The organism is Shewanella sp. SM95 (genome assembly GCF_025653595.1).
GTDB lineage: Bacteria > Pseudomonadota > Gammaproteobacteria > Enterobacterales > Shewanellaceae > Shewanella > Shewanella oncorhynchi.
This window is the reverse complement of sequence record NZ_JAKKSE010000004.1, coordinates 115,344-173,014: the sequence shown is the minus strand read 5'-3', so window position 1 is coordinate 173,014 and position 57,671 is coordinate 115,344. Positions and strand designations below refer to the sequence as shown.

Annotated in this window: 48 protein-coding genes (1 of these 48 only partly in view); 22 read left to right on the top strand and 26 right to left on the bottom strand. The window is 46.6% G+C overall.

Features of this window, described 5'->3' with window-relative positions; translation table 11 throughout:
* Positions 1–484, bottom strand: the beginning of a protein-coding gene (locus tag L5M29_RS07605; protein WP_061782783.1) for a DUF1852 domain-containing protein. The gene continues 491 nt to the left of window position 1, outside the view; only the first 484 of its 975 coding nucleotides appear in the window; the start codon lies at positions 482–484; the stop codon falls past the left edge of the window.
* Positions 485–1,223: 739 nt separating this feature from the next.
* The gene (locus L5M29_RS07600; RefSeq protein ID WP_198572905.1) at positions 1,224–1,835 is read right to left on the bottom strand and encodes a LysE family translocator; all 612 of its coding nucleotides are present in this window, start codon (positions 1,833–1,835) and stop codon (positions 1,224–1,226) included.
* A 99-nt stretch (positions 1,836–1,934) separates the two neighbouring features.
* On the opposite strand from L5M29_RS07600, the gene L5M29_RS07595 reads away from it, so the two are divergent.
* Positions 1,935–2,807: a LysR family transcriptional regulator gene (locus L5M29_RS07595; protein WP_198572906.1), complete on the top strand. Its 873-nt coding sequence runs from the start codon at positions 1,935–1,937 to the stop codon at positions 2,805–2,807.
* Between the two features lie 434 nt (positions 2,808–3,241).
* On the opposite strand, the gene relA is transcribed toward L5M29_RS07595, so the two are convergent.
* On the bottom strand, positions 3,242–5,449 hold the full coding sequence (relA, locus tag L5M29_RS07590; protein WP_263167089.1) for a GTP diphosphokinase: 2,208 nt from the start codon (positions 5,447–5,449) through the stop codon (positions 3,242–3,244).
* Between the two features lie 152 nt (positions 5,450–5,601).
* Entirely contained in the window at positions 5,602–6,954 is a 1,353-nt protein-coding gene (rlmD, locus tag L5M29_RS07585; RefSeq protein WP_263167087.1) for a 23S rRNA (uracil(1939)-C(5))-methyltransferase RlmD, read from the bottom strand.
* A 100-nt stretch (positions 6,955–7,054) separates the two neighbouring features.
* Between rlmD and barA the strand changes: the two genes are divergently transcribed.
* From barA to L5M29_RS07570, 3 genes are all read left to right on the top strand, one after another.
* The gene (gene barA, locus L5M29_RS07580) at positions 7,055–9,856 is read left to right on the top strand and encodes a two-component sensor histidine kinase BarA (protein WP_263167085.1); all 2,802 of its coding nucleotides are present in this window, start codon (positions 7,055–7,057) and stop codon (positions 9,854–9,856) included.
* Complete coding sequence (locus L5M29_RS07575) at positions 9,831–10,430, top strand: YjaG family protein (protein ID WP_028761381.1); 600 nt, start codon at positions 9,831–9,833, stop codon at positions 10,428–10,430. The genes barA and L5M29_RS07575 overlap by 26 nt, the downstream gene beginning before the upstream one ends.
* Positions 10,431–10,572: 142 nt before the next feature.
* Positions 10,573–10,806, top strand: coding sequence for a DUF3319 domain-containing protein (locus L5M29_RS07570; RefSeq protein WP_131523583.1), 234 nt, complete (start codon positions 10,573–10,575; stop codon positions 10,804–10,806).
* A gap of 36 nt (positions 10,807–10,842) precedes the next feature.
* On the opposite strand, the gene lldR is transcribed toward L5M29_RS07570, so the two are convergent.
* Entirely contained in the window at positions 10,843–11,742 is a 900-nt protein-coding gene (gene lldR, locus L5M29_RS07565) for a LysR family transcriptional regulator LldR (protein ID WP_105251752.1), read from the bottom strand.
* A gap of 279 nt (positions 11,743–12,021) precedes the next feature.
* Here lldR and L5M29_RS07560 point away from each other — a divergent pair, with 279 nt between their 5' ends.
* Both L5M29_RS07560 and recN read left to right on the top strand, forming a co-directional pair.
* The gene (locus tag L5M29_RS07560; RefSeq protein ID WP_263167084.1) at positions 12,022–12,984 is read left to right on the top strand and encodes an AEC family transporter; all 963 of its coding nucleotides are present in this window, start codon (positions 12,022–12,024) and stop codon (positions 12,982–12,984) included.
* 128 nt (positions 12,985–13,112) lie between these two features.
* The gene (recN, locus tag L5M29_RS07555; protein ID WP_263167082.1) at positions 13,113–14,771 is read left to right on the top strand and encodes a DNA repair protein RecN; all 1,659 of its coding nucleotides are present in this window, start codon (positions 13,113–13,115) and stop codon (positions 14,769–14,771) included.
* 143 nt (positions 14,772–14,914) lie between these two features.
* Here recN and L5M29_RS07550 read toward each other — a convergent pair whose 3' ends face one another.
* From L5M29_RS07550 to glyA, 9 genes are all read right to left on the bottom strand, one after another.
* Positions 14,915–15,409, bottom strand: a complete 495-nt coding sequence (locus L5M29_RS07550; RefSeq protein WP_263167081.1) for a phosphatidylglycerophosphatase A — start codon at positions 15,407–15,409, stop codon at positions 14,915–14,917.
* Between the two features lie 15 nt (positions 15,410–15,424).
* On the bottom strand, positions 15,425–16,381 hold the full coding sequence (thiL, locus tag L5M29_RS07545; RefSeq protein ID WP_263167211.1) for a thiamine-phosphate kinase: 957 nt from the start codon (positions 16,379–16,381) through the stop codon (positions 15,425–15,427).
* 78 nt (positions 16,382–16,459) lie between these two features.
* On the bottom strand, positions 16,460–16,864 hold the full coding sequence (gene nusB / locus L5M29_RS07540) for a transcription antitermination factor NusB (protein ID WP_006082638.1): 405 nt from the start codon (positions 16,862–16,864) through the stop codon (positions 16,460–16,462).
* An 11-nt stretch (positions 16,865–16,875) separates the two neighbouring features.
* Entirely contained in the window at positions 16,876–17,355 is a 480-nt protein-coding gene (gene ribE / locus L5M29_RS07535) for a 6,7-dimethyl-8-ribityllumazine synthase (RefSeq protein ID WP_006082639.1), read from the bottom strand.
* Positions 17,356–17,485: 130 nt separating this feature from the next.
* The gene (gene ribBA, locus L5M29_RS07530) at positions 17,486–18,589 is read right to left on the bottom strand and encodes a bifunctional 3,4-dihydroxy-2-butanone-4-phosphate synthase/GTP cyclohydrolase II (protein WP_028761388.1); all 1,104 of its coding nucleotides are present in this window, start codon (positions 18,587–18,589) and stop codon (positions 17,486–17,488) included.
* A gap of 95 nt (positions 18,590–18,684) precedes the next feature.
* Positions 18,685–19,341 carry a riboflavin synthase gene (locus L5M29_RS07525; protein WP_263167079.1) on the bottom strand — a complete coding sequence of 219 codons (657 nt, stop codon included), beginning with the start codon at positions 19,339–19,341 and terminating at the stop codon, positions 18,685–18,687.
* A 50-nt stretch (positions 19,342–19,391) separates the two neighbouring features.
* Positions 19,392–20,570: a bifunctional diaminohydroxyphosphoribosylaminopyrimidine deaminase/5-amino-6-(5-phosphoribosylamino)uracil reductase RibD gene (ribD, locus tag L5M29_RS07520; protein WP_263167077.1), complete on the bottom strand. Its 1,179-nt coding sequence runs from the start codon at positions 20,568–20,570 to the stop codon at positions 19,392–19,394.
* A 145-nt stretch (positions 20,571–20,715) separates the two neighbouring features.
* The gene (nrdR, locus tag L5M29_RS07515; RefSeq protein ID WP_006082643.1) at positions 20,716–21,165 is read right to left on the bottom strand and encodes a transcriptional regulator NrdR; all 450 of its coding nucleotides are present in this window, start codon (positions 21,163–21,165) and stop codon (positions 20,716–20,718) included.
* Between the two features lie 289 nt (positions 21,166–21,454).
* The gene (glyA, locus tag L5M29_RS07510; protein WP_105251747.1) at positions 21,455–22,708 is read right to left on the bottom strand and encodes a serine hydroxymethyltransferase; all 1,254 of its coding nucleotides are present in this window, start codon (positions 22,706–22,708) and stop codon (positions 21,455–21,457) included.
* Positions 22,709–22,897: 189 nt separating this feature from the next.
* On the opposite strand from glyA, the gene ettA reads away from it, so the two are divergent.
* The gene (gene ettA, locus L5M29_RS07505) at positions 22,898–24,565 is read left to right on the top strand and encodes an energy-dependent translational throttle protein EttA (RefSeq protein ID WP_028761391.1); all 1,668 of its coding nucleotides are present in this window, start codon (positions 22,898–22,900) and stop codon (positions 24,563–24,565) included.
* A 177-nt stretch (positions 24,566–24,742) separates the two neighbouring features.
* Here the strand turns inward: ettA and L5M29_RS07500 are convergent, their stop codons facing one another.
* Entirely contained in the window at positions 24,743–25,684 is a 942-nt protein-coding gene (locus tag L5M29_RS07500; protein ID WP_263167073.1) for a LysR family transcriptional regulator, read from the bottom strand.
* Positions 25,685–25,979: 295 nt separating this feature from the next.
* Here L5M29_RS07500 and L5M29_RS07495 point away from each other — a divergent pair, with 295 nt between their 5' ends.
* The 7 genes from L5M29_RS07495 (at position 25,980) to L5M29_RS07465 (ending at position 35,278) form a co-directional block, all read left to right on the top strand.
* Positions 25,980–26,903: an MBL fold metallo-hydrolase gene (locus L5M29_RS07495; protein ID WP_263167071.1), complete on the top strand. Its 924-nt coding sequence runs from the start codon at positions 25,980–25,982 to the stop codon at positions 26,901–26,903.
* 189 nt (positions 26,904–27,092) lie between these two features.
* Entirely contained in the window at positions 27,093–27,785 is a 693-nt protein-coding gene (locus tag L5M29_RS07490) for a DsbA family protein (protein ID WP_263167070.1), read from the top strand.
* A gap of 2 nt (positions 27,786–27,787) precedes the next feature.
* Positions 27,788–28,258, top strand: a complete 471-nt coding sequence (locus L5M29_RS07485) for a nuclear transport factor 2 family protein (protein WP_263167067.1) — start codon at positions 27,788–27,790, stop codon at positions 28,256–28,258.
* Between the two features lie 299 nt (positions 28,259–28,557).
* Positions 28,558–29,760: a metallophosphoesterase gene (locus tag L5M29_RS07480; protein ID WP_263167066.1), complete on the top strand. Its 1,203-nt coding sequence runs from the start codon at positions 28,558–28,560 to the stop codon at positions 29,758–29,760.
* Between the two features lie 247 nt (positions 29,761–30,007).
* Positions 30,008–30,802: a substrate-binding periplasmic protein gene (locus tag L5M29_RS07475; RefSeq protein ID WP_105251742.1), complete on the top strand. Its 795-nt coding sequence runs from the start codon at positions 30,008–30,010 to the stop codon at positions 30,800–30,802.
* A 211-nt stretch (positions 30,803–31,013) separates the two neighbouring features.
* A complete protein-coding gene (locus L5M29_RS07470) occupies positions 31,014–32,123 on the top strand; it encodes an efflux RND transporter periplasmic adaptor subunit (RefSeq protein WP_263167065.1) in 1,110 nt (369 codons plus the stop codon).
* The gene (locus L5M29_RS07465) at positions 32,123–35,278 is read left to right on the top strand and encodes a multidrug efflux RND transporter permease subunit (RefSeq protein ID WP_263167062.1); all 3,156 of its coding nucleotides are present in this window, start codon (positions 32,123–32,125) and stop codon (positions 35,276–35,278) included. Before L5M29_RS07470 ends, L5M29_RS07465 begins: the two co-directional genes overlap by 1 nt.
* 77 nt (positions 35,279–35,355) lie before the next feature.
* Here the strand turns inward: L5M29_RS07465 and L5M29_RS07460 are convergent, their stop codons facing one another.
* A complete protein-coding gene (locus L5M29_RS07460) occupies positions 35,356–36,519 on the bottom strand; it encodes a multidrug effflux MFS transporter (RefSeq protein WP_263167059.1) in 1,164 nt (387 codons plus the stop codon).
* A 142-nt stretch (positions 36,520–36,661) separates the two neighbouring features.
* On the opposite strand from L5M29_RS07460, the gene L5M29_RS07455 reads away from it, so the two are divergent.
* Positions 36,662–37,429 (top strand): AraC family transcriptional regulator, encoded by a 768-nt coding sequence (locus L5M29_RS07455; RefSeq protein WP_263167057.1) that lies wholly within the window; start codon positions 36,662–36,664, stop codon positions 37,427–37,429.
* A gap of 72 nt (positions 37,430–37,501) precedes the next feature.
* Here L5M29_RS07455 and L5M29_RS07450 read toward each other — a convergent pair whose 3' ends face one another.
* Positions 37,502–38,413, bottom strand: a complete 912-nt coding sequence (locus tag L5M29_RS07450; RefSeq protein ID WP_263167055.1) for a DMT family transporter — start codon at positions 38,411–38,413, stop codon at positions 37,502–37,504.
* Positions 38,414–38,607: 194 nt separating this feature from the next.
* Between L5M29_RS07450 and L5M29_RS07445 the strand changes: the two genes are divergently transcribed.
* Positions 38,608–39,468: a helix-turn-helix transcriptional regulator gene (locus L5M29_RS07445; protein ID WP_263167053.1), complete on the top strand. Its 861-nt coding sequence runs from the start codon at positions 38,608–38,610 to the stop codon at positions 39,466–39,468.
* 115 nt (positions 39,469–39,583) lie between these two features.
* Complete coding sequence (locus L5M29_RS07440) at positions 39,584–40,057, top strand: NYN domain-containing protein (RefSeq protein WP_071938364.1); 474 nt, start codon at positions 39,584–39,586, stop codon at positions 40,055–40,057.
* 94 nt (positions 40,058–40,151) lie between these two features.
* Here the strand turns inward: L5M29_RS07440 and L5M29_RS07435 are convergent, their stop codons facing one another.
* From L5M29_RS07435 to L5M29_RS07410, 6 genes are all read right to left on the bottom strand, one after another.
* Positions 40,152–40,628, bottom strand: coding sequence for a group I truncated hemoglobin (locus L5M29_RS07435; RefSeq protein ID WP_263167050.1), 477 nt, complete (start codon positions 40,626–40,628; stop codon positions 40,152–40,154).
* Positions 40,625–41,506, bottom strand: a complete 882-nt coding sequence (locus L5M29_RS07430; RefSeq protein ID WP_263167046.1) for a DUF3034 family protein — start codon at positions 41,504–41,506, stop codon at positions 40,625–40,627. Before L5M29_RS07430 ends, L5M29_RS07435 begins: the two co-directional genes overlap by 4 nt.
* A gap of 76 nt (positions 41,507–41,582) precedes the next feature.
* On the bottom strand, positions 41,583–43,889 hold the full coding sequence (locus L5M29_RS07425; RefSeq protein WP_263167043.1) for a GGDEF domain-containing phosphodiesterase: 2,307 nt from the start codon (positions 43,887–43,889) through the stop codon (positions 41,583–41,585).
* Positions 43,879–44,556, bottom strand: coding sequence for a methylamine utilization protein (locus L5M29_RS07420; protein ID WP_198572926.1), 678 nt, complete (start codon positions 44,554–44,556; stop codon positions 43,879–43,881). The genes L5M29_RS07425 and L5M29_RS07420 overlap by 11 nt, the downstream gene beginning before the upstream one ends.
* A gap of 432 nt (positions 44,557–44,988) precedes the next feature.
* Positions 44,989–48,147 (bottom strand): efflux RND transporter permease subunit, encoded by a 3,159-nt coding sequence (locus tag L5M29_RS07415; RefSeq protein WP_263167041.1) that lies wholly within the window; start codon positions 48,145–48,147, stop codon positions 44,989–44,991.
* A gap of 13 nt (positions 48,148–48,160) precedes the next feature.
* Complete coding sequence (locus L5M29_RS07410) at positions 48,161–49,399, bottom strand: efflux RND transporter periplasmic adaptor subunit (RefSeq protein WP_173497524.1); 1,239 nt, start codon at positions 49,397–49,399, stop codon at positions 48,161–48,163.
* 418 nt (positions 49,400–49,817) lie between these two features.
* On the opposite strand from L5M29_RS07410, the gene L5M29_RS07405 reads away from it, so the two are divergent.
* Positions 49,818–50,435: a TetR/AcrR family transcriptional regulator gene (locus L5M29_RS07405; protein ID WP_198572928.1), complete on the top strand. Its 618-nt coding sequence runs from the start codon at positions 49,818–49,820 to the stop codon at positions 50,433–50,435.
* 99 nt (positions 50,436–50,534) lie between these two features.
* On the opposite strand, the gene L5M29_RS07400 is transcribed toward L5M29_RS07405, so the two are convergent.
* Complete coding sequence (locus L5M29_RS07400; RefSeq protein ID WP_212599308.1) at positions 50,535–51,422, bottom strand: LysR family transcriptional regulator; 888 nt, start codon at positions 51,420–51,422, stop codon at positions 50,535–50,537.
* A 90-nt stretch (positions 51,423–51,512) separates the two neighbouring features.
* On the opposite strand from L5M29_RS07400, the gene L5M29_RS07395 reads away from it, so the two are divergent.
* Together L5M29_RS07395 and L5M29_RS07390 are read left to right on the top strand one after the other, a co-directional pair.
* Positions 51,513–51,947, top strand: coding sequence for a PACE efflux transporter (locus L5M29_RS07395; RefSeq protein WP_263161960.1), 435 nt, complete (start codon positions 51,513–51,515; stop codon positions 51,945–51,947).
* 594 nt (positions 51,948–52,541) lie between these two features.
* Positions 52,542–53,366 (top strand): substrate-binding periplasmic protein, encoded by an 825-nt coding sequence (locus tag L5M29_RS07390; protein ID WP_263167039.1) that lies wholly within the window; start codon positions 52,542–52,544, stop codon positions 53,364–53,366.
* A 28-nt stretch (positions 53,367–53,394) separates the two neighbouring features.
* On the opposite strand, the gene L5M29_RS07385 is transcribed toward L5M29_RS07390, so the two are convergent.
* Positions 53,395–54,285, bottom strand: coding sequence for a LysR family transcriptional regulator (locus L5M29_RS07385; RefSeq protein ID WP_028761417.1), 891 nt, complete (start codon positions 54,283–54,285; stop codon positions 53,395–53,397).
* A 140-nt stretch (positions 54,286–54,425) separates the two neighbouring features.
* Here L5M29_RS07385 and L5M29_RS07380 point away from each other — a divergent pair, with 140 nt between their 5' ends.
* Positions 54,426–55,682 (top strand): adenylosuccinate synthase, encoded by a 1,257-nt coding sequence (locus tag L5M29_RS07380; RefSeq protein WP_263167036.1) that lies wholly within the window; start codon positions 54,426–54,428, stop codon positions 55,680–55,682.
* Between the two features lie 152 nt (positions 55,683–55,834).
* On the opposite strand, the gene L5M29_RS07375 is transcribed toward L5M29_RS07380, so the two are convergent.
* Positions 55,835–56,815, bottom strand: coding sequence for a chemotaxis protein (locus L5M29_RS07375; protein WP_028761419.1), 981 nt, complete (start codon positions 56,813–56,815; stop codon positions 55,835–55,837).
* 351 nt (positions 56,816–57,166) lie between these two features.
* On the opposite strand from L5M29_RS07375, the gene L5M29_RS07370 reads away from it, so the two are divergent.
* Complete coding sequence (locus L5M29_RS07370) at positions 57,167–57,598, top strand: thioesterase family protein (protein ID WP_263167035.1); 432 nt, start codon at positions 57,167–57,169, stop codon at positions 57,596–57,598.
* Positions 57,599–57,671 lie beyond the last annotated feature (73 nt).

The following is a 57,671-nucleotide window of genomic DNA, read 5'->3' as shown; positions in this document are numbered from 1 at the left end:
TGTAAGCATCAGAATTAACAAAAGACTGAAATAGCTTGCCATGTAGACCACCAAAATCATCTGGAATACTAAATTTGGCTTGGCCCTTATTATGTTCTGCCAGTAACACGCTAAAGTCATAATCGCGTACGTAAGATGAAAAGTTATTGCCGACAATGCCTTCAATGCGCTTATTGGTTTTATGATCAACAATATTGGTTTTCAATACTTCAATCGATGGGAAGGTTTGACCGCTGCCGTCAATATCCAAATTAACGGAGATAATTTCCAGCTCAACGCTATAACGATCGCCTTTAGGATTATCCCAATGCGCTAAGGCATTAAAGCTGTTATCAATCATCTTTAACGCGTTGCGTAAGTTCGCTTGGCGATGACTGCCTCTGGCCAAATTAGCAAAGTTGGTCGTGATACGCGTCTTGTCTGAGGGATGATAATTTTCATCAAGACAAATGCTGTTAATCGTAAATGTAAAATGCTTATTCATAGTGATCCAGTATCCCATTGCCTGATTTCAAACCTGAGTTTATGCCCTGCGCTTCTAGCTTCTCGACCCGACTCTGATAGACATTATTTGTGTTCTGTCTGAGGTTCTATTTAACTTAAGTGCCGATGACTTAAGTCCTGATGGCTTAGCTAGGGTGCAACTTCAAGCTTGTCTAATATTTCGCTTGGAGTCATTTATACGTGGTTCGGCACATGAACAAAAACGGTTTTATTTCACATAGAACATGAGCCATATTCATGATCAACTAGCATGGCGTTGTTGATTAACCAGAACTCGGGATAGGGAAAAGCAGGAAAGCAGGAACAGCAATATGTTTTCGAGTTAGTTCTCCTAGAGCCGGCTTGTAATAGCCGATTACACATATTTTCCCAAAGCTCGTTGTATTACCTGTTGCGCGATATTTATTGTCATTGTGCCCCAGTGACTCGCCGCCTATTTATTTTAAAAGAAGCATCCCTGAGGGCTCTACTAAAACATGTTTTAGTAGGTCACTGGTGCAACAATGCCAATCTTAACTAACCCTCTCGCTGCTCGTTTAGCTAAAAAACTATTGCATCATTGTGAGCTATGACCGATTAATCACTCAGTGCGCAGAGGATAATTTGACTTACATTTAGTCATTCCAAAAATATGGAAGTAAAGACAGATTACACCTCTATCTAAGTGACTAAATTTAGCGTACCAGTACAATACTTACTTATTATGTGAGAGTTGGAATTTAGGCTTTTATTGATAATGTTGCACCAAAAGCAATTAGACCCAAACCACACGCCTGATTAATTCTATGACCAAACTTTTGAATTATGTGACTCGCTTGTACAGATGTGACTAGGTAAGCGACTATACAAAACCAAGCCATATGTAGAAGTGCAATGTAAACGCCATAGCTAATAACGAAAGACATACCTTCATTATTGGCTGAGATTAGTTGGCTAAAGACGCTTAGAAAGAAAAGCATTGTTTTAGGATTCAATACATTACACAAAAAACCTTGAAATATGTACTTTCGAGTATGTGTGGGTTGGTCTGTTGAGTTTTCATAGTCTAATTTCAACTTAGAACTGACTAACCCTGTTACACCGAGATAAATTAAATACGCCGCACCAATGTACTTCACTATGCTAAATAAAACCGCATTCTGAGAAACTAAGTGACTAATCCCTATCACTGAATAGGTAATATGCACACAAACACCAATCCCTATCCCAAGAGCCGTTAATATGCCCGCTTTTCTGCCAAAAATTGCACTGTTTTTAAATACTAAAACAAAGTCAGCACCAGGGCTTACTACGATTAAAAGCCCAAATACTGCAAAACTTATTAACTCCATTTTCTATCCTAACTGTTCATGATTTTAAAATAATTGTATAGATTTATTGGTAAGTTATAATCGAAAAAAAGGCATCCTAAATGTGAGAAAAAGTCACAGATGAGACATTTAAAAGCATTCTATGTATTTCATATTACGGCAGAGTCATCGAGTTACAGTAAGGCAGCAGAAAGACTTCATATCACTCACGGAGCAGTGAGTAAGCAAATTAAATTGCTAGAGAGCCATTTGTCGAAGTTACTGTTTTACAAACAAGGTAGAGGAATGTGTCTCACGCAAGAAGGTGAGCTACTCAAGCTGTACACTGATATTGCGTTTAATGCTCTAGATAATGGAGTTAAGAAGCTAACGAGGGAAAGCAATAAGCATCTTGAAGTTTCCTGTGAGCCCACATTAACTATGCGCTGGCTGATGCCTCGGCTGGCCAGTTTTTTCCAGCTTACGGGTATTGATGTTCGACTATCAACAGCAGGAGGGCCTGTGGATTTATGTGAAACAGGATTATCTTTAGCCATCCGGCGTGATGACTTCGATATTAGCCCAGAATATACGACACACAACTTAGTCAATGAGTGGGTTGGCCCTGTTTTTTCGCCTGAATATTGGAACAAAGCTCAGCACAACTTAGATGATATCGTTTTGCTTCATAGTGAAACGAGACCTTCTGCATGGTCAGATTGGTCATCACGTTCAACACATGCCTTTAATATCAATAAGTCTAAATCCTTTGAGCATTTTTATTTCTGCTTACAGGCGGCAGTTGACGGTTTAGGGGCTGCTATAGGGTCATATCCTCTGATAATCGATGACTTGAAAAACGGGAGACTGGTGGCTCCATTTGGATTTACTCAATCTGGACATCGTTATGTACTGCTCAGCCACACAGAAAGACTGGGAAGCAATGAATTGGAGTTTTTAAACTGGTTAGAAAAGACAATGTCCTTATGCCAGCCTGAAACTCTTAGTTCGTAATTGTAGTGGGTTAGTGAATTTGATCTGCTATTTGTAGGCGACTCGCGTGGTTTGGAGTAGAAAAAGTTATCTGAAAGAGAGGGCTCTCCATCTCGTAGTAACACGAAAATATCCAAAAGTTTCTTATGTTCAATCGAATGACTTCGCTCAAGTCTAATCAGGTTGAACAATTTAACAGAATACTTATGACTTAGTTTTTGAACCTACGGGTTACACTAATACTTGAAAGGTGAGCCATGGTGATTTGCGAGACGACCGTCCGCCCCATGGACGTGGCGGTCGAGCATCCAAGGACGGAGTGACTACGCGTCGGGGAGCAAATGCCATGGCAAACCATGGCTCAGAACGATGAACACTCCCTACCGCCCCAATCCTTTATCTCTTGCTTCTAGATGACTTCTAGATATCGCTCGCTTCGAAAGGCGTTGCTAGTCTTAAAGCCGTCTTGCCTCGATCACGCTATCGACTTGGGTCAGTTTCGATAACACCCGCGATAAACCATCGAGGTTATAAAGCTCTAGTTCCAACTCAATCGCGGCGGTCTGGTTTTTTGTATCCGATGACGAGCTCATGGCTAATACATTGGATTTTTCGGCAGCCAACACTGAGGTTAAGTCACGCAATAAGCCACTGCGATCGTGGGCTAATACCCGCAGACGCATGCGATAACCGCCGGAGTAATTTTCGCCCCAGACCACATCGACGCCACGCTCTGGGTGAACCCGCATTAACTCTTTAACTTGTTCACAATCAGCGCGATGCACAGAAATACCACGCCCTTTTGTAATAAAACCTAAGATCTCATCACCGGGAACTGGCTGACAACAACGGGCGATATGGTTAAGCAAGTTACCCACACCGTTGACTTCAACCTGACCACGTCCACTGGCGGTCGGCTTATGTTGGCCTTTCTTAACTAATTCTTCGACCGCATCTTCTTCTGACACTTCGTCGAGTCGCAGACGGCTTTGAATATGGTTAACCACTTGATGCAGACGCACATCACCGCCACCAATCGCCGCTAGTAAGTCATCCATGCTCGCCATATTAAAGCGCTCGACCGCGATAGCCGCGTCTTTAATTTTAAGGCTCACCCGCGCCAATTCGGATTCAAGCATTTCTTTGCCGGCGACAATATTCTTGTCTCTGTCCTGCTGCTTAAACCAATGCTGGATTTTCGAACGCGCACGCGAGGTGCGGATATAACCTAAGTTAGGGTTAAGCCAGTCGCGCTTAGGATTGGGCTGTTTCGAGGTGATGATCTCGATACGCTCGCCCGTTTCAACCTGATAGGTAAACGGTACAATACGGCCATCGACCTTAGCACCAATACATTTATGCCCTACTTGGGAGTGAATGTAATAGGCAAAGTCGAGCACGGTTGAGCCCAGTGGCAAGTCGACGACTTCACCGCTTGGGGTAAACACATAGACTCTATCTTCAAACACTTGGCTGCGGACTTCTTCGACCAAGTTGCCACTTTCGACCACGTCTTCCTGCCATTGCAGAATTTTACGCAGCCAGTTAATTTTTTCTTCGTAGCCGCTTTGCTTACCGGAATGATTGCCTTCTTTGTATTTCCAGTGCGCGGCCACACCCAGTTCTGCATCTTCATGCATGTCTTGGGTACGAATTTGAATTTCAACGGTTTTGCCCTCAGGCCCCACCACCACGGTATGAATCGATTGATACCCGTTAGGCTTAGGGTTAGCGACATAGTCGTCAAATTCCCGTGGAATATGGTGCCAGAGCGTATGCACCACACCTAACGCGCCATAACAATCCTGCAGACGCTCAGTCACGATACGCACGGCGCGCACGTCAAACAACTCATCAAATTTGAGGTGCTTGCCCTTCATCTTGCGCCAAATACTGTAGATATGTTTCGGCCGGCCGTAGACCTTAGCGCGAATTTGATCTTCATCTAATCTTTGTTGCAACTGACTGACAAACTTGTCGATAAAGACTTCACGATCCAGTCGTTTACCATCTAATTGCTTAGCGATGTCTTTATAAGTATCTGGATGTAGATAGCGGAAAGAAATATCTTCCAGCTCCCACTTCAATTGTCCAATCCCTAAACGGTTAGCCAGCGGCGCATAAATATCGGCAATTTCGCGGGCCAACAGCACGCGAGTTTCTTCGTCGGCATTTTTCACCGCCCGTAGCAAACACACACGCTCGGCAAGCTTAATCACCACGGCGCGCACATCTTCAACCATAGCCAATAACATGCGGCGGATATTGTCGATTTGAGGCTCGGTTGAACGACTATTAGGATTGATTTTCAAGGCGCCAATCGCGTTCATGGTCACGACACTCGCGACTAAACGCGCCAGCGGCTCACCAAATTTCTCTTGGATGGCTTCTTCGGTCAGTAACCCAGCATCGAGCACCACAAACAAAATTGCCGCTTGCAGGGTTTCAATGTCCATGTTTAGCGGTGCGAGGATTTCAATCATCTCTCGAGCACGTTCGAGCAGTTCTCTCTTCGCCGCAGGACTCTTGGCTGGTAAGGCGTCAATCTGCCCTATCAAAGAGAGCAGCATCTGCGCTTCATCGGCATGACCAACATAGCGAGCTACCCAATCTTCTAAGTGAAAATCGGGATCATTAAAGTGCGCTTCGCGAACAGAGACCATCTAATTTATTTCCTTATCCGTGCTCAGAGAGAAAGTGGGCACCACTTCAGCTCTCCTATCTTCAGCATTGGCGCGAACTTGTCAAACCCAACCGACGTAATAATCACATTTTTTACGTTATTCAAACGCTTTGCTTACTTTGCCAGCGCAAATTACTTGGTTAATTCAAACAGTGCCATGGCTTCGATATGGTGTGTTTGTGGGAACATGTCGATAAGTCCCAATTGCTGTAATCGGTAACCGCGCTCTAACAGTACAGCGCTATCGCGGGCCAAGCTGGCAGGATTACACGATACATACACGACTTTGCGTGGCTTCATTTTCTTTAGCCATTGCAAGCTTTCAAATGCTCCCGCACGGGCGGGATCGAGCAGTAATTTATCAATCTTGCCCATCCAAGGCTCAAGGGATAAATCCGCACTTAAATCGCCGTGGTAAAAGGTCAGTTTATCCAGATTGTTAGCTTTAGCGTTCACCCGCGCCTGAGTCACCATCTCGGCAACCCCTTCGACGCCAATCACATCAGCGCCCATTTTCGCTAAGGGCAAACTGAAATTACCCATGCCGCAGAACAAATCCAAAATGCGCTCATCTGGCGCTGGCGCTAACCAATCCATCGCTTGAGCGACCATGGCCTTGTTAATCTGTCCGTTCACTTGCACAAAGTTACCTGGGGTGAAACTTAAGCTCACCGCTTCCGACTGCGCATTTTCATCTAACAGCTGATAAACAGGTAACACTAACTCAGCGCCGACGCCTTGGAATTGCCCTTCGTTGTCCTGCAGACAAATATGGATCTGATGCAGCTCAGCAAAGGCTGACAACTTAGCCAGATCTTTATCGTTGAGCGCCTTAGTGATACGCAGCACGGCGAAATGACCATTATCGGCTGCAATTAACTCCAGATGGCCTAAGCTCGCTTTAGCCGACAATTGGTTCAACAACTTAGCAAAGGGGACGATCAAGTCCGATAACGGCTTAGCTAACACCAGACATTGACTGATTGGCACCACATTACTGCTACTGGCGGCGCGAAAGCCTAAACTTAAGTGCTTGGTATTTTTATCAAATAAGGTCGCAAGACGGGCGCGGCGACGATAATGCCACCCTTCACCCGTTAATGCGGGCGATAAAGCGCCGCCTTCGGCGCCGGCAAACTTAGCCATAATATCCAGCAGCGCCGCTTCTTTATGCTCACGCTGGCCCGCTAATGACATATGCTGTAAGTCGCAGCCGCCGCAGGTGTGATAATGTGGACACTCAGGCTCGACGCGCTCAGAACTTGATGAATCGACTTTAATTAACTTGGCGCGGGCGTAATTTTTCTTTTGCTCGGTGAGCTGTACCGTCACGGTTTCATCGGGCAAAGCGCCTGGGATAAACACGACTTTACCTTGATGTTGTGCTATACCTGCCCCTAAGTGATCGAGCTGATTGACACTCAGCGATAACTTAGCCGACAACTGTTTGGAACTATTTGGTTTTGCTTTAAAAAATTGCGCCATTTCGGCCTCTAAATCAATAAAATACTGGCAAAGACCGCCCTCTTTCTGGCAGTCTTATAAAATTATCTTAGTCTCTTTCACAGGAAACACCGCCGCTGCTATGAACCCAGTCAACAACATGACCAAATACAGCCTACGTTCTTGGGTTCTTGTACTGGCGCTCGCGCCAACAATCTTGGTCGGTATCCTTCTGGGCAGCTACTTTACCATAAACCGTTTTTATGAGCTCGAAGATACGCTCGTCGAACAGGGCAGCAATATTATCGAGCCGCTGTCGATTGCCAGTGAAATCGGTTTAGTGGCCAATGATCGCGAGGCGACCAAACGCTTACTCGCCGCGGCGCAGCTCAACAAATCTACTCTAGTGAAATCCATCGCGATTTTCGATGCCAATAATCAACTCTTTGTGACCTCGCACTACCACAAAGATTTTGAAATTATGCGTTATAAAGAAGCCCTCAGCACACTGCATAAAACCGAAATAGAGCATGTGGGCGACAGCCTGATTTTACGGACACCGATTTTCTCCACCGGCCCCAGCGCCGCTCCCGCCAATTACGATATCCAAACCGACGATGGTCAGCTCTTAGGTTATATCTCCATCATCATCAATAAAGAACGTGCCCTACTCGAGCAGCATAGAGCCGCCGTCGCCGCCTTTATAATCGTGTTGATCGGGGTGCAGTTGAACCTGCTGTTCACTTTCCGGCTGGTGAAAAACGTCACTCAGCCCATTACTGAAATGGTGCGCGTCGTCGCTAAAATCCGTGAAGGTAAATTGGACGCCCGCTTAGATGGCAACTTGATTGGTGAGCTCGACTTACTCAAACGCGGCATCAATGCCATGGCGGGGTCGCTATCGGAATACCATGATGAGATGCAGCAAAATATCGACCAAGCGACTTCGGATCTGCGGGAAACCTTAGAGCAGATTGAAATCCAAAACGTCGAGTTAGATTTAGCGAAAAAACGTGCCTTAGAAGCCAGCCGAATTAAATCTGAATTCTTAGCGAATATGTCCCACGAGTTACGTACGCCGCTCAATGGTGTTATCGGTTTTGCGCGGCAATTAGTCAAAACACCATTGCATTCGAGCCAAGTCGATTACATCAAGACCATAGAACGCAGCGCCACTAACCTGCTGGGTATCATCAACGACATTCTCGACTTTTCTAAACTCGAAGCCGGTAAAATGGTGTTAGAAAACATGCCCTTCGGCCTTAGGGAAACCATAAGCGATACGATTACCTTGATCTCCGGCAGCGCTCAGGCCAAAGGCCTAGAACTCGTCGTCGATATCGCCCCCAACGTGCCCGACAATGTCAATGGCGATGCCATGCGCGTATGCCAAATCATCAATAACTTGGTTGGTAACGCGATTAAATTCACTGACTCTGGCAGCGTGATGGTCAAAATCGAACTGCAGAGCCAGTCGGACGAACAAGTGGTACTACGCTGTGATGTGGTCGACACAGGTATCGGCATCGATGAAAGCCAGCAGGACTTTTTATTCCAAGCCTTTGGCCAAGCAGACTCGTCGATTTCGCGCCGCTTTGGTGGCACCGGCTTAGGTTTAGTGATCACTAAACGTTTAGTGAATCAAATGGGCGGCCAAATCGGCTTTACTTCATCCCCAGAAAAAGGCTCAAACTTCTGGTTCAGTTTGCCGCTCGGCTTAGGTCAATTCCAAATCGGTGACTCACTGCCGCTCGAAAAACTCAAAGACAAAACTATACTGTTTTACGAACCACGAGTACTCACCCACGCAGTATTAAGCCGCCAATTGAATCAATGGGATACAAAAGTCACCCATCATCAGCATATACCAAGCTTGTTGACTACGCTCACCACGGCTGAAGCGCCATACGACTATGTTCTCCTGAGTTGCCATGGGTTTAGCGATTCAGCACAACTGGTAAGTACACTAAACTTAGCGAAGACCAAAACAGATTGCCTTATAGTGCTATACGATTGCCAAGAACAAGATGCCTTAACCCAATTTATTCGCCCGAATGCCGATGTGGTGTTGTCTCTGCCAGTTAGTGAGCATCAGCTTGCGCGCAACTTACTCTATCCACCGATGGAGTACGACATCATAGCCCCTGCGACAATATCCACACCGGTAGCTCGCCAATCCTTAACCGTGCTAGCGGTAGATGATAACTTTGCCAACTTAAAACTGATTGATACTTTACTCAGCGAATTAGTGACGACTGTGGTTGCCGTCAACAGCGGTGATGAGGCAGTTAAACAGGCGAAGACTCGCACCTTCGACTTGATCTTTATGGATATCCAAATGCCTGGCACAGATGGCATTAGCGCCACGAAGCAAATTCGCCAAGGCTCGATGAACCGCAACACGCCGATAATTGCCGTGACAGCCCATGCCATTGCCGAAGAACGCGAACTGATTTTAGGCAGTGGTATGGACGGATATTTGCCTAAACCTATTGATGAAGCGGCGCTCAAAGATATTATTCATCGCTGGATCACTCGACCTAAGTTCACCCATTTTGACCTGCATACGCTGAACTGGGATTTATGCTTAACCCAAGCCAATCACAAGGCCGATCTCGCCTTAGATATGCTCAGAATGTTGCTCGACTCATTACCGCAAACCGTGGCGACGATTCAAACGGCGCTAAGTCAAAACGATCACCCAGTCATGCTCAGTACTATCCATAAGCTGCATGGTGCGAGCTGCTACTGCGGCGTGCCCACCACACAAAGGTTATGCCAAGAAATTGAATCGGCACTAAAACGTGAAACATCGGTTGAAGATCTCGAACCCGAAATACTAGAGTTACTTGATGAGTTAACTAAGGTAGAATCTGCGGCAAATCAAGTGATATCACAGCTATCAGCGGAAATAACAGATGACCAAAAAAACGGGCTTCTTTAAACGTCTCAAGGCGTTAACACTGCCACAAAAACAACTCTTTGCCACTGCACTTTGCCAACGTATGTTGCCCAACTATCAACTGTTTTCCGAAGTCTGTGAGTTTGGCGATCCTACTGTGTTGAGTACCGCATTAGAACTATTGTGGCAATCCCAGTACGACTCCAAGCTCAAATTCAATGTCGATGTGCATCTGCAACGCTTGGAAGATAACACCCCAGATCCTGCTGATTTTGAAGCCTATGGCGTCTATCCTGCTATGGATGCAGTGGTCGCCATATCGACCTTACTAGGTGCGATTCAAGGCAAAATTGAAGAAGACATAGTCAATATCAGCAAATTGTCATCCAGCACAGTGGCTAACTACATCGAAGCGATCAGCGATGTCGATTTAGTGGATGAAGCATTAGATGATTTCGTTTTCGCCCATGAAGTTATGGAAGAAGAGAAAGAATTACAAAATTCTCTGCTGGAAATTATTGAAGAAAATCCGAAGATCACCGCAGAACTGGTCAAAGGTTTACGCAAAGACATTATCGAAGCTGGCGTATCAAATATCGGTATCAGCGTAGCTTAACTGATGAGGTGCTTGGGGTTACTCAAGCACCTATTATCCATGCAGAATAAGAAAGGGATCATCGTTTTACACCCTCACCAACGAATCCCGTCAAAGATATCCAGTTGCTATAAATAGCATCAATAAAGATTGAGTTATTCCAATGAGAAAGATTGTTTATCAAGGATTTATCTTAACCAATAGCGAAGGACGCACCGACAGTTGGAAACTGACCATCAAAGATCAACAGCGTATCGGTTCTTTATTTGAACTACGGCGTTTAGTGGGATACTTCTTAGAACTCGGCATACTGCCCGCGACACGCTCCAGCCTGCAAGACGCAAAACAAACGCAAAACACCATGAGCAAAAACACCGTAAAACCTAAAAGACGCTAAAAATCAGTTCCCTTATTAAAGAATAACTCGGTTAAATCAACGCATAGAGAATAACTCTGGCGCCTTTGACTGCATAAACTCAATAAAGACTCTTACCTTTAGCGGCTGCTGGCTGCGCTGATGATATAAAATCGAAATTCGCCTCTGTTCGCCAATCCATTCAGGCAGTAATACTTTAAGTTTTCCCTCTTTAATCTGCTGTTTTACAAATAGTTCAGGACCATACAAGATCCCGCCATGGCCTAAGGTCGCCTGAATCGCTCCGTGTAAATCCGTGAGGGTGAGCTTAGTCGGGCCATTAAAATAAAAAGACTCGCCGCTTGGATGCTTTAAATGCCAATTAAACAGCGGCCAGACTTTTATCAGTTGATGGGCTTCAAGATCATCGGGATGCTCAAGTTTAGGTGCCTGAGCCAAATATTCTGGTGTGGCAAACAGGCAATAGTCGAGCTCGCCTAAGGTACTCGACACCCAAGAAGAATCAGGCTGAGCCCCGCCAACAATCGCCACATCTATACCTTTGTCGATCAAATCCACTAACTCATTGCTCTGGGAAATGTGCAAACGGATATCTGGATACAAACGGCCAAACTCATTCAATGCCTGAATAAACACAATGGAAATAATCGAAATCGGTGCGGCGATGCGCAGGGTTCCCTCGGGTTTATCACTGCCTAAACCACTTAGTTCATCAAATTGAGCAACCACACTCTGGTAGCGTTGAAAGAGCGCCAGCCCTTCCTCCGTCAATCGTAACTTGCGGGTACTGCGCATAAAGAGCTGTTTATCGAGCTTCTCTTCCAACTTCGCTAACTTGCGGCTCACAGTGGCGATGGGCATATCGAGCTCCTTCGCCGCCTGCGAAAAACTGCCCGCATTGACTAAATGCACAAAAAGATAGACAAGTTGTAGTTCAGCGCCTAAATCATCACTCATTGCATATCCTAATTTCACATATTGGGTATTGACGTTAAAACGCTAAATTCACTAAGTGATTGTGTTTTAAACATTGAATTATTCACTTATACGACCATAGCGCAATAGCCTTAGATTGAAATGGTATGTTATTTTGTGGCGAGTTTTACTGCGCTGGCGCTAGTTCTGGTTCTAAAGTGACATAAAAAAGGCAAGCGCCCACCTAAAATCATAGCGATAGTAGAAATGACGGTGGTGGCTGAGTTTATTCAAATTTAATCGTAAGGATGAGTGAGGGAAATGACCATTTTAACCCCTCTGTTTGCCGTCTTCGGGATCATGTTGCTCGGCACACTAGTGCAAAAATTAAAACTCTTGCCCGTCGATACGGACCAAGTGCTAAACCAATATGTGTACTATATTGCATTCCCCGCGATCATGCTTATCGCCCTCGCGCAGCAGCCGATTGGTGAGATTTTGCAATGGGGATTTATTGCGGGCTACAGCACGGCTATGGTGATCACTTATCTTGTCTGCCTTGGGCTCTCGCTGCTTGCTAACCCTAAACAGCATGCGGTTGCCGCTATTCGAGCCCTCAATGCCACCTTTGGTAATACCGCATTTATTGGTATTCCACTACTCATCATCCTCTTTCCGCAGCAGCAAAGCGCCTTAGTCGCCGCTGCGATTGCCAGCTTATTATCCGTGCTGATGTTTGCCGTCGCCTTAGTCTCGATGGAATTGGCCACAAACACCCAAAGACAACACCACGCCTTAGTCATAATGGCGATGGCGGTCGGTAAAAACCCTATCGTTATTGGTAGCTTAATTGGTGTCGGCATTTCGGCGCTAGAGATAAAACTGCCCTCAGGGCTGGCGCTCATGATCCAGCAAATTGGCAATACCTCAAGCCCGTGCGCCCTATTTGCTATCGGCATGGTGCTCGCCAAAGCGATGCGCTACCAGAAAGATAGCAGCGTATTTAGCCCCAAGAATTTTATCGAACTGAGCCTTATCAACCTCTTCAAGCTAGTTGTCCAACCGGCACTCGTCTACTTTATGCTTAGCCGTTTTGGTGTGAGCGGCGACTACCTGATCATGGGCGTGATCTTAAGCGCACTGCCCACTGCGGCGAGCGTGTACTTGCTCGCCCAGCGCTATAATACTCAGGCTTCTACCAGTGCTCAGGGCATTCTATTTGGCACCTTAGTTACTTTTTTTAGTTTGCCTATCTTAGAAAGCTTAGTAAGAACCCATGCATAATCAGTCAATTAAAAATATTTACTGCCGATAATGCCGATTATTTACCCAAGCCACTTTACTGTATATAAAATCAGTATATACTGTTTATCAATACAGTGGTTTGGTATGTTTTTCGACAGGAATTCACTATGCTTTGCCAACTCAGCATTAATAACTTCGCAATCGTCCGTTTTTTAGAGCTGGATTTTCGCCCCGGTATGACCAGCATCACAGGTGAAACCGGTGCGGGTAAATCGATCGCCATCGATGCGCTAGGCCTGTGCCTAGGCAATCGCGCCGATGCCAGCAGTGTTCGCCCAGGAGCCAATAAAACCGAAGTCAGCGCCCGCTTTTCCTTGGACGATATTCCACTGGCAAAACGTTGGTTAGAAGATAACGATCTTGAACTCGATGATGAGTGCATTCTACGTCGGACTATTGGTAGCGATGGCCGATCACGCGCCTACATCAATGGTAATCCAGTGCCGCTGACGCAGCTAAAATTACTGGGTCAGTTACTTATTGGTATTCACGGCCAACATGCCCACCATGCAATGTTAAAAAGTGAACATCAACTCACCCTGCTCGACAGTTATGCCAACCACAGATTGCTTATCGATACGGTTGCCGCTAGCTTTCAACGCTGCAAGCAAATTGAGGCCGATCTAAAACAACTCGAAGCCTCACAGCATGAACGTATTGCCCGTAAGCAATTAGTGCAATATCAAGTAGAAGAACTCGATGAGTTTGATCTTAAAGTTGATGAGTTCGATGAGATTGAGCAAGAGCACAAACGTCTGGCTAATGGCACTGAGTTGATTGATACCTGTCAGGCGAGCTTAGATATACTCACTGAAGGCGAAGAGAACAATATAGAGTCGCTGCTTAATCGAGTCGTTTCCCTCGCCGAAGATCTGCAAAGCTACGATCCTGCATTAAGCAATATCAACACTATGCTCAATGATGCCTTAATCCAAGTGCAAGAAAGTGCAGGCGAATTACAGCACTATTTGAGTAAGCTTGAACTCGATCCAACCCACTTTGCCTATTTAGAAGAACGGCTATCAAAAGCCATGCAACTGGCGCGTAAACACCATGTCAGCCCAAATAAACTAGCCGAACATAATTTGGCATTAAAGGCAGAGCTGAGCACCTTAGACAGTGACGAAAGTAAACTTGAAGAAATTCAACTACAGGTCGATGCTAGCAGAGCCGCTTACCTTAGCAACGCACAAAAACTCAGCCAAAGCCGGGCTAGATATGCCAAAGAACTCGACAAACTCGTGACTCAGTCAATCCACGAACTGAATATGCCAAAGGGTAAATTTACTATCGAAGTCAATTTCCACCCAGAGCAAATGTCAGCCAACGGCAGTGATAATATCGAATTTATGGTCACCACTAACCCTGGCCAACCTTTACAACCGATTTCGAAAGTCGCGTCTGGCGGTGAGCTTTCACGCATAGGATTAGGGATCCAAGTGATTACCGCGAAAAAAGTTGCCACACCGACATTAATTTTCGATGAGGTGGATGTCGGGATTTCTGGCCCCACCGCCGCAGTGGTGGGCCGCATGTTACGCAGCTTAGGGGAATCGACCCAAGTACTGTGCGTGACTCACTTGCCGCAAGTTGCGGGCAATGGTCATCAACACATGTTCGTCGATAAATTTAATAAGGCAGGCAGTACTGAGACCACAATGAAATCGCTCGATCGTGAGCAGCGTATCCAAGAGCTTGCAAGACTGTTAGGTGGTGATACTATCACCAGCAATACCCTAGCGAACGCAAGGGAACTGCTGCAATAATAAAATCGAGCAGAAAAGGGATAAGCAGCGAATCCCTTCAATCAAGCTTCAATCAAAAAAATGCAAAATCAAGAGTAAGGGTTAGTTGTTGCCCATGTTAACTAACAAGTTAGATTAGCTATCATGTCAGACTAGCGAAAATGTTAGCTAACATACCAGACTAGCCCTTGCAGACAAATAAACGAAAACACGCCCGCTAAGACATCGTCAATCATAATGCCAAAGCCACCATGAACTTTGGCATCGAGCCATCGAATAGGCCAAGGTTTGATAATGTCGAAAAAGCGAAATAGACCAAAGCCGACTAACAACCAACCCCAACCTGCTGGTGCCGCTATCATAGTGATCAGTAGCCCAACCACTTCATCCCACACAATCGCACCGTGATCGTGAACACCCATGTCTTGCGCCGCTTTACCACAGATATAAAATCCTGCGAATACACCCACTAAGGTTAAGCCGATATACCAAGTGAGCGGTAATGGCGCCATCAATAAATAGAGGGGAATAGCAGCTAAGGTACCAAAGGTTCCGGGCGCTTTAGCGGCGAGTCCGCTACCAAATCCGAGTGCCAAAAAGTGGACAGGATTTTTTAATGACAGGCGCGTTAGCACCTGATCCTTTGACAACCATTTCATTAACATGCTCTTCGCTTAAAAGTGCTCGAAACCGTGATAAGGCGGTGTAAACGGTTCGCCATTGAGTTGCAACTTGAGCTTACTGCCCGCACAAATTTGTCCAACGCGAACAAACTTTGCTCCTGCATGGCTCAACGCTGTCTCAAGCGCACCTTTTTGCGCCTCAGGAACGGTGAACAGCAGTTCATAATCTTCGCCCCCCGTAAGCGCATAACCTAAGGCATGCTCCTCGCTGACGGTATCTTGCATCGCCCGTGAAAGCGGGATGCAATTAACGTCCACCACAGCACCGACTGCCGAAGCCTTAAGCACATGACCGATATCCGAGATAAACCCGTCGGAAAGGTCGATTGCACTGGAGGCAAGCGAACGCAAAGCTTGGCCCGCTAAGACTCTTGGTGTTGGACGATAATGGCGATTAATCAGGAATTCTTTATGCTCGGCTCTGGCCTGCTGCGCGCCGCGAATGATATCCAGACCTAAGGCCGAATCTCCGAGCGTGCCCGTAACATAAATCCAATCACCGGCTTTAGCACCATGACGCGTGAGGGCCTTCCCCTGTGGGACTTGGCCGTGCACTGTGATATTAATCGCCCGTGGGCCACGCGTCGTATCGCCGCCAATTAAGGCGATACCATAGTAATCGGCCGCTTCAAATAAACCTTCGCTAAAACCACTGAGCCAAGTTTCATCGACTGCGGGTAACGTCAAGGCAAGCGTCATCCACGCAGGTTCAGCACCCATGGCAGCCAGATCAGATAAATTTACCGCTAAGGCTTTGTAACCTAAGGCAGCGGGAGGCATGTCGGGGAAGAAATGGACATTTTCAACTAAGGTGTCACAGGAGATAGCGATCGACTTGTTTTCTGCGGGTTGCACTAAAGCGCAATCGTCACCGATGCCAAGCTTCACATCACGGCGAGTGGGGCCGCGGTTGCTAAAATAACATTCAATTAATTGGAATTCTTTCACTGTACAGTTTGGCACGACTTACATCGGCCACCTTTGTTAGCAATGAAAAACGGTATCCTAAGATACCGTTTGTCTTTATTACTTGCGTGCAACCAGTTTGTCGAGCAGTCCGTTCACAAACTTATGACTCTCGTCCGCACCGAAAGCTTTTGCCAACTCAATCGCTTCGTTAATCGCGACCTTGTATGGCACATCTTTACGGAAAGTCAGCTCATAGGTCGCTAAACGAACTATGGCTTTCTCTACTGGAGACACTTCATCAATCGGGCGTTCCAGATGCGGGATGATCAGCTCATCCAATTGGGTTTTCTTCGTTGCAACGCCTGAAAATAGCTCACGAAAATAAGCTACATCAACACCGTCGAGACTTTGTTCAGTTAAAAACTCATGCTCGACATCGGCAATATTATTCCCGCTTAGTTGCCATGAATAGATGGCTTGAACGGCTAAACGGCGGGCCTTGCGGCGCTCAGAAGGCTTCATTATTTTTCCTACTATAACAACTGTTGTTCAAGTTCTTGCAGAACATTGACCATTTCAAGCAGGCTTAAAGCAGCTTCGCCGCCTTTGTTACCCGCTTTGGTACCTGAACGTTCAATCGCTTGTTCAATGGTATCAGTGGTCAAAACACCGAAAGCAACAGGCAGATCAAATTCTAAAGCAACTTGAGCTAGACCTTTATTACATTCGCCTGCAACAAAATCAAAATGAGGAGTACCACCACGGATCACCGCACCTAATGCGATAATACCGTCGAATTTACCACTGGCAGCTACGCGACGCGCAGCTAGCGGCAACTCAACCGCACCTGGTACACGGACAACAGTGATATTGTCGTCGCTGACTTGGCCAAAACGTTTCAGCGTGTCAAGTGCACCTTCAAGCAAGCTCTCAACTAAAAAGCTGTTGAAACGCGAAATTACAATCGCAACTTTGGCATTTTTCGCTTCGATATTACCTTGAACTACGTTCATTATCTTACCTAATTTAGCTAAAGCACCCAGCTCGGGGCGAAAAGTGGCGACATGATATCACAGCCAATTGCCCAGAGCCCTATGCAAATTATCAGAAATTGTTAATTTTACTTCAGTGTAACTTTGGGTTTCAGTCCGCCACATACTCAGTCACTTCAAGGCCAAAGCCTGAAAGTGAATGGTAGCGTTTAGGCGAGCTGAGCAGGCGCATCTTAGTCACGCCAAGGCTAGCGAGGATTTGCGAACCCACACCCACTCGGCGCGATGTCCCCTGCCATTTTGCAGAAGCAGGCGCTTGGCCTTGATCTTCGGCTTCAAAGGCTTTCACCTTAGAGAGGATTTCACAGGGATGTTCTTGATTCCCGAGTAAAACCAATACACCACCTTCTGCAGAAATACGCTCCATTGCCTTTTCGAGTGGCCAGCTGCGTTGCTGATCGCGCTCTGAGTGGAGTAAATCGTTGAAGGTATTTTGCAAATGCACGCGCACCAAACAATCTTCTTTCACCTCACCTTTGACTAAGGCAAAGTGCAGTTGATTGTCGATAGTGTCTCTGAAGGTCACCATGTCGAACTCGCCGAAACGGGTCGGTAGTTTGCATTTAGCTTCACGCACAACCGTGGTTTCTTTGGTGTTGCGATACTCGATTAAAGCCGCAATAGTGCCGATTTTGATGCCATGCAACTCGGAGAAAATCTCTAAATCTGGGCGACGGGCCATAGTGCCGTCTTCGTTCAAAATCTCAACGATAACGCCCGATGGCTCAAGTCCCGCAAGACGGGCTAAATCACAGCCAGCTTCAGTGTGGCCTGCGCGGGTTAATACGCCGCCGTCCTGTGCCATTAGCGGGAAGATGTGCCCTGGTTGCACTAAATCAGACGCTTTAGCCTCTTTAGCCACAGCCGCTTTCACCGTTACAGCGCGATCGTGGGCCGAAATACCGGTAGTCACACCTTCTGCCGCTTCAATAGAAACCGTAAAGTTAGTCGAGAACTGGGCGTTATTATTCGTCACCATTAAGGGTAGATTTAACTGCTGGCAACGGGCTTTAGTCATGGTCTGGCAAATGAGCCCACGGCCATATTTCGCCATAAAGTTAATCGCTTCTGGCGTGACCATTTCGGCCGCCATGATCAAATCACCTTCGTTTTCTCTGTCTTCGTCATCCATCAAAATAACCATTTTGCCTTGACGAATATCTTCGATGATCTCTTCTATACTGTGCAGCGCCATTGTAGGACCTTATGATTTTGCTGTTATTATGAAATTCTATACCTAAATAACCTAAGCTGCCGATAAGCTTAAGTTAAATAATCTGCTCCTGTGCACTAACGCACAAAGCCGGCACGGGCTAACATTTCCATGGTGACGCCACCGCTCTTGCTGTCTTTGCCATCATAATTCATCAAACGTTCAAGATAACGGGCGATTAAATCCACTTCGATATTCACCTTATCGCCCGCTTGCAGGTCGATTAACGTGGTTTCACCTGCGGTATGCGGCACTATGGTCAAGCGGAATCGACTGCCGTCCACTTCGTTAACCGTCAGACTCACGCCATCAATGGTGATGGAACCTTTATGGGCAATATAACGCCCAAGCTCTGCGGGGGCGGCTAACCAAAACTCGATAGCTTGACCACGCACTAGGCGTTGTTCAACCACAGCAATACCGTCTACATGGCCGCTGACCATATGGCCGCCTAAGCGTGTGGTTGGGGTAACGGCCTTTTCAAGATTCACCTTAGTGCCCACTTTATAGTTGGCAAACCCGGTTAGACTCACGGTTTCAGCAGAGACATCAGCCACATAACCGTCTGCTAATTGCTGCACAACCGTTAAGCACACACCGTTGGTAGCAATACTGTCGCCTAAACGCACATCGTTTAAATCCAGTTTGCCGCTCGCCACGGTAAGACGAATATCATCGCCTTTACGCTCCAGTTTGCGCAGGGTGCCAACGGCTTCAATAATCCCAGTAAACATGGTTAACTCACTTAATTAAATAAAGAAGTAATAAGGCATAAGACTCAAGGTTAAACGGTTATCTTGCTCCAATTCGATTTAGATAAAGAGGTATCAAGCATAACACTCAAAGTTAAACGGGTATCTGGCCCTAATTTGCGCTCATCGACCAAAGTGAGTGCAGGAATGTGTGCCATGGTTTGATAATCGGGCAATTGCAGCAAATTACGCCCATGCCCACCGAGGATTTTCATCGCTTGGTATAGCACTAACTCATCGGCCAGCCCCTGCGCTAAAAATGCGCCCGCTAAGGTTGCACCCGCTTCCACCAGCACGTGATTACAGCTTTGGCCTAAATAGCTTAATAGTTCAGGCAATGAGACGCGACCTGCAATTGCAGGTAACACGAGGCAACTCACATGGGAGGGCAATTGTGCTTGAAACTCTGTGGGATAAGCCACGGTCGAGACCAAGAGTATGGGCGATACGATAGCCAAGCAGGCGGCCGATAACGGCAAACGGGCACGGCTGTCGAGTATCACTCTTAATGGCTGCAGTAATTGCGCCTCGGTTACACTGTCTTTTAAGCTGCCAAGTTCCTGATAACGCACATTAAGTAAAGGAGCGTCTGCCAGTATGGTTTCGATCCCCGTGACCAGTGCACAAGAACGTAAACGTAATCGCTGCACGTCGCGACGAGATTCTGGACCAGTTATCCATTTAGACACACCGTTAGACAGCGCGGTTTTACCATCGAGACTCGCAGCCAATTTTACTGTAACTCTGGGTAAACCCGATTCCATCCGCTTCATAAAGCCTACATTCAAGGCATAGGCTTCATCGCGATGTAATCCCACATCCACTTCAATACCGGCGTCACGCAGCATTTGAATGCCACGACCACCTACTTGCGGATTAGGATCTTCCACCGCGACCACCACACGTTTAACGCCAATATTGATCAGCGCCAAGGCGCAGGGCGGCGTGCGGCCATAATGGCTGCAGGGCTCTAAAGTGACATAGGCCGTTGCGCCGCGGGCGCGTTCGCCAGCCATACGTAGCGCATGCACTTCGGCGTGGGGCTCACCCGCTTTTTGATGATAACCTTCACCAATGATTTGGTTATCTTTAACGATAACGCAGCCCACACTGGGATTGGGTCTAGTGGTGTAAAAGCCTTTGCGCGCCAATTGAATCGCGCGGCTCATCATTTGGGTATCGAGTACGGACCAACTTATGTTCAAGCTCATGTTCAACCCTGTTGTTAAAGGTTTCGGCTTTCACCAGTCTTGCAAATCTGTTTTTAAAACCTGTCTTGCAGAAGCTATTAATCAAAAGCCTCTTTTAAAGCTAGCGCAACCAAACACCGATAGACTAGCCACAAAAATCGAATAACTACTTTTGCAGCTTGGCGATGGCTTCGCCAAATTCAGACACGTCTTCAAAGGCGCGGTACACAGAAGCGAAACGTATGTAGGCGACTTTATCTAGGCTCATCAATTGCTCCATCATTAAGTTACCCACCATTTCTGACGGCACTTCCCGCTCGCCAGTGGCGCGCAGGGTAGACTTGATTTTGCTGAGTGCTTGCTCGATTTCATCCATAGACACGGGGCGTTTTTCAACGGCGCGCAACATGCCACCTTGGAGTTTTTCTTCATCGAAGGGTTGGCGTGAACCATCGCGCTTAATCACCCTAGGCATGACTAATTCGGCGCCTTCGAAGGTGGTAAATCTTTCATGACATTCGGTGCATTCTCGGCGACGGCGCACTTGGTGGCCTTCTGCCACTAATCGGGAATCGATGACTTTAGTATCTGTCGCGCTGCAAAATGGACAATGCATTGAGCCTCCTGCCAGTGAATGCGAGTAAAGCGTTAATGGCTTTACCTGTTAAAATCTCAGCCAAACACAATAGATTTAAGCCTAAGATTTTACCAATAAAAATGGCCGCTAAATGCGGCCATGGGATTTTATCCTATTTATGGGCTGAGGTTAACTACCTGAGCTTAACAACCTAATGTTAACTACTTGATGTTAAGTACCTGATGCTAAGTGCCTGATGTTATAAGTATCAAGTCAGTCGGCGGTCAATCTCGGCCCTTCATCTACTAAGCGTAGATGCATAGGCAAATTAGCCGTAAACAGGGAAACGTGCACACAGTGCCAGTACTTGGCCCTTAACACGCTCAATCACTGCAGGATTACTTGCATCATCAAGGATGTCACAAATCCAGCCAGTCAGCTCTTTCGATTCCGCTTCTTTAAAGCCGCGGCGCGTAATCGCTGGCGTACCGATACGCACACCTGAGGTCACAAAGGGTGAACGTGGGTCGTTTGGCACTGAGTTTTTGTTCACAGTAATGTTAGCGCTACCTAAGGCGGCATCGGCTTCTTTACCCGTTAAGTCACGACCAATCAGATCAACTAGCATCAAGTGATTGCTGGTTCCGCCAGAGACGATTTTGTAACCGCGCTCAAGGAACACTTCAACCATAGCTTTAGCGTTGTTAACCACTTGCTGTTGGTAAACTTTAAATTCTGGCTCTAGGGCTTCTTTGAACGCCACCGCTTTACCGGCGATAACGTGCATCAATGGACCACCTTGACCACCAGGGAATACAGCAGAGTTCAACTTCTTATACAAGTCTTCATCGTCAGCAGCAGATAGGATCACGCCACCACGGGGACCCGCTAAGGTTTTGTGGGTCGTAGATGTCACAACGTGCGCGTGTGGTACTGGGTTTGGATAAACGCCCGCAGCAATAAGACCGGCAACGTGTGCCATATCGACAAATAAATAAGCACCTATTTTGTCTGCGATTTCACGCATTTTTGCCCAGTCAACGATACCTGAATAGGCAGAAAAACCGCCGATCATCATCTTAGGCTTGTGTTCTAAGGCAATACGTTCCATCTCGTCGTAGTCAATTTTGCCAGACTCGTCGATACCGTAAGGAATGATGTTGTACAGTTTGCCAGAGAAGTTAACCGGTGAACCGTGGGTCAAGTGACCACCATGAGCTAAGTTCATGCCCAGTACGGTATCGCCAGGTTTTAACAATGCCATGTAAACAGCGCTGTTTGCCTGTGAACCTGAATGAGGTTGTACGTTAGCGTAAGTTGCGCCAAACAGTTGTTTAGCACGTTCAATCGCTAAGGTTTCAACTACGTCCACATACTCACAACCACCGTAGTAACGCTTGCCTGGATAGCCTTCAGCGTACTTATTGGTTAACTGTGAACCTTGCGCTTCCATCACGCGTGGACTGGTGTAGTTTTCAGAAGCAATCAGCTCAATATGCTCTTCTTGACGCAGAGTTTCATTCTGAATTGCGTTAAACAGTTCCGGATCATAATCTGCGATATTCATATCTTTTTTCAGCATTGCTTACTCCAGCTGCCAATTCTTATAGGTAGGGTTGCGCGGTATTCTACTCGGAACGCGGTCACAATCCCAGTATTTGAAACATGAAATTCCTGCAGATAGTGCTTGAACTTGGCTCATTGTCGAGTTGAGTTCGGCGCGCAATCGAGTAGAATTAGCCGCATCATTAGTCACTTAAGATAGAGAAAAATGGCTCAGTTTGTTTACAGCATGCTGCGGGTGGGTAAAATTGTTCCGCCTAAGAAGCAGATCCTTAAAGATATTTCTTTAAGCTTTTTCCCCGGCGCCAAAATTGGCGTACTCGGCCTCAACGGTTCAGGTAAGTCGACACTACTGCGCATTATGGCGGGTATCGACACCGAAATTGAAGGTGAAGCGCGCCCAATGCCGGGATTGAAAATCGGTTACCTGCCGCAGGAACCTAAACTCGATCCGAATCAAACCGTGCGTGAAGCGATTGAAGAAGCGGTAGCAGAGGCAAAAAATGCCCTGACTCGCCTCGATGCCGTTTATGCCGCCTACGCCGAGCCGGATGCCGATTTCGACGCCCTTGCAAAAGAGCAAGGCGAACTCGAAGCCATTATCCAAGCCCAAGATGCCCATAACTTAGAGTACGTCCTTGAGCGCGCCGCCAACGCCCTGCGTCTGCCAGATTGGGATGAGAAAATCGAAGTATTATCCGGTGGTGAACGTCGCCGCGTGGCGATTTGTCGCTTGCTGCTTGAAAAACCAGAAATGCTGTTACTGGACGAACCGACCAACCACTTGGATGCTGAATCTGTGGCGTGGCTTGAGCACTTCCTGCAGGAATATGCTGGTACTGTGGTCGCGATTACCCATGACCGTTACTTCCTCGACAATGCTGCTGGCTGGATTTTAGAACTCGACCGCGGTGAAGGTATTCCGTGGGAAGGTAACTATTCTTCATGGCTTGAGCAGAAAGATGCCCGTCTGAAGCAAGAATCAGCCACCGAAAGCGCTCGCCAAAAGACCATTGCCAAGGAATTGGAATGGGTACGTCAAGGCGCGAAAGGCCGCCAGTCAAAGGGCAAGGCCCGTATGGCGCGCTTTGAAGAACTGAACACTAACGATTACCAAAAACGTAACGAAACTAACGAGCTGTTTATTCCGCCCGGACCACGTTTAGGTGACAAGGTTATTGAAGTGAATAACCTGACCAAATCTTACGGTGACCGCGTTTTGATCGACAACCTGTCGTTCTCTGTGCCTAAGGGCGCGATCGTCGGCATTATCGGCGCCAACGGCGCGGGTAAATCGACGCTGTTCCGCATGTTATCCGGCGCAGAAAAGCCAGACAGCGGCAGCATTGAGCTGGGTGATACTGTGCAACTGGCCTCGGTTGAGCAGTTCCGCGATTCGATGAATGATAAGAACACCATTTGGGAAGAAATCTCCGGTGGTCAAGACATCATGCGTATCAACAACATGGAAATTCCGAGCCGCGCCTATGTAGGCCGCTTCAACTTCCGTGGTGGCGATCAGCAAAAAGTCATCGGTACTTTATCTGGTGGTGAACGTAACCGCGTGCATTTAGCCAAACTGCTGCAAGCGGGCGGTAACGTATTACTCCTCGACGAACCCACCAACGACTTAGACGTTGAAACCCTGCGCGCACTGGAAGAAGCGATTCTGGAATTCCCAGGTTGCGCTATGGTGATTTCGCATGACCGTTGGTTCCTCGACCGTATCGCGACCCACATTCTGGATTATCGCGACGAAGGTCAAGTGAACTTCTACGAAGGTAACTACACAGAATACTCGGCATGGTTGAAGAACACCTATGGCGCCGATGTGGTTGAGCCACACCGCTTGAAATACAAGCGGATGATTAAGTAGATCTAGAATCTAGAATCTAGAATCTAGAATCTAGTCAAGCATGTATCTGAGGAGTTTAACTCGAAAGGGTTAAGCTCCTTTTTTATGGCATCCCGTTACGCTATAAGTGCCGCAAGCTTTGGCACTATTTCAAGCTAACACTATTTTAAACTGGCACTATTTCAAACTAACACTATTTCAATTCAAGCTGGCAAAGTAGGCCACCAGCATGTCCATCATCACCCTAAGTGCAGGCTGCATGTGTTTGCGGGATTGATACACGCCATACACACCGAGGGACTGAGGCTTAAACTCAGTTAATAAAGGCACTAGCTGACCCGAGTCTAAATAGGGTTTCGCCGCCCAAACCGGCTGCATAGCAATTCCCTCACCAGCCAGCGTGGAATTAAGCACCACCATGGAATCATTGGCGCTGAAATTCCCATTCACCGGCACGTTAAATACCTGACCTTGGTTTGACTTAGGATCGGAGTTAAGCGCCTGAGCCTGTTTCGCCCCTACATCGGTTTTATAAAAGCGCCACATCACATCGCCAAAATAAGAATAGGTTAAACAGTTATGCTGAGTTAAATCCTCGGGATGCAGCACGGCGGCGCGCGCGGCAAGATAACTCGGTGCGGCGCACACCACAGACTCACACTCCCCTAAGCGTCTAGCGATAAGATTGGGATCGAGTTCATTGGTGATGCGAATAGCCAGATCAATACGCTCGGCGACTAAATCGACGGTTTGGCTGCTCACGTGGAAATTCACGCTCGCCTGCGGATAACCGGCTAAATATTGCTGTACCACGGGCGCTAAAATCTGATGCGCCAAAAACTGGGAGCAACTAATACGTAGTAATCCCCGCGGAATCGCCACAGCGGCATGGCTTACCGCCGGCACTTCATTAGCCAATTCGAGCAGTCGATGGCAGTAATCCAGCACTTGCTCACCCGCTGGCGTTAAGCTGAGGCTACGCGTCGAGCGATGCAACAACCTAGCACCAGACCATTCTTCCATTTCGCTCAAATAACGGGTCACCATAGAACGCGACATATCTAAGGTATTGGCGGCGCTGATCATGCTGCCGCGCTCAACAATAGTCACAAACACCTTAGCCGCTTCGAGTCTATCCATGATTTATCTCCACTCACATTCAATCACTCACTTTCAATCACTCACTTTCAATCATTCGAAGGCTCAATGACATACTCGCGTACCCACATAACTAATAGCTAATAACTAATAACTGAGAGTGCAATAGTACAGGCAGCCATTCGTCCGATTAATGCAACAAACATGGGCAGATACTCGCATTTATCTATTGATTTTTGCAACCTATACTTAACTCACTTTTTGCAGCAGCTGCAAATCAATGAATGCTAAATCGAACCTTTTACTCTTTCATCCTGTGACTATAAGTGAGCCCCAAATGAACACATCGACCTATGCAATACGTAACACAGTTAACGCTACATTGAAGGCCTCGTCTAAAATCAGCCTAGCCGCCACCTTGTTGCTGGCGGGACTTAGCGCGGTCAATGCTGCGCCATTGCAAGTGAGCCATTTTAATCCGGGCGAAAACAGTATCTTTGCCGTGTCATCAAGCTTTATCAGCGGCGAGCGTGAAATGATGCTAGTCGATGCGCAATTTCAAAATAACGATGCCCAAACATTGGTCGACACTATCAAAGCCAGCGGTAAAAAGCTGACTCAGGTGTATATCAGCCATAGCGATCCGGATTTCTATTTCGGCTTAGCCGTGATTAAAAAGAATTTCCCCGATGCACAAATCGTCGCGACTCAAAGCACTGTCGATGCTATTAAAGCCTCAATGGAAGGCAAACTCGCCTACTGGGGGCCGATTTTAAAAGATAATGCGCCAAGCGAATTAGTGTTACCTAAGGCGATACACAGCGACACTTTCACCATCGACGGTGAGCAAGTGATTATCAAAGGTTTTAATGATAAACACCCTAAACACACTTTCCTGTGGGTGCCATCGGCAAAAACCATTACAGGTGGCGTGGAAGTATTTGATAACACGCATGTTTGGATGGCTGACACTCAAACTGCCTCTGAGCGTCAGGAATGGTTAACCCATTTAGATGCAATGGAAAAACTGCTGCCGACCACAGTGATCCCAGGGCACTATTTAGGCGAAGCGCGATTTAATACCCACGCCATCGGTTTTACCCGTGAATATGTAAAAGCCTTTGAAATCGCTGCAAAAGCCTCGAAAGATTCAGCCGAATTAATCCAAAAGATGCTGGCACTATACCCACAAATGCCAGCTGATGCAGGGCTTGAGATCAGCGCCAAAGTTTACATGGGCGAAATGACCTGGCCTATGTAAGCCCAGCCATATCTATCTAGGCGATTAGGTACAGCTAGTTAAGTGCAAACAGTTAAAGACAGGCACGCATTCGATTGCGTGCCACTTTTTTAGCTAAATAACGGTACCAACCTAACTATTTTAATCGATGTTCTCAAAGGGCTTAAGTCGCTAATGTCGCGACGAACTTAAGCCAAAAGGTTTAACACTATGACTCAGCCAACAGCTCATCCAACTAGCACAACCAGCAGCACAGCAACGGCCAAAGAGCGCACTCTGCACGCCATTATCGACCCTTTATGTGGTTGGTGTTATGCCGCAGCGCCTTTACTCGATGCCGCCGCAAAAGCAGGCTTTACCATTAAGCTCCACGGCGGCGGTATGCTCACAGGCCCAAGACGCAAACAAATCGATGCCAACTGGCGCGACTATGTTATGCCCCACGATCTGCGCATTGCCGAGCTAACCGGACAGCCTTTTGGTGAGAACTATTTCGATGGTCTACTGCGCGATACCACAGTCGTACTCGACTCGGCGCCCCCCATTAAAGCCATGCTCGCAGTCGATGCTATGGGCGGCGACAGTTTGGCCTATCTACACTCAGTACAACTGGCCCATTACCGCGATGGTCACAGCGCCAGTGATGAAGGTAATCTGGCAAGGTTAGCCGCTGAACTTGGGCTCGACCCTATAGGCTTTGCGCAGCATTATGCCCAAGGTGAAGACAAGCTGTATGAGCATATCGTTGAGTCCAGAGCATTATTGAATCTGATAGGTGCCCAAGGTTTCCCTTCGATGGCTATAGAGGGTGATGACGGCAACATCACCGCCATTAATATCAATCGCTTCTACGGCCAACCCGCCCAGTGGTTAAGCCATCTTGAAGCGCAATTTGAGTCATAATCATGCCAATGCTTAATGATGTTTCAACAGGTTCATTAGTGAGTGAGCCTGCTCAGTTAAGTCTTATAGAAACAGCAAGGCAGACTGATGCGAATCTTGCACTGGTTAAAAGCACCTATGAGGGAAGTAGCTCAGCCGAGAACGCCAAAAATCTTCAGCATGCCTTAGCGAGTGACACACGCTGGACAGAGGCCGCGGGATTTCCCTATGCGGGCACTTACGTAGGCTTTAGCGCGATAGCCGCCAAGGTGTTCGCCCGCCTCGAAACTGAATGGGATAACTATCGCGTCGATATCGAAGACTATGTCGCCCAAGACGATAAGGTTTTTGCCTTCGGCACTTATTCAGGTACCTATGTCAAAACGGGCAAGTATTTTAGCGCCCGAGTCGCCCATTTATGGAAGATACACAGCGGCAAAATCGTCAGTTTCGAACAGTTTGTCGATAGTCATACCGTCGTCAATGCCATGTAATTGCCAATACCCATAACAACAGTTATGCACGATAGAAATGCCATGATGGAATAACTGAACAATGAGGCGGACAAGTTTACTTTAGCCCGCCTCACGACTTGCCGATGTTAAGCCTTATCCGTATGATTTAGTGTTTTGAATAGGTTGAGCACTTGACATTAAGTATTTAAGATTAAGCACTTGCGATTAAGCGTTTGGATTAAGCGCTTGAAATTGAATTCGTCAAGCTGTACGTTCGAAGACTCATCAACTCAAGTGTCTAAAATGAATAACTAAAACAAGAACAAGGATGCGGTCTAATGCAAATCAATTCGATGCCAGTCGGGGCTCACCCAATCATGCTATCTATGACGCGACTTAGCAGAGCCAGCCAATGGATACTCAAGCAACAGAGAAAATTCACGCTCCTGTTATGGTTTGTTACCGCGCTTCCCTTTGTCTCACTCTCCTTTAACTCATTCGCGGCCAATACCAGTGAAGCCGAGCCAGAACTAAACATTCAAGAAAGCAGCGTCACCGATGGCCCTTATGTGTTTTTAGACGACACTCAAAAGGACACTGCCTATTGGATTTGCCAAAGCGAGCTAAAACAAACAAGGATTGCGAAGGCGCAGTTAACTCGCCCTACCAATTGCGGTGAATTACCCCAACCGCACCTTCACACACAAGCTGTCACGGTTGAGCCAGATACCTTCACCCATGTCAGCAAAATTGTCGCCCTTAGCGATGTACACGGCCAGTTTGATGTAATGATTAACTTGCTAAAAGCCCATCAGATTATCGACAAAGATAACCACTGGGCCTTTGGTGACGGTCATATGGTGATGACGGGTGACATGTTTGACCGTGGTCATCAAGTCAATGAAGTATTGTGGTTTTTATATTCCTTAGACCAAGAAGCCCAAGCTGCGGGCGGACGCTTACATCTACTCATGGGCAATCACGAGCAAATGGTGTTTCGCGGCGACTTACGCTACGTCAACGAACGCTACCAAGTTTCGGCAGATTTACTCAAACGCAGCTACGATGCGCTCTACAACAAAGACACCGAAATAGGCCAATGGCTTCGCAGCAAACATACTTTAGTCAAAATCAATAATATCTTGTTTATGCACGGCGGTATCAGCCCTGAATGGGTCGAGCGTAAATTAAATATCAGCGATGCTAACCAATTATTTCGGCAGCATTTAGATGATAAAAAAGCCGATTTAAAACAAGATGATTTACTCAACTTTTTGTTTTTTACCAATGGTCCAACTTGGTATCGTGGCTACTTTAAAGATGAACTGAAAGAGTCGGATATCGATAGCATACTGAGCTATTTCAAGGTCGATCATATCGTCGTAGGGCACACATCGCAGGAACAAGTACTTGGGCTTTATCATAATAAAATCATTGCGATAGATAGCAGCATTAAGAATGGTAAATCCGGTGAGCTGTTACTTATCGACGCTGGCAAACTCCGCCGAGGTTTGTATCAGGGTGAGCAGGTTTCGCTATAACCTGCCTCGCTAAAATCCTTTGCCCCAATACGTGAATGAGCTAGCGCCCTAATCCATGAATGCGCTGGGGCAATAAGGTATGAATGAGCAAGGGTAAAATGGACGCCCACCATGGTACTCAATCGGCATAACGCTCAATCGTATGGCGCTCAATATGCACTCATCTTTATATCCATAAGTTCGCCTGTTTTAATTAACTCTGACTATACTCAAGCCAAGTGCGACTCACCTAAGTGCTGGAGTAGAAATGGGGAAGAAATTACTCACATTATCTAGCTTTTGCCTGTTTCTATTCAGCTTCTATCCCCCAGCATTTGCGGGCAGAGAACTCCAATTAGTCGCCACTAACTATCCTCCTTTTTATGCCGATGCTTTACCTGAACAGGGCGGCGTTGCGCAAGTCGTCAAAGAAGCTTTTAAACGTCAAGGTTACACTGCCAGTCTCAAGTTTTATCCCTTCGCCCGCGCGGCTTTACTCGTTAAAACTGGCCAAGCTGATGGCATCATTGGGCTCTGGTATCGTAAAGAGCGCGAGCAATGGGCCCAATATTCCGCACCTATCCAACCCGTACAAATTGTGTTTTATAAACGTAAAGATTCACCGCTGAGTTTCAGTCAACTTTCAGATCTTAAACCTTTCACTATCGGTATAGGTCGCGGTTACGCTAATCCGCCAGAAATCTTCGCCGCGGGGCTCACCACAGAGGAAGGAAATTCGGATGAGATGAATCTCAAAAAGCTATTTTTAAAGCGTATTGACTTAGTCTTGATTGGCCATAACTTAGCGAGGTATTTAATTAAAAAAGGACCAAGTGAATATGAGGGTGCCTTTGAGCAAGTCGGCCAACCCATAGCGACTGAGGTATTTCATTTAGGGATCTCTTTGGCTGTGGCGGATCATCCGCAGTTAGTGACGGATTTTAATCAAGGTTTAGAGAGTATGCGACGCGATGGACGATTAGCGGCAATTTTAAGCCAATACCCTCAGGTTGAAACGACTCAAGCGCCGATTGAAAAAACGCGAACTGAAGTCCATCCCTAAAGTCCGTCCAGCTTTTAAAAAGCAATAACAGCACAAAAAAAATAGCAAAACTCTCGTTGAATTGTGCTCAATGCTCAAAAAACACAATTTCTTTCATTTTCGTTCGCTTACCTTTACAAACTTTTACCCAACTGGCGTACGTTATTCACTAGAATAGCGCCATTAGAGCGATTACCTTTTTAAACTGCCTTTGCGCGAGATAATAATTACAATGAAAAAAACCATTATTGCCATTGCCCTGCTTGCGATTATCGCCACAGCGGTGAGTTTTAGTGATGTCCTTCAAGCGGCTAAACCCGAAAACGCGCCACACCTTATGCGTACCGTTCCTGTGGTCACGGGTGAAGTGATTGAATATCCATTAGCGCAATCTATCTCTCTTATCGGCAAACTCGCGGCTGAACGTGCAGTGATCATTGCACCGCAAGTCACAGGTAAGATTAAACAAGTCGCAGTGACCTCAAACCAAGCGGTGAAAAAAGGCCAGTTACTGATCGAACTCGATGATATGAAAGCCCAAGCCGCCGTCGCCGAGGCCAATGCTTTCCTCAATGATGAAAAACGTAAACTCAAAGAATTTGAAAAACTGATCAGCCGTAACGCCATTACCCAAACCGAGATTGACGCACAAAAAGCCAGTGTTGATATCGCCCAAGCACGCTTATCCTCCGCCCAAGCAGATTTACATTACCACTCGCTGATAGCGCCGTTTGCGGGTAATACTGGCCTGATTAATTTCAGCGAAGGCAAGATGGTCAGCATGGGCACTGAGTTGATGTCGCTAGATGATTTGTCCAGCATGCGCCTCGACTTACAAGTGCCTGAGCATTTCCTATCGCAACTGAGTATTGGCATGCAAGTATCAGCCACCAGTCGCGCTTGGCCGAATGAAATCTTTACTGGCAAAATGGTAGCTATCGATCCCCGCGTCAATGAGGAAACCTTAAACCTCAAAGTACGAGTGCTATTCGATAATCCGAAGAAACGCTTAAAACCGGGCATGATGATGTCGTCAACCATCACCTTCCCAGCGATTTCAGCACCTATGGTGCCAGTGCAAGCTCTTGAATATTCAGGAACTAAACGTTACGTATACGTAGTTAGCGCCGACCACATTGCCCACCGCACAGAAGTGACACTCGGGGCACGTATCGATAACCAAGTCTTAATCGAAAGCGGTTTAAACATAGGTAACAAAGTCGTGGTACAGGGCTTAGTCAATATGCGCGATGGCCTGCAAATCAATGAAGTCACGCTCGATGATAAAGCCTCAGTCCGTGCGACAGAGCTTTCAGGTCCTAAAGCAACGGAGACGAAATAATGTGGTTATCCGATGTTTCGGTTAAACGCCCTGTCGTTGCCATCGTTTTAAGCTTACTGCTGTGTGTATTTGGCATAGTGTCGTTCACTAAACTGTCGATACGGGAAATGCCCGACGTCGAAAGCCCTGTGGTCACCATCAGCACCAGTTACTCGGGTGCATCGGCGGCGATTATGGAAAGCCAGATCACTAAGACTTTAGAAGATGAGCTAACAGGGATCAGTGGTATTGACGAAATCACCTCGACCACTCGTAACGGTAGCTCGCGTATCACAGTTAAATTCCTCCTAGGTTGGAACTTAACCGAAGGGGTCAGCGATGTGCGTGATGCTGTGGCCCGCGCCCAACGCAGACTCCCAGAAGATGCAAAAGACCCCGTCGTCTCAAAAGACAACGGCTCCGGCGAACCCTCTGTCTATGTGAACTTAAGCTCGAGTGTGATGGACCGCACTCAATTAACGGACTATGCCCAGCGAGTTCTCGAGGACAAATTCAGTTTAATCAGCGGCGTGAGTTCTATCAGCATTTCCGGCGGCTTGTATAAGGTCATGTACGTCAAGCTCAGGCCCGAACAAATGGCAGGACGTAATGTCACCGCAACGGATATTATCAACGCCCTGCGTAAAGAGAACATAGAAACGCCCGGCGGCCAAGTGCGCAACGACACCACTGTGATGTCGGTGCGTACCAAACGCTTGTACTACACGCCGAAGGATTTCGACTATCTTGTGGTGCGTACCGCCAGCGATGGCACGGCTATCTACTTAAAAGATGTGGCGGATGTGGCTGTTGGCGCACAAAACGAAAACTCGACCTTCAAAAGTGACGGCATAGTTAACATCAGTTTAGGCATTATTGCCCAGTCCGATGCCAACCCCCTGCTCGTTGCCAAAGAAGTGCATAAAGAAGTTGATCGCGTACAAGACTTCCTGCCCGAAGGCACTAGCCTAGTGGTCGACTTCGACTCGACCGTATTTATCGACCGCTCGATTAACGAAGTGTATAGCACCCTTTATGTCACCGGCGCCTTGGTCGTACTCGTGCTGTATATCTTCATTGGACAAGCACGAGCAACGTTAATCCCAGCGGTGACGGTTCCAGTATCTTTGATCTCGGCATTTATCGCCGCCAACATGCTAGGTTATTCGATTAATCTACTGACATTGATGGCATTAATCCTCTCCATCGGTCTAGTGGTGGATGATGCGATTGTGGTGGTTGAAAACATTTTCCACCATATCGAAAAAGGTGAAGAGCCCTTACTCGCCGCCTATAAAGGTACTCGAGAAGTGGGCTTTGCCGTTATCGCCACTACGGCGGTACTGGTGATGGTATTCCTCCCAATTTCATTTATGGAGGGCATGGTCGGACTACTATTTACCGAGTTCTCCGTGATGCTGGCGGTGTCAGTGCTGTTCTCCTCCTTAGTGGCACTCACACTTACGCCTGTACTGAGCAGTAAATTACTCAAAGCCAACGTCAAACCGAATCGCTTTAATCGTTGGGTCGACAGCGGCTTTGCTCGCATGGAAAGCGTTTATCGCGTCGCAGTGACTCGAGCGATTAAACTCCGTTTACTCGCGCCCTTAGTTATCCTCGCTTGTATCGGCGGCAGCGCTTGGTTAATGCAACAAGTACCGTCACAGCTTGCGCCGCAGGAAGACCGCGGCGTGTTGTTCGCCTTTATTAAAGGCGCCGAAGGCACCAGTTATAACCGTATGACAGCCAACATGGACATAGTCGAAGACAGACTCATGCCCTTGCTAGGTAAAGGTGTGCTGCGATCCTTCAGCGTACAAGCTCCCGCCTTTGGTGGCCGTGCTGGCGATCAAACTGGCTTTGTCATCATGCAGCTAGAAGATTGGGAACACCGCGATGTGACAGCGCAGCAAGCCCTTGGAATTATTAGCAATGCCTTAAAGGATATTCCAGATGTAATGGTTCGCCCTATGATGCCAGGCTTTAGGGGGCAATCGAGCGAACCCGTGCAATTTGTACTTGGTGGTTCGGACTATGCCGAACTGTTTAAGTGGGCGCAGATATTGAAAGAAGAGGCTAACGCTAGCCCTATGATGGAAGGGGCTGACTTAGACTACGCAGAAACAACGCCAGAACTCATTGTTACTGTCGATAAAGAGCGCGCCGCAGAACTGGGGATCAGTGTCGACCAAGTATCGGAAACCTTAGAAGTCATGCTGGGTGGCCGCACCGAAACGACCTTTGTTGATCGAGGCGAAGAATACGATGTGTATTTACGCGGTGATGAAAACAGTTTCAACAATGTCGGTGATCTGAGCCAAATCTACATGCGGTCAGCTAAGGGCGAATTAGTCACTCTCGATACTGTCACCCATATAGAAGAAATTGCCTCGGCACAAAGATTAAGCCACACCAATAAGCAAAAATCAATCACCCTCAAGGCTAACGTCAGTGAAGGTTACACCTTAGGTGAAGGCTTAAAGTTCCTTGACGCTAAAGCCATTGAATTATTACCTAAAGATATTTCGATTGGTTACACGGGCGAATCCAAAGATTTTAAAGAAAACCAAAGCAGTATCTTTATCGTATTTGGTTTGGCTTTACTGGTTGCCTACTTAGTATTAGCCGCACAGTTTGAGAGCTTTATCAACCCGTTAGTGGTGATGTTTACTGTGCCTATGGGTGTATTCGGTGGTTTCTTAGGACTACTGATCACCAGCCAAGGGATCAACATCTACAGCCAGATAGGCATGATCATGTTGATTGGTATGGTAACTAAAAACGGTATCCTTATCGTAGAGTTTGCTAACCAATTGCGTGACCGCGGTTTTGAACTCGATAAAGCTATTATCGATGCGTCATCCCGTCGTTTGCGGCCAATCCTAATGACAGCCTTCACCACCTTAGTGGGCGCTGTGCCGCTAATTTTCTCGACGGGCGCAGGCTCAGAAAGCCGTATTGCTGTAGGTACTGTAGTGTTCTTCGGAATGGCGTTTGCGACCTTTGTGACCTTACTGGTGATCCCTGCCATGTATCGATTAATCTCGGCCACAACGCACTCTCCTGGTTATGTTGAAGCTAAGCTCGAAGCGGCCATCAAAGCCCAAGAATTAGCAGCGCAAGAGTTAGCGGCCCAAGAGACGGCAAAGCAGCAGGAACTCGCACCTAAAACCTAGCTTTTCACGTCTATACAAAATGTAGAAATTACATAGAAAAGCCAAGGTACTTAGTATCTTGGCTTTTCATTTGCGTCTTAAGCGTTTTTTGCTTTATTGGCTAAGCCTAAAAGTAAACCTAAGCCAACGCAAAGCAGTGCACTTAACGTAATCACAATACCTAAATGGTGGATGATTCCCGCGCCACCTAAACCTAATCCCAACAGAATATAATAAAATAGTCCAAAGAGTGCGCCAGCAGAGCCCGCATAGGTGCGGTAGTTTGCCAGAGCAGAGCTTAGTATGTTCGGAATTGCGATACCGTAAGCCATCACAATCAATAGCATAGGGGCTAGAAAGTAAACATTATCCAGCCCTATAATGGTCGATTGGAGCAGCCAAATCCCCAATCCGCCGACAAGTGCAATAGCACTGCCTAAGCGAACGAGTTGTGCGCTGGAGTGGCCTCGACCGAGCATTATTTTATTAACATAACTGCCAAGGAAAGCACCAAAGCCTAACAGTAAGCCACTGGAACCAAAGGCAAGCGTCGATAAACCTTGCGCCTCAAACATAAATGGCGCCAGTGAAAAGTAGCTAAACCACATTAGGTTAAACGCCGCCACCAACAAGCTGCTCTTAATAATCTCGCTGTCGGTAAGCATCTTAATCGCTAACTCGCCTATCGCGATTTTCTGGGTATGTGCGGGTTTCGTTTCGGGTAAGGATTTTACCGACAAAAACAGCAGCACAATTGCAGAGACCATGAGTGCGGCAAACACACCTTGATATCCCCAATAAGCACTGAGAACGCTACCCAATAGCAATCCGATGACAGGGCTTATCCCAAGTGACATTCCCATCACAGAAAAGACTTTGGCTAATTCTTCGCCGCTATAACTGTCACGCATCATAGTTTGGGTAATCACAGAACCCACTGCCGCGCCAAAAGCCGACAATACACGGGCCAGCAACAACAGGCTAAAATCGCTCACCATCAAGGCTAACGCTGAGCCAATGGCATAACATACTAATCCCGCGAGCATAGCTTTGCGGCGACCAATAATGTCGGCTAAGCGGCCCCAGCAAAATACGCCGATCGCAAAGGCCATAAAGTACACAGATAAGGTTTGCGATGCACCGGCAACCGACACCGCAAAGTTTTCTGCAATATTAGGCAAAGCTGGGCTATAGATGGTTTCCATAATTTGCGGAAACATCATTAGCAGCACAACGAGCCCTAATGGTGGTTTTATATTCATGATTTTTAGTCCATTTCAGTCATCCAAATGAGTTGGTTTACCGAAATGTCGCTCCATACTTGTCAAAGATGGCGCAGTATAGATAAAATCCAAATGTGTCCATTAGCAACACTTAGACAAAAAACATCAAAAAAAGGACAAAATGGCCTTTATTCTACCTGAACAGCAATTTAATCCAGACCAGCTGGATAATCTGGTCATTGGCATTGCCGCAGATATGGGCGAACACGACTCGGGAGTGCATCACCACAGGAAGGCGCAACTGCTGTACGCCCCCACTGGCGTGATGAGATTCACCCTAGCCGATACTCAAATGGTGTTACCGCCAACGCGTGCGGCTTGGTTGCCAGCTGGCGTTAAGCACAGCGTCACCATGCGTAATGTGGTTGCCTATCGCTCACTCTACTTTGAACCTGAAACCGTCACTTCATTACCCGATAAAGTCACTATTTTCCATGTAAACCCGCTACTCAAAGCGTTAATCGACACTATGTCGTTTTGGCCATGGGACAAACCAAGAAGCACTCAGCACAATGCCTTTTTGCTGCTCTGCGAAGAATTGGGCCATGCCGCGGAAGAAAATCTGGCTTTACCCCTCCCACAGGATAAACGTTTAAAAACCTGGCTTGCGCAACTGCAGCAACACCAAAAACCGCCAGCTAATCTTAAGGATATGGCAGTAGAAATCGGAGCCAGTGAACGCACAATTAGCCGCATTTTTAGCGCACAGACGGGAATGGCTTATCAAGCATGGCGCCAGCAATGGCGTTTACTCTCGGCCATTGAACAATTGGCGGCGGGGAAATCGGTGGCGCAGGTGGGCTTTAATTTACAATTTTCCAGTGACAGTGCCTTTATCAGCTTTTTTAAGCAATATACCGGCACCACACCGGCACAATATTTCAAATAAATACTGGCTCGACTGACCTACAATCGTCGAATCGAGCCTTGCATCATGTGCATCATGGCGCTAGCTGCGACGTTAGGCTTTCAGCGCTGGCGTGGCAGAAAACTTAAACCAAGCAAGCGGTCTTTGGCGGCGTGTTAACATGTTACCGAGCGCAACCAGCAAGAGTCCCACACTTGAATACCAAGTCCAGTGATAATCCTCAAACACACTCGATACACTAAGCGCCACCACAGGGGTTATCACCAACAGATACGCCGCTGCGTTAGCGCCAATTCGCTCAACCAAGATCAAATAAGCGGTAAAGCCAATCACAGAGGCGACAACGGCTAAGTAGAACAGGCTGCCAAGATAACTCGTTGTTAGCGGTAAACTAAAGCTTAAACCTTTAAACCAGATGATCAGCAGTAACGCCGCACTGCCGTAGCACATGGCATATGCTGTCGAGGTAAAAGGCGACACATTATCGCGCGAGTTACGCATGCTGATCATATTGCCAATCGAGAAAAACCACGTACCTAGCAGCGAAAACAGTAAGCCCCACACTAAGGTTTGTGACCACTGAGTCGCGAGCAAATCGGCGCCAAAGAGTAAGATAATGCCCCCCAGACCGACACTGACGCCTAACCAAAAGTTGCGGCTGGTGGGCGTGCCGTAAAAAATGCGGCCATGTATCGCATTAAAAATGGGGGCAGTGGCCATAATCACTGCCGTTAAACCGCTGGCGATATAATGGGTTGCGCTATAAAACGCGATAAAGTTCAAACAAAATAGACACACGCCTTGCAGTGCAAACCAAGGATGCTGCCTAAGCTTTACCGCTTGCAGCTTATTAAAGGCAAAGCCGATGGCGAACATCAAGAGACTCGCAATCGCAAACCGATAGAAAATCGAGACTTCCGTCGCCACCTCACCGTGCTGCCACTTAATGGTAATCCACGAAAAACCCCACACAAAAATCATCAGCAAATACATCACAGCAGCCATAATGAGCCCCCTCACACCTTCATAAAATGCTTAATGAGGCAAACTATACAGCGATGGCTTTTGTCCTTATGTCACCATCTTGTTGGCCATAACACGATATTGCGGTTTTAATCGCGAGCGGACGTTGAGCCACGCCCATAAGTGCGATAATTTGGAAAGACAAAATGCTTAGTCAGTGAGATCACTAGAAACCCATGGAGCCCAAATACATCAGTTTTGATAAATCCGCCAAAACCTGTATTCGTAAACAAGCGATTACGGAGGATTTATCTTGGGCCCATTATAAAAATGCGGGCGAGCGTTTGTATTATCAAAACGATGCACAGCATACGCTGAGTATGTATCTGGATGGCGGCTACGAAACCCACAGAACCGATATCAAGGCCGACTATGGCGCGCCCAGTAAGTTTTGTCTTATGCCCCAAGGTAGCGAGAGTCGTTGGCAACTGGGACAACCGCAGCAGTTTATGCATTTGTATTTTAGCGATGAACATCTTAAAAAATTGGCGGTGCGAGTCTTTGATAAAGATCCACGCCAAGTGCGTTTACCTGAGTTGACCTTTGTCGATAATCCGAGATTAGAGGCGCTGTTTCGGCACCAAGTTGCGGGGCTCGATTGGCAGACGAGGGATCACCATCTGATGATGGAACAAGTAACCGACACTGTACTGGTGACTTTGCTGCAAAGTTCAGGCTTTAATTTGTCGGTAGGGCCAATTAAGGGTGGGCTCGCACCTAAAGTGGCCAAAGCGATCAAAGAGTTTATTCATTGCCATTCCCATCGGCAGATTTACTTGTCTGAGTTGGCCGAGCTTGCCCAACTGAGTGAGTACCATTTTTGTCGCATGTTTAAATGCCAATTTGCGATGACGCCGCAGGAGTATTTGCTGCAAGTGCGCATTGAAAAGGTCAAACAAAGCTTGAGTCATTCAACGCAATCATTGACCGAGATCGCCCTCAATAATGGCTTTGCCAATCAAAGTCATATGGGGCGTTACTTTAAAAAACTCAGCGGCATGTCACCGGGCGAATATCAAAAATACCATAGAAGCTAACATACGCTTTGGGTTCACCATATCAACGGCTGAACCCAACACTCTAACATCCTTGAAAACCCCATTGCCTCGATATGCTATAGTGCCCTTACTCCCCTAGCCGTTGGAAAACGCCTTGAAGAAAATCGCTTTATTTGTCGATGTACAAAACATCTATTACACCTGCCGAGAAGCCTATGGTCGCCAATTTAATTATCGTAAACTGTGGCAACACTTAGGTTACGAAGGTGACATAGCCTTGGCCATGGCTTATGCCATCCATAAGGGCGACGATGGGCAATTGAAATTCCAAGACGCACTAAAGCACATAGGTTTTGAGGTGAAGTTAAAACCGTTTATTCAGCGCAGCGATGGCTCGGCCAAAGGCGATTGGGACGTGGGGATCACTATCGATATTATGGAAGCGGCGAGTGAAGTGGATACAGTGATCTTATTGTCTGGGGATGGTGACTTCGATTTATTGCTACAAAAAATTCATCAAAAATATGGCGTTGAAACCCAAGTGTATGGCGTCCCTACCCTAACAGCTAAATCCTTAAGGGATGCAGCGAGCCAGTTCCATCCCATAGATGAGGCGTTATTGCTCTAGTCACAAGACAAAAAATGCGGCTACTCATCACACTAACCGCATCAAACACCTTCGCCATATTTAAATGCCACTTTTTGATAATACAAACAACACACTAGTGATAGGTAATATCCGCATACATAGGAGCGAGACGTTTTAGAAAGGCATTCCGGGTCGATAGCGGAATATGTTGCTCTTTCATCGATTCAATCAAATGACCAACTAAGGCATCGAAATTCGCTTGGGTAATATTCAAGCCTCTATGGCTGTGCGCCATACTTTCGCCGTGATACACGCAGCCGCCATCGGCAACCAGACAAAAATGTTCGATGGCGCGCGCCCGAAACAGGGCAATATCTGTCTCTTGGAAGTGATGCACTATGCGTGGATCTGTGGCGATACGTGCCAGCAAGCCATCGACTATCGCCGATATGCCGGCTTCACCACCGAGCTCTTGATATAAGGTTTGCTGGCTTGCGGTTTGGCGACTCGAGTGAGTTTGTGATGCTGAGATTTCGGTCGTTTGCACCGCACAGCCAGTGAAAAAAAACACTGCGACCAAAGGTATTAGCTTCACCCGTAAACGCCTCATAACGCTCCCTCCACCGACAGGTACCAACCCCGTTGCTCTTCAAATCCTGCAATACTGCCCAAATTCGCATAGGCCGTAACCACGGAAAGATGCTTATTGATAAACCAAGCTAAAAACACATCTTGCCAATCATCCTCACGGGCAAAAGCTAACTCATCGGGTTTCTGGCGATATTCGATACCCAGTGCCACATTATCCGTCAGCAATACCGCGGCAGAGGCTTCGAACACAAACTGGTAATCATGATTGGCTTGGGTACCAAAACCCAATAAACCCGTTTGATTCGCCTTGGTCGCGCGCACGGTCCCATTGAGTAATACATTTCGTCCCGCTACCGCATCAAAAAATACTTTGCTGGCAGCAACATACACATCTAAACCCCAATCATCCCGCGCCCCAACCGCCTGAGGAATCGCAAAGTCATCGACTCTTTTATACTGGGCACCTAAGGTAATTTGCGGCATAGCCGTATAAAGTAGCTCTCCGGCAAGCTTGTATTTTACGCCGAAGATATCTTGGCCTAACTCGCCGCCCATAGTATCTAAATCAAAGGTTTGCCGCGCAACGCTCAGCTCGAATCGATTATCAAAACTCAAAGAAGCGCCGATCACTTTCAGCGTAAAATCATCGACATAGACACCCGTCGCCATCGCCGTTGCCGACCATTCACCGCTACTGCCATAACCGTTGATCACGGCCCATGGCACTATGCCACCGCCAGCACTGCCTTCAATCGTCGTCCCGCCGCCAGTCGCGACCACACGACTACCTTCGGCAAACGCAGGAACAGTGCCCAATAGTAAAAATAGGCAAGACAAAGCCTTAACATAAGCCCAAGTTAATGAATTCAACTTCAATGCATTTATGGAAATGTTCACTTGATGCTCCGCTCTAATTCTGTCGACGATGAATCGTTAGTCTAGCATCTTTGCATATTGACTTGAGTAAACGCGCTTATGCATCAGAAGTATTTGGATGGTTAAACGCCTCGAACCACAGATCAAATTCAGCCGCTTTTAAGGGTTTCGAAAACACATAACCTTGAATGATATCGCAATCGAGATTACGCAATATCTCAACACCCTCTTGTTCTTCAACCCCTTCGGCTACTACGGTAAAACCTAAGCCATGGATCAATTTAATACTCGTATCGACTATCATCACATCTTGGCTATCCGTGAGCATGTCTTTGATAAAGCTGCGATCAATTTTCACTTCATTAACGGGTAAAATTTTCAAATAGGCTAATGATGAATGACCTGTGCCAAAATCATCAATGGCAACAGAAACGCCCATGTCACGGAATCGCTGTAATACACTCACCACAGTCTGTGCATCTTTCATCACGGCGCCTTCAGTGACTTCGATACAGAGTGCACCGCTTGGCAGATTATTGTCTTTCAGTAAAATGGCGATTTGATTTGGTAAGCGAGTATCGACTAAATCATGGGCCGACAGGTTAATAGCCAGTTTTAGCACTATACCCCGCCGCTGCCATGTCACTAATTGCTGAATTGCCTGCTTCAATACCCACTGGCTAACAATATCAATGTTGCCTGAATTTTCAGCCAGTTGGATAAATTCATCGGGCGGAATAAACCCTAGCGTAGGATGTTGCCAGCGGATCAATGCCTCGGCGCCAGTGCACTGGTTTAGGCGTAAATCCACTTTAGGTTGGAACACTAAATACAATTGGTTTTGCGCCAAACCTATAGGCAAATCACGGATAATCGTCAGCTCACGCTGATACTTTTCATCGGCGCCTTGACGATAACTGACAATACGTTGCTCTTCGAGACAGGCTTGATTGAGGGCAATTTCGGCGCGGCGCACTAACACATCGATATCAGCACCATTACCATCGATTTCAAGTAATCCCGCCCGCACGGTAAGAGAAATGTTTGAGCCTTGGATTGGAAAAGGTGACTCCAACATATCCAATGACTTCAGTAAATGTTCGGGGCGAATACCTTGACTATACAGAAGTAAAAATGAGTCACCGTCTAAACGCGCCAGTAAATCCGGAGTGGGTGCTAATTGCTCTAGGCGACGAGCAAAAAGCAGTAACAAAGTATCGGCATTGGCAAAACCAATAATATCGTTGATATGGCGGAAATGTTTAATATCTAACAACACCATAGCACCGGATAATTTATCGTTAAGATCCGCCAAATGCTGTTTTGCGGCAAAACGATTGAGTAAACCTGTCAAGCTATCGTGGCGAGATTGGTAGACTAAATCCTTTTCCCGCGCTTCAATATCATCGCGCATTAAGGATAAACTCTTAGCCAACACCCTAAGCTCTGCTGGCGCACCTTGAATATTGGCAGGCTGCTTACCTTGACCGATTTTGCGGGCATAATTCACAAGTTGATGCACGGGTTCAGTCAAACTGCCCGACAACCAAATCGCAATCGCAATCGCCAGCGCTAAGGTCAAAGCAAAGATCAGCAGCATATTATTACGTAGTTGCTGATAACTTTGCTGCCACTTGAGGTTTGATTGGTGTAGTAGCGCTAATTGGCTGCCGTTGTGATCATAAAGTTTGATGCCCATAGACAGATGATCTACGGGAATACTTTCACTAGGCATTTGCAGCAAGCTAGGCAATAAGCTCGCCTGCTCAATTACGCTTAACTTTTCATTATCTGATAAGGTTGAAGCAATTTCAGTGCGGCCCGTTGCCTGATTGACAAAACTCACATCGATGCCCGTAATAGCTTTAGCTTGTTGGGCGACCTTCTCATCTAATAGAAACCCCATGCCAACCCAAGCGATTAAGGTCGGCGCCTTCACCGGCTGCAGCACAAACTGATAGCTAGCATGATCAAAATTAAGGATAGCTAACGCATTATGATTGCTGGTGGTCATATTAAATAAGGATTGAATATCATCCTGAGTGAGTCCGGGCAAACTCGAGGTCAAGAGCTCCCCTTTAGGTGATAACAATACAGCGGCGTCGGCACCAATACGAGAGCCGTGATTAGATAACACTGACTCAATGGTTTCTTGCTCACCAGTAGCAATCGCGCGCTTAAAACCAAAATCGGCACTGAGTACGGACAAACTTTGACTGAGCTGAATACCGCGATTCGATAACACTTCAAGAAACACATTCGCGCCAATATCGAGGCTTTTCTGTTGCTGTAAAAAGTTATCTTTTTCGGTCGCTGTCAACACGGAAAATGCCGTGGCAAATTGCACCAACGTCAGCACAATAAAGAAAACTAAAATCAGCCGAGCGCGAAAACTATTTAGCATGTAATGGCTTACCTTCAGAATCGTAGTGACCAAATCCCGACGGCGGAGCCGACGGTTTAGCTTGACGCTCAATGTCTAAGGGCAGGCTGAGTTGATTAGGGCCATTAACTATCAGTAAATCCGTTGGCTCTGATGCCGCCTTCTGCCATGGATGCCAGCGCTTAACTTTATATTGACCAGCGATAAGTCCCTTAAACTGGATCTCACCTTTCTCGTCCGTCACCGCGACAATAGGGCTATCTGCCACATAGATAAATGCCTGCATATAATCGTGAATATTACAGCCAAGCGCGACCAAACCGGGTTTATCGAACTGAATCGGCGCTTCGGCCTGACCCACATACAATTTAAGTTCGAAAGGTTTAGCTTCTGAAAAAGAATACACATGGTGGCGAGTACGATCTAAGTTGGGAAAATCCACCTTTGCACCTTTAGGCACCGCCAGCACAAAGGGGATAAAGGTTCGATTTTTTTGCGACATTTCATAATGCTCGATAGGTATTGCATTATCGGGCATCACTGCAGGGATCAGCTCCACAACAGTATCGGCAATGGCCTGTTGTTGCAGATCTACTACATTAATATTGAGTTCAGCAGCCATGACTTGAGGCGTGAAATAGATCAAAACGCAAAGTACTAACGCATATAAAACGCGATATAGGATCATCCGTTACCTCGGGCATAGTGATGCAAGGTAAACAAGTACCTTAGCTGAGTTCTGCGTAAAAAAACGATCTAGATCCATCTAGCATTGTACATTACTAATATATTGAATAATCATCAAATTATATAGAAAAGTCGTAAAACAGTAACCATTCTAATCATTCTGTGATAATGACGCGCTCAAGTGGCAATAAGTTATAAGCTAACAGAATGGTCTGGTAATAGTTATTCATTGTTTCTTATTGATGATCAAGAAAATACCAACGATATTCCTCATTTCTGGTTTTAGTTTTAACCTAGCGAGGAATACCATCACTAAGCATCAATTGACCTAATGTTACTAAAGATAGTCAAATCTAATCGCTCTCGCCGTGAATAAACAAAAAAGGCCTACTCAATGTAGACCTTTCATGTATTTTTCAACTAGAAAACAAGCTTAACCGACGGTTATCTCTTTATGCTCATCGGCTTTTTTACCGCCTCTCTTTGCTAAGGCATAGTAAAACAGCGGCGTTAGGATAAGACCAAATACAGTCACCCCAATCATACCGGCGAATACTGCCACGCCCATGGCTTGGCGCATCTCGGCGCCCGCACCAGTGGAGAACACCATAGGCACTACTCCCATAATAAAGGCGATAGATGTCATCAAGATAGGACGTAAACGTAATCTTGCTGCCTCTAATATCGCCTCCATAGGTGCCATACCATGGTCTTGTTTCTCCTTTGCAAACTCGACAATCAAAATAGCGTTCTTAGTCGCCAGCCCCACCAGCACTATCAGGCCAATTTGGGTGAAGATATTATTATCCCCACCATAAATCAGCACACCACTGAGGGCTGAAAGTAAGGTCATTGGGATGATTAAGATAATCGCCAATGGCAAGCTTAAACTCTCGTACTGGGCGGCTAGCACCATAAACACTAAGATGATCACCAGCGGGAAAACCAAAAGACCCGTATTGCCCGCGAGAATTTGCTGATAGGTCAGCTCGGTCCACTCATAAGTCATACCATTAGGTAAGGTTTCAGCCAAAATTTTCTCAATCGCCGCCTGCGCTTGGCCTGTACTCACTCCGAGCGCTGGACCACCGTTGATTTCAGCGGTAGTGAAACCATTATAGTGCATCACTCTGTCTGGGCCTGAACTTTGGCTGACGTTGATGAACGAACCTAGCGGGATCATGTCACCATTCAGATTCGGCACCTTTAGCTGACTTATCTGTTGCGGACTTTGACGGAACGCCTCGTCGGCTTGCATATTCACCTGATAGGTTCGACCGAAACGATTGAAATCATTGACATAGGTCGAGCCCATATAGGTTTGTAATGTCTGGAAGATTTGATCGAGCGACACTGCCTGCTGTTTCGCTTTAGTCCGATCGATATCCAGTTCAAGTTGTGGCACATTCACTTGATAGCTAGAGAAAACGCCAGCTAACTGAGGATCGGCCCACGCCTTGTACATCACTTGTTGGGTCACCTGATACAAGGCCTCATAACCAAGGTTGGCTCTGTCTTGAATTTGCAGACGGAACCCTCCTATAGTGCCGAGGCCTTGCACAGGTGGCGGCGGGAAGATGGCAATAAACGCGTCTTGAATAGCAACAAATTGCTGATTCAATTGTCCTGCAATGGCATTCGCCGACAGTTCAGGACTGGTACGCGAGTCAAAATCATCGAGCGCGACAAACACCACGCCTGAGTTAGGACTATTGGTAAAACCGTTGATGCTAAGGCCAGGGAAGGCAATCGAGTGCGCGACTCCGGGGTGATTTAGCGCAATCTCGGACATCTTCTTGATCACACTATCCGTACGTTCAAGGGATGCCGCATCGGGCAACTGAGCAAAGGCCACTAAATACTGTTTATCTTGGCCTGGCACATAACCCGTTGGTGTATTGGCAAATTGCACACCCGTTAACGCCACCATGCCTAAATACACTAGACCAATAATGCCGCCAAAACGGATAACCTTACGCACTAACCAGCCATAACCATCGGATGCACGGTTAAATAAGCGATTAAAAGGCACAAATAACCAAGCACCAAACAACTTATCCATTAGACGCGTTAAGCCGTCCTTAGGTGCATCATGGCTCTTGAGTAACAGCGCCGATAATGCAGGACTCAAAGTGAGTGAGTTAATCGCCGAGATGAAGGTCGAGATAGTAATAGTCAAGGCAAACTGTTTATAGAACTGCCCAGTTAAACCGCTCATAAAGGCCGTAGGAATAAACACCGCCGCCAGCACTAAGGTGGTTGCCACAATCGGGCCAGTCACTTCCTTCATCGCCTTTTGCGTTGCCGCAACTGGGCTTAACCCTGCGGCAATATTACGCTCGACGTTTTCCACCACCACGATGGCATCGTCAACCACAATCCCGATGGCGAGCACCAGCCCAAATAGCGACAAGGCGTTTAACGAGAAACCGAGCAAATGCATAAAGGCAAAGGTACCGACCAAAGACACAGGCACGGCCACCAGCGGAATAATCGATGCGCGCCAAGTTTGCAGGAACAGTACCACCACTAACACCACCAGCAACACGGCTTCGAGCAGGGTTTTTACCACAGCTTCAATCGAGCCACGCACGAACACTGTTGGGTCGTAAACGATTTCGTATTCGAGTCCTTCAGGGAATCCTTTAGACAGCTCAGCCATTTTGGCGCGCACATCGTCGGAAATCTGAATCGCATTAGAGCCCGATGCTTGGAATACAGGAATAGCGACCGCATCCTTATTATCGAGTAAAGAGCGCAGCGCATAACTCGTTGCCCCGAGTTCCACCCGCGCGACATCTTTAAGACGGATCACTTCAGCATTCTGACCAACTTTGATGATGATATCTTCAAATTCAGACAGTTCAGTTAAACGGCCTTTCACGTTAATTAAAAGTTGAAAGTCAGCACTGCCACTGGGCTGCGCGCCTAAACTACCCGCTGCTGCCTGTTGGTTTTGCTCGCGCACGGCAGCAATAATGTCTGCGGGTGATAAACCCAGCGCCGAGACTTTATTGGGATCAAGCCAAATTCTCAGGCTGTATTCGCCGGCGCCAAACAAACGTACAGCGCCGACACCGTTTATCCGCGCTAACTCGTCTTTGACGTTTAGCGCCGCATAGTTAGACAGATACAACATGTCGTAACGGTTATCCGGCGATAACAAATGCACCACCATGGTGAGATCCGGCGATGATTTTTCAGTAACAATACCAAGACGTTGTACTTCCTGCGGCAGACGGGGCATAGCGCGATCCACTCGGCTCTGCACTTGGGTTTGCGCCTTATCCACGTCAGTGCCAATCGCAAAAGTGATAGTCAAGGTCATGCGTCCATCGGACGTCGCCTGCGATGACATATATAACATGTCTTCGACGCCGTTAATTTCCTGCTCGAGTGGTGAAGCCACTGTCTCAGCAATCACTTTAGGATTTGCGCCAGGATAATTAGCGGTGACCACTACCGTAGGTGGCACTACCTCTGGATATTCGGTAATAGGCAACTGCCAAACGGCAATCGCCCCCGTGATAAGAAACAGCAATGACAGCACGGCTGCAAATATCGGTCTTTTAATGAAAAATTGCGACAACATAGTGTGTGATTCCTTAACCGCGGCTCGCCGTTTCGACCGCTTGCGCAGTCAAATGCTCTTGGTTTTTATCGAGTATTAACTGGGCTTGGCGTAGCGCCTCGAGCTTGTCGCTGTCGACCATGTCCACTATGTTTGGCTCAATTTGCATCTTAGGACGAACGCGTTGCATACCGTTGACGACGATCTTGTCTTCGGCCATCAAGCCTTGGGTTACAATGCGCAGTCCTTGGACTTTTTCGCCTAAGGTCACACCGCGATATTCGACCGTGCCATCATGACCGACGACCAGCACAAACTTATTATTGAGATCAGTGCCAACCGCTTTATCGTCAATCAAGATCCCCTCATAGGCGCCACTGCCCGCAGTACGAAGACGCGCAAACAAGCCTGGCAATAGGTTATTGTCTTCATTGTTAAAAGTCGCACGAACTCGAATAGTACCCGTCTGCTTATCCATCGCATTATCCACAAAGTCGACCATGCCAATATGGTGATAATCGCGCTCATTGGCTAAAGCCATGTAAACAGGATTATCGCCAGCGCGGGGATCGTTACGTTTGTTCTGCGCAGTTAACTTCACGTATTTAAGGTAGGTTTGCTCGTCCACATCGAAATAGGCATACATGCTGGCGGTAGAGACTAAGCTGGTCAGCACACTCTGCCCTGCGGTGACATAGTTACCCGCAGTGACGTTGGCGTAGGATACTCGGCCATCAATCGGCGCTTGTACTTGGGTATAAGCTAAATCAAGCTCGGCGCGCATGAGTGCTGCTTTCACCGAAGCGACTGCGGCTGCAGTCTGACGTTTATTCGACTCACGGGTATCGAGTAATTCGGCCGAGACCGCCTTTTGGTCAAATAACTTATGTGCCCGTTCAAAGTCATTAGTGGCCAGTTGCTCTGCAGAGAGTGCGCTAGCAAGATCTGCTTTTAACCGGGCCACTTCCACTTCAAACACGCTTGGATCGATGCGAAATAACACCTCGCCTTTTTTCACTAAGGCGCCTTCTTTAAAATTTACTGAGTCGATATAACCCGACACCCGCGGGATAAGGGTGACACTTTCTGGCGCCTGTAAACGACCGGTAAACTCATCCCATTCGGTGACTCGCTCATGCAATACCTGAGCGACATCCACCTTAGGCGCACTCGGTGCAGGTCCCTGCTGCGCTGTTTGCTCACCACAAGCTGAAAGGACGAAAGCAGCCACTGCCGTTAACATCATTATTCGTAAAGGTTTGTTACTCATCATATTACTATCCTCAAAGTGGCGGGCATTTCACGCTGTTCGAACCACACACATGCAGCTGTGTTACAAACCAAACTAATTAAATACCGACTGGTAAAAAATATTCTGTACTGGACGGTAATATATAGCGTAAAATGATGCTGTCAACAAATTTATGTACCGAGCGGTATTTAATTAAAAGTGTGCACTTACCCTAGGCAGGCAATGCGTCCAGAGGCAAAAGGCTACGAGTTTGAACTGCAAAGCATTTTGATGAATATTGAAGCAGACACTGACTAACGCAGATAACATGCTGAACTTAGGTGACACCTTGAATGACTAAGTAGACATATCCCCCTAAGTCCGTCATCGGTGGCAAGTGTGGCTGGACAGGGACTAAACCCATGTCTATCCTAGGGGCAATTGAGAATTGAGGAGCCTAATGATGTCAACCGTCACCCAGACGCCCTGTGTTGGTCGCCCACGAGCTTTTGACACTGACGATGCATTAGCAAAAGCCTTAGAAGTCTTCTGGCTCAAAGGTTTTGAAGGTACATCGTTAACCGATCTCACCCAAGCTATGGGCATTAATAAACCTAGCCTTTATGCCGCTTTCGGTAATAAAGAACAGTTATTTCTCAAAGCGATAGAATTATATGAACAACGCCCCTGTGCGTTTTTCTACCCGGCACTTGAACAAAAAACCGCCTATCAGGTTATCGAGTCAATGCTACTAGGTGCGGCAAGCTCTTTGGTGGATAAAAGCCATCCACAGGGATGTTTGATTGTTCAAGGGGCACTCACCTGTAGTGAAGCAGGACAAGCGATTAAAGATACTTTGATTAATCGTCGCCGTGACGGAGAAATAGCCCTGTGCGAACGACTGCAACGCGCCAAAGATGAAGGTGATTTGCCCGCTGACGCCGATCCCTTGCTGCTTGCCCGTTATATAGGCACTGTATTGCAAGGTATGGCCGTACAAGCGACCAGTGGAATTTGCCCGAATGAACTGCGCAAAGTGGCCGAACTAGTGCTGGCTAACTTTCCGCGTAATAATTAATCCTGATTCACCAATCCTGATCCACAAAAACTAAACCCCAGTATAGTACTCACTTAACTGGGGTTTTATTTATGCTTTGCTTTATTTCTGTCCAACCATTTATTTCTGTCCAACCAAGAGTTCTCTAAACAGTTGTCTGAGTCGTTTCAATAATGGCAGGCTGCTTTTATCTTGATGCTGGATCACATCGACGTTTGCATGCCAGCCTATCTGCTCAAATTCTATGGGGACGCGAGTTAAGTTACCCGATGAAACTAAATTGGACACCATATGCTCGGGCAATAGACACCAACCATGGCCCTGTAATGCGAGCTCCAATAACACGTAATAGTTATCGGCATACCAAACATCAGGACTGAACGCCTGCTGAAAACTACTGGTTTTAGTATTCCGTGAGCGGATGAGTAATTGTCGATACAGTCGCAATGAGTCCATGTTCGGTGCAACTGATTTTGCTAAGGGATGCGAACTCGCCACATAAAGATCGAATTGAATCACCCCAATACTCTCAAAATCTATACTACTTGGCATAGATAATTCACTAAAAATCAATCCTGTAGATGCTCTTCCCGAATGCACCATGTCGATAATATCTATGCTTGAGGCACTGAGAAACTCGAGTTCGATATTAGGGAAATCACCTTCTAACAACCGAATAATTTCAGATATTCTCTGTATCGGAATGCCTTCATCCATCGCAAGGCACACTTCTGAAGATTGACTACTGAAGAGCGATAAGGCGGTATGTTTGAGCCTACGATGTTGAAGAATCGTCGCTCTTGCGTAGGGCAGTAATTTACTACCTTCGGCCGTTAATACCGGATAACGACCCGAACGGTCAAATAACTCAACCCCACAGTCAATTTCAAGATTCATCACATGCTGGCTAATCACGGATTGTGCTTTCTTAAGTTGCCTTGCAGCATTCGAAAATGAACCCGATTCTACGGTTTCCATAAAGGCTTCGAGTTGTTCGAGACTAAACATATCGCTTTTACCGATACTATCTAACTATAACTTATCCCTATACTAGATAAAATTATGGCCATAGTCACATTAAATGAATGGGAAATAGCCATGAAAACGACAGAACGTATCTTTAACGCCTTACTCTTTGAAGCGATTGCACTCGCTATTATTATCCCCTTTTCTGCCCTTATATCAGGCAAGGGAACCAGTGAACTTGTCATAGTTGGTATCGCTTTGAGTCTTTATACCGTGGTATGGAACTACTTCTACAACCTAGGATTCGACAGGGTATTTGGGGCAAATCGAGAGCAACGCACTTTGAAAACCAGAATACTGCATACCTTTGGATTTGAAGGGGGACTTATTTTCATTAGCATACCGACCATCGCCTGGTTTCTACAGATAGGTTGGTTGGCAGCCATGGGCTTAGAGGCGGTTTTTTTGATCTTTTTCTTCTTCTACAGCACCCTATTCCATTGGTGCTATGACAAGTATCAGCCCTACAAGACTTGGTTTACTATGCAAGCCACTAAGGTCAAATAGCGCAGCTAAGATCAACACACATCACCATCAAACGAACCTCACTAAACAATTTAGCGATTCGTTTGATGGCAGCATTGAAACTTATCCATTTCAATTTCTTCTACTTATACCAATCACATTAAATATCTAATCAGTTCAGAGCCTCACAGGCATCTCAATCCAAGGCGCATTGACGCAGAAATGGTTATTCCCTTTTAAGTCAATGCAACACGGGAGTGGGATGCCTGTGAGGCTCCCGAAGGGCGGGTTTTAACGCGCTTTATACTGCGTTCAAGGCTTTCGACAGAGCACCACTATGCCTTCAAGCCTTCGCCTTGTCTAAAGCGCGTTGAACTCCCGCTGAATGAACAGATATTTAGTACGATTGGTATTAGCAAGAAAGCTAAGCCAGTTCATGTGTTACCCAGCGTAAAAATTCCCCTTAAACACAGTACATAAAAATAATAAACCCGCACACAGTAAACTGAGGTTGTTGAAATATCCTATAAACATCACAAAAGGACTAACTATCAGTAATTAATATTCAAATCATTAGTCTAGATATAATTCTTTATGCTATAAAAGCCATATATTAAGCGGGGAGATGGAAGCAAAATGCGTGCAGGGAACAGAATGAGGCTCAGGATGCAGCAGGCATTAAATTTGCCGTCAGCATTGATACTTAGCATCGTTTTATTGCTCATATCCATTATTTGCAACATGGCACTCGCTAAAGAAAGCAATGCAATACCAGCAGAATCGCAACCTCAAGCCATAACCTTAGCCGCAGAAGACAGTTGGCCACCTTTCGCCAATCAGTTTGGTCAAGGTATTTCCCATCGTTTAATCCAAGCCGCATTTAAACAGTCGCATATTGAAGTGAATAGCTTAGTTGTACCCTACTCCCGTGCCTTAATGATGGCGGAAAAAGGTGCAGTTGATGGGGTGTTTAACGTCACCCGCGAGAACAGTACTGAGCAACGCTTCATCTTTGGAAACACCCCATTATTTATCGCCACGGCTTCTTTTTATCAAAAGAAACAAAAACCTATTCTGGCAGACAATAAATGGGCGCTACCTAAAGGCACCGTTATCGGCGTGATTAAAAGCTATGAATATGGCGATGAGTTTCCCGCATTAGTTAAACAGCAACAGCTCAATATCGTCACCGTCGCCAACCAACAACAGCTCATCAATTTATTGTTGATTGGTCGCATAGATGCCGCCTTGATGTTCGACTTAGTCGCGAAGGAAAACCTGAAAAAAATGGGGGTAGATGATGAGATTATTCCTGCATTTGCTAACCACAGCAGCGATATTTTTTTGGCCTTCTCGAAAGGAAATCCGCAAGCACAAACCTTAGCGACCCAACTCGACGCTGGCTTATCACAGCTAAAAGCCACAGGCCAATACGACAAACTGCTCTTAGTCGCTGACTAATCGCCTATTACTACGACCGAATGATAGATTACCGCTGCGAGCGAATGATCTCTTGATTCACCCAATATAACAGCTGCTTAATCGCCTTTGACAGGATCTGATTCTGGCGCACAATATAACCTAAACTCGTTGTAGGGAATTGCGGTAGAGGAGTGACTTTAGTGGTGAGATTCGCCTTAGTGTAAACCGAAAACTCCGGTACGATAGCCACACCAAATCCCGCCTCAGCCCAATCGATTTGCGCGTCAACACTACCGACTTCCATTATTCTGTAATTCGATAAGTTCAGCGACGGCAATGCGGGATCGAGCAATTCGCGGGTTCGCGTATCGTGTCCTAATAAAATCAACGTCGGTTGCTCGGCTAAGGGCGTATCCACAGAGGGTTTTGCCTGCTGCCATTGCTGTAAATTATCTCCGATTGCACACCATTTAATCTGTTGTAGCTCAGTAAAATGCAGTGGCTGGCTTTCCTTCTGCGCAATCACAAACCCTAAATCTGCCTCGGCATTTTTCACCAATTCAGAGGCTTGTGATGAGGTTGTGTTGAGCAGTGAGAAATCTATTCCCGGAAACTCCGCCTTAAAGAGCTGAAACGGCTGGATCAACAATAACCGCGAGATAATATCGCTGGCGGCAATGGTCAAGGTGCCTTGGCTAAGGTCATTAATCGCATTGAGATCCGCCTGACAAATTTGCAGCTCCATTAACGTCTTCTGACTGCTCTCTAACAGGCGAAATCCCGCTTGCGTTAATCGAAAGGGATTACGGTCAATCAACTTGACTCGAGTGCTTTGCTCTAACTGCTTAATATGCAAGCTAACATTGGGCTGCGTCATGTGCAGCGCTGTGGCCGCTTTCCCAAAATGCTTGTATTCAGCTAAAGTCACGAAGGTCTTTAACCAATGGATATCGAGCATAACGTCACCTTTTGCAAAGTATTAGAGTTAATGATAGCCAATGATATATGAAATTCTTATTGGGATGATAACCATAATTAATTTCTCTTATTCAAATGACGGGTCTAGCATAGCGTCTTAATCAATGAGGAGATGTTGTTATGCCGTCGATCGTGGTTGTGGGTGCAAATTGGGGTGATGAAGGCAAAGGCCGCATCGTAGATTATTTAGCCGCGGATGCCGCTGCCAGTATTCGCTTTCAAGGTGGTAACAACGCTGGCCATACCGTCGTAAACGACTATGGCACCTTTAAATTACACCAATTACCGAGTGGCATTTTCAACTCTAACTGCGTTGCAGTTTTAGGCCCTGGCATGGTGATCAGCCCTGAAAAACTCAGTGTAGAAATTGCTGAAGTGCAAGCGGCTGGCATTGAAGTCAAATTATGCATTTCTGACCGTGCTACCTTGTGCTTACCTCTACATGCATTAGAAGATACCTTAGAAGAACAACGTCTTGGCGACCTCGCCTATGGTTCAACCCGTCAAGGGATTGCACCAGCCTATGGCGATCGCGTGATGAAAAAAGGCATTTTAGTCGGCTGGTTAAACCAACCTGAAGTGCTGCAAGAGCGCATTCAATTTATGCTCGACTGGAAATTACCGCAGTTAAAAGCACTTTATCCAAGTTGCGATTTTAATCAAACCGCCGCCGAAATGACCGCATGGTTATTAGAAGTGACGGCACCTTGGCGTCCGTTTATTTGTAACGTGACAGAGCCATTAAAAGCATTACAAAAACAAGATGCGAGCTTACTGTTTGAAGCGCAATTAGGTGCTGGCCGCGACTTAGTCTACGGCGAATATCCTTATACCACATCTTCAAACGTGACTGCGGCTTACGCGGGTATCGGCAGCGGTTTACCAGCTCTGCGTCCAGAGCGCGTAATTGCTGTCGCAAAAGCCTTTAGCTCATCAGTCGGCACAGGTACGTTAGTGACCGCAATGGAAGAGCAAGACGCCTTCCGCGAAAATGCCAACGAGTTTGGTGCAACGACAGGCCGTCCACGTGACATGGGTTACTTCGACGCTGTTGCCACCCGTAATGGTGTTGAGCTACAAGCAGCAACCGAAATTGCCCTGACTAAGATTGATTGTCTTTCTGGCATGAAAGATCTGAAAATCTGTGTTGCCTATGCTGGTGAACACACTGAGAACCCAATTTGGCCACAAACTGCTGCGTTAAGCCCAGTGTATGAGCAAATGCCAAGCTGGAGCGAAGATATTACTGGTTGTCGCACCTTCGAAAGCCTGCCAGTCGCCGCACAACAATATGTTGAACGTATTGAAGACTTAATGGGTGTGCGCGTTAGCATGGTTTCTGTTGGACCAGAGCGCGATCAAATGATCATTCGCTAGTAAACAACGTTTACCCTACAAAAAAGCCATATTCGCCTCGGTGAATATGGCTTTTTACTTTGATATGGTTTGTCATTGAAGAATCACTCAAGACGTTGATAGAGATGACTCGAATACCCCATATTCAAATATCGCCGCTAAGTGAAATAGCATTACTCTTCGAATACGTATTTATCTATCATACCGACCATACGACCAATTTCTGGTTTAGTAATGGTATCGTTAGCACCTAATGCCATCGCCTTTGCGCGGTTATCTTCACTCATTAAAGAGGAAAACATCACAATTGGCATTTGTCGATACGCCTTGGATTCTCTTAAGCGTTTCACCAAATGCATGCCATCCATGCGAGGCATCTCAACATCCGTAATAATGGCGCTGACAAAATCAGAGATAGAAGCATTATCTTGGTCAGCAAGATTCTCAAATTCCATCAGCATTTCAAGGGCATCACCACCATCTTTGGCTGTGATAATGTTGTAACCTGCGCTGCGAAGGGTATTTTCGATCATCTTACGAATAAAAGCGGAATCATCGACAATTAAAATCGTTTTCGCTTCACGTTTCGCCAGCATTTTATCATTGATCAGTACACTTCTATCGAGCGTGACATCGTACTTATCCATACTCAGTTCAGGATTAATGTCAGCAATAATTTTCTCAAAATCCAATATCATAATGAGCATGCCATCACGGCGCACTACAGCAACGACACAATCATTTTCACCCGCTTCTAAAAATTGACTCGGCGATTCAACTTGCTCCCACGACACTCTATGGATGCTACGAACACTATCGATTAAAAATCCATTAATCATCTTATTAAAATCAGTCACTATGACCACTTTGTGGGTTAAATCCTCAGGTGTCGATATTCCGAGCCAACCGGCAAGATCGACCAAAGGGATCAACTTTTCTCGCAGCGAGAACACCCCAACCATGTGCCGCTGGGCATTGGGATAATCTGACGTTTCTGGCACCCTAATGACTTCTCTCACTTTGGCGACATTAATACCGTAATGGCACACTTTATGGCCACCATTGGGAAGTGTCTTATGTAGATGAAACTCAATAATTTCGAGTTCATTTGTGCCACTCTCTGTCAATATTTCTGATTTTTTAATTTCGCTCATATAAAGCTCTCAACCTAGCAAATCAACGTAAGAAAGGGATTGCAGTTATCAGTATAGGAAGGGATTAATGAATTAGGCACGATAGTGTGATTTTACTGCCTGATTAGCGTGATATTTTTGGGTAACAAGCATTTTATCTATAAGCAGAAAAACGTCACATAATCGAATCTAATAACTATTTCAGTCGTCACATTGTCAATCATGTCCAGATTAAGCATCGCCGTTGCCGACCTAAAGTAGCCTGCACATTTCCCTTAACAGCGCTTTTGTCTCTCCGCATTAGAGGTTTTGTTTTAAGAGATAAGCCGCTAGACTATTGCGCAATAAAACTATCTAGCATAGCCGTAGCCCATGCCGCAATTTAGCCCGACCTTTTATTTCCCAGTGCAAATCTACTATGAAGATACTGATTTTTCTGGCGTGGTGTATCACCCCAACTTTTTGAAATACTTCGAACGCGCCCGTGAGCATGTGATTGGTGCTGAGCGTTTAAGTGCATTATGGCAACAAAACCAACTGGGTTTTGCTGTGTATCGTAGCGATATGTTGTGCCATGAGGGGGTGGAATTTGCCGATATTATCGATGTTCGCACTAAGTTTTACTTTGAGAGTAAGTACCGCACTGTGTGGCAGCAGGAGATTTGGCGCCCGCAGGGCAAAAAGCCTGCTGTTACGGCAACCATTGAAATGGTGTGTATGAATCAAGCCCGTCAATTAGCGCCTATGCCGGCAGAGTTAATCACCGTCTTAAGTCAGGGTTTCACATCAAGCGAACAAAGATAATACTCTTACATACAAGTACGCGCGATTTCCTGAGCTTATTTTGACATAAGCAAAGGCAACAAAAATCACTCAA

Coding starts and splice junctions, on each gene's coding strand:
- L5M29_RS07600 (WP_198572905.1), bottom strand. CDS start 1,835: ATGGAGTTAATAAGTTTTGCAGTATTTGGGCTTTTAATCGTAGTAAGC.
- L5M29_RS07595 (WP_198572906.1), top strand. CDS start 1,935: ATGAGACATTTAAAAGCATTCTATGTATTTCATATTACGGCAGAGTCA.
- relA (WP_263167089.1), bottom strand. CDS start 5,449: ATGGTCTCTGTTCGCGAAGCGCACTTTAATGATCCCGATTTTCACTTA.
- rlmD (WP_263167087.1), bottom strand. CDS start 6,954: ATGGCGCAATTTTTTAAAGCAAAACCAAATAGTTCCAAACAGTTGTCG.
- barA (WP_263167085.1), top strand. CDS start 7,055: ATGAACCCAGTCAACAACATGACCAAATACAGCCTACGTTCTTGGGTT.
- L5M29_RS07575 (WP_028761381.1), top strand. CDS start 9,831: ATGACCAAAAAAACGGGCTTCTTTAAACGTCTCAAGGCGTTAACACTG.
- L5M29_RS07570 (WP_131523583.1), top strand. CDS start 10,573: ATGAGAAAGATTGTTTATCAAGGATTTATCTTAACCAATAGCGAAGGA.
- lldR (WP_105251752.1), bottom strand. CDS start 11,742: ATGAGTGATGATTTAGGCGCTGAACTACAACTTGTCTATCTTTTTGTG.
- L5M29_RS07560 (WP_263167084.1), top strand. CDS start 12,022: ATGACCATTTTAACCCCTCTGTTTGCCGTCTTCGGGATCATGTTGCTC.
- recN (WP_263167082.1), top strand. CDS start 13,113: ATGCTTTGCCAACTCAGCATTAATAACTTCGCAATCGTCCGTTTTTTA.
- L5M29_RS07550 (WP_263167081.1), bottom strand. CDS start 15,409: ATGAAATGGTTGTCAAAGGATCAGGTGCTAACGCGCCTGTCATTAAAA.
- nusB (WP_006082638.1), bottom strand. CDS start 16,864: ATGAAGCCTTCTGAGCGCCGCAAGGCCCGCCGTTTAGCCGTTCAAGCC.
- ribE (WP_006082639.1), bottom strand. CDS start 17,355: ATGAACGTAGTTCAAGGTAATATCGAAGCGAAAAATGCCAAAGTTGCG.
- ribBA (WP_028761388.1), bottom strand. CDS start 18,589: ATGGCGCTGCACAGTATAGAAGAGATCATCGAAGATATTCGTCAAGGC.
- L5M29_RS07525 (WP_263167079.1), bottom strand. CDS start 19,341: ATGTTTACTGGGATTATTGAAGCCGTTGGCACCCTGCGCAAACTGGAG.
- ribD (WP_263167077.1), bottom strand. CDS start 20,570: ATGAGCTTGAACATAAGTTGGTCCGTACTCGATACCCAAATGATGAGC.
- nrdR (WP_006082643.1), bottom strand. CDS start 21,165: ATGCATTGTCCATTTTGCAGCGCGACAGATACTAAAGTCATCGATTCC.
- glyA (WP_105251747.1), bottom strand. CDS start 22,708: ATGCTGAAAAAAGATATGAATATCGCAGATTATGATCCGGAACTGTTT.
- ettA (WP_028761391.1), top strand. CDS start 22,898: ATGGCTCAGTTTGTTTACAGCATGCTGCGGGTGGGTAAAATTGTTCCG.
- L5M29_RS07500 (WP_263167073.1), bottom strand. CDS start 25,684: ATGGATAGACTCGAAGCGGCTAAGGTGTTTGTGACTATTGTTGAGCGC.
- L5M29_RS07495 (WP_263167071.1), top strand. CDS start 25,980: ATGAACACATCGACCTATGCAATACGTAACACAGTTAACGCTACATTG.
- L5M29_RS07490 (WP_263167070.1), top strand. CDS start 27,093: ATGACTCAGCCAACAGCTCATCCAACTAGCACAACCAGCAGCACAGCA.
- L5M29_RS07485 (WP_263167067.1), top strand. CDS start 27,788: ATGCCAATGCTTAATGATGTTTCAACAGGTTCATTAGTGAGTGAGCCT.
- L5M29_RS07480 (WP_263167066.1), top strand. CDS start 28,558: ATGCAAATCAATTCGATGCCAGTCGGGGCTCACCCAATCATGCTATCT.
- L5M29_RS07475 (WP_105251742.1), top strand. CDS start 30,008: ATGGGGAAGAAATTACTCACATTATCTAGCTTTTGCCTGTTTCTATTC.
- L5M29_RS07470 (WP_263167065.1), top strand. CDS start 31,014: ATGAAAAAAACCATTATTGCCATTGCCCTGCTTGCGATTATCGCCACA.
- L5M29_RS07465 (WP_263167062.1), top strand. CDS start 32,123: ATGTGGTTATCCGATGTTTCGGTTAAACGCCCTGTCGTTGCCATCGTT.
- L5M29_RS07460 (WP_263167059.1), bottom strand. CDS start 36,519: ATGAATATAAAACCACCATTAGGGCTCGTTGTGCTGCTAATGATGTTT.
- L5M29_RS07455 (WP_263167057.1), top strand. CDS start 36,662: ATGGCCTTTATTCTACCTGAACAGCAATTTAATCCAGACCAGCTGGAT.
- L5M29_RS07450 (WP_263167055.1), bottom strand. CDS start 38,413: ATGGCTGCTGTGATGTATTTGCTGATGATTTTTGTGTGGGGTTTTTCG.
- L5M29_RS07445 (WP_263167053.1), top strand. CDS start 38,608: ATGGAGCCCAAATACATCAGTTTTGATAAATCCGCCAAAACCTGTATT.
- L5M29_RS07435 (WP_263167050.1), bottom strand. CDS start 40,628: ATGAGGCGTTTACGGGTGAAGCTAATACCTTTGGTCGCAGTGTTTTTT.
- L5M29_RS07425 (WP_263167043.1), bottom strand. CDS start 43,889: ATGCTAAATAGTTTTCGCGCTCGGCTGATTTTAGTTTTCTTTATTGTG.
- L5M29_RS07420 (WP_198572926.1), bottom strand. CDS start 44,556: ATGATCCTATATCGCGTTTTATATGCGTTAGTACTTTGCGTTTTGATC.
- L5M29_RS07415 (WP_263167041.1), bottom strand. CDS start 48,147: ATGTTGTCGCAATTTTTCATTAAAAGACCGATATTTGCAGCCGTGCTG.
- L5M29_RS07410 (WP_173497524.1), bottom strand. CDS start 49,399: ATGATGAGTAACAAACCTTTACGAATAATGATGTTAACGGCAGTGGCT.
- L5M29_RS07405 (WP_198572928.1), top strand. CDS start 49,818: ATGATGTCAACCGTCACCCAGACGCCCTGTGTTGGTCGCCCACGAGCT.
- L5M29_RS07400 (WP_212599308.1), bottom strand. CDS start 51,422: ATGTTTAGTCTCGAACAACTCGAAGCCTTTATGGAAACCGTAGAATCG.
- L5M29_RS07395 (WP_263161960.1), top strand. CDS start 51,513: ATGAAAACGACAGAACGTATCTTTAACGCCTTACTCTTTGAAGCGATT.
- L5M29_RS07390 (WP_263167039.1), top strand. CDS start 52,542: ATGCGTGCAGGGAACAGAATGAGGCTCAGGATGCAGCAGGCATTAAAT.
- L5M29_RS07385 (WP_028761417.1), bottom strand. CDS start 54,285: ATGCTCGATATCCATTGGTTAAAGACCTTCGTGACTTTAGCTGAATAC.
- L5M29_RS07380 (WP_263167036.1), top strand. CDS start 54,426: ATGCCGTCGATCGTGGTTGTGGGTGCAAATTGGGGTGATGAAGGCAAA.
- L5M29_RS07375 (WP_028761419.1), bottom strand. CDS start 56,815: ATGAGCGAAATTAAAAAATCAGAAATATTGACAGAGAGTGGCACAAAT.
- L5M29_RS07370 (WP_263167035.1), top strand. CDS start 57,167: ATGCCGCAATTTAGCCCGACCTTTTATTTCCCAGTGCAAATCTACTAT.